Below are 57,671 nucleotides of genomic sequence, written 5' to 3'. Positions count from 1 at the left end.
GTACTCTCGTTCGGTGGTCTGAGTCTTTTTATGTTGGGGCGTTTCATCGGTAGCTGGATTATGCGGAGGGTTCGTGCCGAAAAGATGCTTTTCGTTTGCGCTTCGGGTGTCGTGGTGACGACGACAGTGGTACTTCTCGATTTAGGATATGTTTCTTTGATAGCTTTGCTGCTGGTCTATGCATTCGAAGCAATCATGTTCCCTACTATTTTCGCTTTGTCTCTTCGCGGATTGGGTAACCATACCAAACGGGCTTCCTCTTTCCTGATGATGTCACCGGTAGGAGGTGTTGTGGGTCCTTTGTTGATGGGACTGGTGGCAGATTATACCACGATGGTGATTGCTTTTGTCGTTCCCTTGCTTGCTTATATTGTGGTTTGGTTGTATGCTTGCAAGTTGTATACTTTGAGTGGAAAAAGTATGGAAAAGGCTGTAGTCTGATGTTTGTGCTTTGACTTTTATGGACGAATCCAGTTTTTTGAGGCATTTATTTTTCCTCTCCAACTATAGTTCCTATCTTTGCGCATAAATAATAATTGATTTTATTTTGGATTGGCTATATAGTTTGTTTGTGGAACATTCCGCTCTACAGGCGGTTGTTATCCTATCGTTGATTTCAGCGGTCGGTTTAGGTTTAGGAAAAGTACGTTTCTGGGGCGTTTCTCTGGGTGTTACGTTCGTATTCTTTGCCGGTATATTGGCCGGACATTTGGGATTTACCATTGATCCCCAGATGTTGAATTATGCAGAGAGTTTCGGACTTGTAGTGTTTGTCTACGCATTGGGCTTACAGGTAGGTCCCGGTTTTTTCAGTTCTTTCCGACAAGGAGGTGTCAGGCTGAATATGCTGGCTACAGGAGTCGTTCTGATCGGTACTTTGATGACCGTGCTGGGCAGTCTTGTAACAGATATTTCGCTTCCGGACATGGTGGGTATTTTATGCGGCGCTACGACCAATACACCTGCTTTGGGAGCTGCCCAACAGACGTTGAAACAGTTGGGAATGGAGGCCAGTACTCCAGCATTGGGATGTGCTGTTACGTATCCGTTAGGTGTCGTGGGAGTTATTTTGGCTATTCTGATTATGCGTAAACTGATGGTGACGGACAAGGACCTGGAGGTGAAAGAGAAAGAAAATGATAATAAAACCTATATTGGTGCTTTTCAAGTTCATAATCCTGGAATCTTTGGTAAAAGTGTGAAGGAAATAGCTGACTTGAGTCATTCTAAATTTGTGATTTCTCGTTTGTGGAGAGAGGGTAAGGTGACGATTCCTACTTCGGACAAGATCGTGGAGGAAGGCGACCGTTTGCTGGTGATTACTTCGGAGAAGGAAGCTGCAGCAATGACGGTGCTTTTCGGTGAACAGGAACATACGAATTGGAATAAGGAAGATATTGATTGGGATGCTATTGACAGTAAACTTATCTCGCAACGTATCGTTGTAACCCGTCCGGAATTGAACGGAAGAAAACTTGGATCACTTCATTTACGTAATCATTATGGTATCAATATAACTCGTGTTTATCGAAGTGGAGTACAGCTGTTGGCTACGGCCGATTTAACATTGCAGTTAGGAGACCGGTTGACCATTGTTGGTGAAGCGGCATCCGTGCATAATGTTGAGAAGGTGTTGGGTAATGCAATTAAGAGTCTGAAAGAACCTAATCTGGTAGCTGTATTTATCGGCATTATTTTGGGACTTATATTGGGAGCTATTCCTATTTCAATACCGGGTATCAGTGCGCCGGTGAAACTTGGTTTGGCAGGTGGTCCTATTATTGTCGGTATTCTGATAGGTACATTTGGTCCGAGGTTACATATGGTAACTTATACGACACGTAGTGCCAATTTGATGTTGCGTGCATTGGGATTGGCATTGTATTTGGCTTGCCTTGGATTGGATGCGGGTGCTCATTTCTTTGAGACCGTGTTCCGCCCTGAAGGACTTCTTTGGATTGGTGTCGGTTTTGTTTTGACGCTGGTACCAGTATTGATAATGGGAGTTGTTGCTTTTAAATGGATGAAAGTTGATTTCGGCTCCGTGACCGGTATGTTATGTGGCAGTATGGCTAATCCAATGGCATTGAACTATGCTAACGATACCATTCCCGGTGATAATCCATCGGTGTCTTATGCCACAGTATATCCGCTTTGCATGTTCCTTCGAGTCATCATAGCTCAGGTGCTACTGATGTTTTTGTTGGGATGATTAATTTGAATAGGAATAAAAATATAAAGATAGAATCATGGGAAATATTACTTCTGAAAGTATCATCAGCGATTTGCGTTATCTGCAATTATTGTCCCATAGCTTTCCGACGATAGCTGATGCCAGTACCGAGATTATCAATCTGGAGGCAATTCTGAATCTGCCTAAAGGAACGGAACATTTTTTGACCGACATACATGGAGAATATGAAGCTTTTCAGCACGTGCTGAAGAATGCATCGGGAGCAGTGAAGCGTAAGGTGAATGAAATATTCGGTCATACCTTGCGTGAGAGTGAGAAGAAGGAACTTTGTACGCTGATTTACTATCCGGAGGAAAAACTGCAACTGATCAAAGCGTCCGAGAAGGACTTGGATGACTGGTATTTGATTACGCTGAACCAGTTGGTTAAGGTTTGCCAGAATGTGTCGTCCAAATATACGCGTTCTAAAGTTCGGAAGGCTTTGCCTGAAGACTTCTCTTATATCATTCAAGAGTTGTTGCACGAGTCTACTATCGATCCCAACAAGCATGCTTATATCAACGTTATCATCAGTACCATTATCTCTACCAAGCGTGCCGATGATTTTATTATAGCTATGTGTAACCTGATACAGCGGCTTACTATCGATTTGCTGCATATCGTGGGTGACATATATGATCGTGGACCGGGAGCGCACATCATAATGGATACGCTTTGCGATTATCATAACTTTGATATTCAATGGGGAAACCATGATCTTCTTTGGATGGGAGCAGCCTCGGGAAATGATGCTTGTATGGCAAATGTAATCCGTATGTCTATGCGTTATGCCAATTTGGCTACATTGGAAGATGGATATGGTATCAATCTACTGCCGTTGGCTACGTTTGCCATGGATGTCTATGGAGATGATCCTTGTGAGATCTTTGCGCCGAAATTGAATTTTTCCGATTCTCGTTACAATGAAAAGACATTGCGTCTCATTACACAGATGCATAAAGCCATTACCATTATTCAGCTGAAACTGGAAGCTGCCATCATTGATCGTCGGCCGGAGTTAGGTATGGGCAACCGGAAGCTGTTGCATCTGATAGATTTCGAACGAGGAGTCTTTATGTACGATGGAAAGGAATATGCTTTACGTGACACAAACTTCCCGACAATCGATCCGGCAGACCCCTATAGGCTTACGGAAGAAGAGCATGATTTGATGGAGAAGATACATGCTTCTTTCATGAATAGTGAGAAATTGAAAAAACACATGCGCTGTCTGTTTACCTACGGTGGCATGTATCTGGTATGCAACAGTAACTTACTTTATCATGCGTCGGTTCCTTTGAATGCTGACGGAAGCTTCAAGCATGTAGTAATCAATGGAAAGGAGTATTGGGGAGAGAAACTGTTGAAAAAGGTGGACCAATTGGTACGTACCGCCTACTTTGGTGAAGATGGTTCGGATGAAAAGGCGTTTGCGCTTGACTATATGTGGTATATGTGGTGTGGTCCGGATGCTCCCTCTTTCGACAAAGACAAAATGGCCACGTTTGAACGCTATTTTGTAGAAGACAAATCGTTGCATAAGGAGACGAAGGGATATTATTATACACTGCGGAATGAAGTGGAAGTATGTAACAGAATTTTGCGGGAGTTTGGCATAGATCCCGAAGCTCATGCCCATATCATCAACGGGCATGTGCCGGTCAAAACTATCAAGGGAGAACAACCCATTAAGGCTGAGGGAAAAATGCTTGTAATTGACGGAGGATTCTCCAAAGCCTATCAGCCGGAAACGGGTATAGCCGGATATACATTGGTCTATCATTCGCATGGTTTGCAGCTGGTACAGCACGAACCTTTCCAAAGTCGGCAGAAAGCTATTGAAGAGGGGCAGGACATCAAGTCGACCACATTCCTGGTGGAATTCAATTCGCAACGTATGATGGTAAAGGATACGGATAAAGGACGTGAACTGCGTACTCAAATTGAAGATTTAAAGAAACTCCTTGTGGCCTATCGTACCGGTCTGATAAAAGAGCATGTATGATTGGGCAATTAGCAGGAGATTGAATTATTGAATCCGGAGGGCGGCATTTAGTATTTGAACAGTACAATGCCGCCCTCTATGATTATTCCTTTGTCATAGGTCGCATTACGGTCGTAGTGGCGGTCCCAGCCATAGCCTCCACTGACAAATAGGCCCACATTTTCGGTCAGTCTGTATTCCATATTGATACGTGTCTGCAGAGAATATAGACGGGCTGGACAGTTTACCTCGTTCTTGCGGAATGTTTCAATATGACTGTATCCCAGGTCTCCGCTGACAAATAGACGTTTGTAGAGAGGCAATTCTGCTCCGGCACGATAGAAAACCGCACCGGAAAACTTATCGTTAAAGTCAAAATAGGGAGCACCAACTCCTAGAATAGTGTAAAGCTTGTTGTTTTTGAAACGAGCGCCCAGATTCAATTTAGTCGTATTGCTTCCTGAAACCAGGAGTTGTATGTGAGTGTGCGGATTGGCATTGACTAAGCCCAGTTGTAAGCCATCGAATTTCTCCTTGTAATAATTGAACAAGCCGATTTGCATTCCCTTGGCACGAGAAGCCATATTGAGCAAGCCGATTTGGACTCCTTTGAGCTTGCGTCCCGCTACGTTCCCTATTCCCGACAGTTGGAGTCCCTGCATATCTTCACCTGTAATGTTAAGTAGCCCGCCTAGTTGTACTCCCGCTGAAGAACCTCCGGCCACGTTCATCAATCCAGATAGTGTCAGTCCGTGATAGTTGTTGCCTGTAATGTTGGCTATACCAGTCAGTAGTAGACCGCTACCATTATCGCCAATGAAGTTCATCAATCCGGCAGCAGTAATTCCCCGGTTGTTCTCACCTGTGATGCTGACTAAGCCTGAAGCCAACATTCCTATTCCTTCATTCCCATTGATACTGACCATTCCGGCAGCGGACAGCCCTCGATAGCCATGTTTGTTGATGTTGGTGATTCCTGACAGTTGGATGCCTTGCATACGATGGCCTACACTGTTTGAAAATCCTGCCAATTGGATGCCTTTTACATTCTGTCGTGTGTTGCTTCCCAATATATTAATTCCCAGTCCGGTCAGATTGTTCTGTGAAGAAAAAAAGCCCAGGTTGAAGATTGTAGTACCTATGCTGTCAGCTGTTTGTGTAGAGATGCCTTTCCATAATGACAGATTGATACCGGCGGGTTTCAGTGAGCTGGAAGCCGACTGTTGGGTAGGGGATTGGGCAAAAAGAGTCCCTGCCATGAGCAGGGACATCAGAAGTATTATAGAGTTTTGTTTTCTCATCCTTTGGCCTCTTGATACAGGAAACGCTTGATGGACTTCTTGGGAGTCTTTTCAAACTCTTCCGGATAGATTTTCATTTTATAAAGCTGGCTGTAGGCTGGAAGTTCGGCATTCAAGGCTACCCGATTTTCTTCCATAACCCGTTCGATGTCTTCGTTGGTCAGGCCATGGGCAAAGGCATCGTCAAAGTCTGGATAGACCAGGCCGACCAATCGTTCGTTCTGCTGTACAATGATGCTTTCGGCCACATACGGCATATTGTTCAGTTTGTCTTCAATTTCCTCCGGATAAATGTTCTGTCCGCTGGGGCCAAGGAGCATATTCTTGCTGCGTCCCTTGATCGTAACATTTCCTTCACGGTCCATTAGAGCTAAGTCACCTGTATGCAGCCAGCCGTCCGGTTCCAGTACTTCTTGGGTAGCTTCTTCATTTTTGTAGTAGCCAAGCATCACGTTGGGGCCGCGGCAGATGATTTCACCTGGGATATTTTCCGGGTCTGGTGAGGCTATTTTGATTTCCATACGTGGGGCAGCTTTTCCGCATGATCCCGGTTTGAAGCGTTTCCAGTCTTCGTAGCAGATAATAGGACCGCATTCGGTCATGCCGTAACCTACGGTATAGGGGAAATCTATCATTTTGAGAAACTGTTCTACATCGTGATTGAAGGCTGCTCCACCGATAATGACCTCTTCGAAGTTTCCGCCGAATGCCTGTACCACTTGTTCGCGTACGGTAGCCTTGATCTTATCGTTGACAAAAGGTACTTTCAGCAATAGTTTCATAGTCGGTGTTTCCAGTTTGGGCAATACATTCTTTTTGATAATCTTTTCGATGATGAGCGGCACGGCGACAACGATGCGTGGCTTCACTTCGGCAAATGCCTGGAAAATAATCTTCGGACTCGGCATGCGGGTCAGGTAATAGATGTGGCAACCCACAGCGATTTCATATAGAAACTCAAAAGCCAGTCCATACATGTGGGCCATAGGAAGCATGGATACAATTTTGTCACCACACTTCAGCGGCAGAACTTGGAAGGCGAAGGCCGTATTTGACCAAAGGCTGCGGTAGGGCAGCATTACTCCCTTGGAGTAGCTGGTGGTTCCTGAAGTGTAGTTGATGACGGCCAGTTCCTCCGGCTGATCTTTGTGATAAAAAACGTGTTCCTTGCGGAAGTTCTTAGGATATTTCTTGCCAAAGAGTTCGTTGAGGTGTTCGCGGGCATAATCCACCTTTTCGCTTCGGGAAACAAGAATCGAAAAGTCTGTCATCATGAAAATGCCTTCCAGCAGTGGCATGGCGTTTTCATTCAGATTTTCCCATACCATATCGCCCACAAAAAGCAGTTTGGCTTCAGAGTGATTTACAATGTTGTGTATGTTGTCAGCTTTGAATTCGTGCAGGATGGGTACAATGACTGCTCCGTAGGTCAGTGTAGCCAGGAAGGTGACTCCCCAGTGCGAGCTGTTACGACCGCAGACGGCAATTTTGTCTCCTTTCTTAATGCCGCTTGCTTCAAAGATAATGTGAAGCTTTTCTATTTTTCGTGCAACGTCTTTGTATTGTAGGGTTGCTCCCTTGTAGTCGGTCAGGGCGTCCAGATCCCAGTTTTCTTTAATACTCTTCTCAATGTATGCGATAAAACTTTGTTCCATAATTATTGCACATTTTTGTTAGATTTGTGCAAATATAGCTTTTTCTCTATATAACACAAACGAATTAGTATAAATTTTGTTGTTTAGGCAACAAGTTCCTGTTTGTTTCTTCTTGCTTGCCGTTTGGTATAAATTTTGTCGATAACCAGTGCGATGGCTCCGTCTCCTGTGACGTTGCAGGCTGTTCCGAAACTGTCCATGGCAATGTACAGAGCTATCATCAACGCCTGTTCCGATTCGCCGAAACCCAAAATGGACTGAAGGATGCCGAGTGATGCCATGATGGCTCCTCCGGGGACTCCCGGTGCCGCAACCATTGTGATTCCCAGCATGAAGATGAAACCGGCAAACAATTGGAAGTCATAGTGTATGCCTTGCATTATCATCAGTGCCAGGGCACAGGCCACAATCTTCAGTGTACTGCCGGACAAATGGATGGTGGCACAGAGCGGAATAACAAATCCTGCTATTCCGGGCGATACGCCATTTTTGACGGTCTGTTCCAGGGTGACGGGGATGGTGGCGGCCGACGACTGCGTGCCCAGTGCCGTGAAGTAGGCAGGCATCATCCGTCCCAGTAGTCTGAATGGATTGCGGCGGACGAACAGTGCAGCGATGCAATACTGGAAGACCAGCAGGAAGATGTGCAGCAGGAAGATGATACCGATAATCTTAATGAACACACTGAGAATGCCGAATACCTGTCCTGAGCGGGTCATGTTCAAGAAGATGCCGAAAATATAGACGGGCAGCAAGGGCAAGATGACAGTACTGATGGTTTTCACGACAATTTCCTGAAAGTCCAGTGCTACGTTCTTCAGCGCATCTGTCTTCAGGTGGGCCAAGCCCAGTCCCAGGGTGAAGGCCAGGACGAGGGCTGTCATGACATTCATTAGCGGAGGAATGGCTACGTTGAAGTAGGGGAGGATGCCTTGGGCCTCGCTCACCTGCTCCAGCGGAACGTCCTGCTGTATGAGCGACGGGAAGAAGGTAGTACCGGTGAAGTAGGACAGGAAGCCTGCGAACAGCGTGGCACCATAGGCTATCAGTACGGTGGCCAGTAACATCTTGCCTGCTCCTTTGCCGATGTTGGCAATAGCGACGGTCACCAGCCCGACGATAATGAGCGGGATGGAGAAGTTCAGGAACTCACTGAAGATGCCGTTGAACGTGACAAAAGCCCTGATCAGCATCATGGGTAGCACATTTCCGAAGGCGATGCCCGCAGCGATGGCTATCACGATGCGGGGCAGGAGGCCGATATGTATTTTTTTCATTTAAATCTCATTTTTCCTATGAACAAATAAAGAACGCTTTTTGTTTTACAAACAGTATCAATTATGAAAACATATACGAAGGAAACAGCTATAGGAACTTATCATGCGTTGATTGAACATCTCATCGGCATGATGAACGCCTCTCCGGAGAAAGTATTCAATTTTGCTTTTTCAGGAGGCGATGTCCTGTGGCCTTTATTTGATGTCTGGGCTTATGATTATGGCGATCTAACTCCCTGGCATCGGATGCGTATCTATTGGACCGATGAGCATCATGTCCCCATGGAACATTCGGACAGTAATTACGGCATTTTTTCCCGACTGTTGATTGATAAGGTTTCTTTTCCGTCTGATTCGGTTTTCCCCATCCTTTGTGGCAGTGCTTCCAATTTGAAGGCGGAGGCGGTTCGTTATGCCGATAAGGTCCGTGCAGCTGTGCCCATGGTTGGTGGTATACCGGTCTTCGATGCGGTGTTGCTGGGTGTAGAGCCGGATGGACATGTTGCGTCGCTCTATCCCGGACAAGAACATTTGCTTGCTTCGTCACAATTATATGTCGCCTGTACCAATCCCTACAGCGGACAGCGATGTGTTACCATGACCGGTACGCTGCTGCTTGCTGCGTCCCGGATTGTCCTGTTGGCAGTAGGCAAGGACAGGGCAGGAATCGTTCACGATGTGTTGAATTCGGGGGATACTTCTCCTTTAAGCTACATTGCCCACCATGCGGCTGACGTTAGGCTGTTTATAGACGTCTGCGCAGATGGCGGGCAATGAGTCTGGTGGAGCGTTCGTGCTCCCCGGTTGTGTGTTTTTCAGCGTTGCCTATTTAATTAATTTTCCATTTACCTTTACGTTTTTCAGTTGGAAGTTCCGGATGAGCGACTTGTCTACATCGCCTTTCTCAGCTTCGATGTCCATGTTCTCGAAAGTGAAGTTGGTGAGTTCATATTGGTCGGAACCTTCGACGTCAAAGAACGTGTTGCACTTCAGGGTAATGTTGCGCATCGTCACCTGATCGGCATACGATTTCGGCATCTCTTTCTGTCCTTTCAAGTCGAAAAACTGTGTCCACGGGCGTACCAGGATACAACTTTTGGCATCGCCTTTCACGTCTTCCACCGTGATGTAGTTGTAATGTTGCGGAGTGTCGGGGCGCATTTTCAACCACAGGATGCGGCTGGCTTGCGTGATGGTGCAGCGGCGCAGGATGATGTTGTGGTTGTGGATGGACTCGCTGCCGCAAGTCAGTCCGCTGTGACAGAATCCGTATGTGCAGTCCTCGATGATGACGTTGCGGTTTCCGCCGTTGTTCGGATCCTTGTCGGCCTGCGGGCCTTTGCCACCTTTCAGGGCTACGGCGTCGTCGTTCACCGACATGTAGCAACCTTTGATCAGTACGTTGGTGCAGGCATCTACGTCCACCGCGTCGCTACTCGGAGCTTTTACGGGAGCAGCCGGGGCGAAGATGTGCAGGCCCAGCAGTTTTACGTTGTTGCAGCGGTAGAGGTGTGTGGTCCAGAAGGGCGAGTTGATGAAGCGCACGCCGGAGAGTTGCACATCGTTGCTGTTCGAGATATATACCAGACGTGGACGCATCTCGTCCATGTTGGTGCATTTGGGGTTCCACTGGCGGCGGAGCCAGAACGATTTCCAGTAGCGCAGACCGTTGCCGTTGATGGTACCGCTGCCCGAGATGGTGAAGCCGTTCACCTTGTCGGCGTTGATCAGGGCAGAGAAGTATTTCACGGTTTGTCCTTCGATGCGGGTATCCACGATGGGGAAGTTGCTGATGTCGTCGCTGCCTTTCAGTGTGGCGCCTTCTTCCAGATGCAGATGGGTGCGGGGTTTGAAAAACAGGGCGCCGGTCAGGTAGGTACCCTTCGGCACGATGACTACACCGCCCTGCTCGGCGGCACGGTCGATGACGGCCTGTATCTTTTCTGTCTGGAGTATGGTACTGTCGTTCACCACGCCGTAATCGGCCAGGTTGTAGGCGGTACCCAGGTCGCGGATGTTTACAATTTCGTTTTGTCTGAACCACTCGGGTATCGGCGTCCCGTCGGGGAAGAGATCCTGTTGTCCGAACATCGGCAGGCTGAGGAGGGCGCTTACGAATAAGGCAATCAGTTTCATGGCTGTAATTTCTTTTAATGTGTGTTGTAATCAAGTATATTCCGACTGCAAACTTAAGAAATATTACCTTTGACGGGAGAAAATGATTGATTTTAATCCTGCGTGGAATGACTTTTTCTATCTTTGCCTTTGAAATGTGTAATGCAAAATCCATTCACACTGATATGTCTCGCATTCTTCTTACCATCTTATGCATGTGGCTGCCTTTGCAGCTGATGGCCCAGGGCTTCACCGTCCGGGGCAGGGTAGTGGACAAACTCTCGCGTCAGCCCGTGGCCTACGCCAACGTGTCGCTTTACGGCAATCCCGGCCAGGGCGCTTCGACCGACAGCCTGGGGCAGTTCTGCATCGAGCACGTGGCGCCGGGCATCTACCTCGACCTGCAGAACGTCACGAAGAGCGTACTCCGCCAGCAGGACGTGCTGATGAGCACTGGCGTCGTCGAGAATCCCGAAGCCCCCGCCTCCGAGCAGCGTTACGTCATGAAACGCCTGAAGCAGGAGAGCGGCACCCTGCTGCCCACCATCGGCCTGACGGTGGAATTCTGAGCCGTGGAGGCAGAGAGGAAAAATTCCGGACAGCAGAAGACCGGCCTTTGCCCGAAAAAGCGTACCTTTGCCGACGGAACAGCCGGCGACGGCGAAAACACGATACAGAAATGATGAACCACTCCCATACACCCTCTCTGTGGCAGGGCCGCCCGGCAGCCTGGCTCATGGCCTTTGTCCTGCTGCTCGCCGCGGGCAGCCTGCGGGCGCAGAAGCAGGACGGCTACTTTGGCGACAGCGCCCTCTATGCCCTGTCCATGCAGATGTTCGACAGCCTCCGGTCGCCCGCCTTCTTCGACATGCAGCGGCGCGGACTGGAGCGTGCCGTGGCCACCGGCAATGCCCACTTCGACTACGTGTTCCGCTCCGCCCCGTTGTCGCGTTGCGAGGCGATGGGCGACAAGCCGGGCTTCCTGCGTGCTGCCGACGGGCTGATAGCCTACTACCAGGCGCAGGCCGACGATTCGCTGCTCTATTCCACCTGGGCGCGCCGCGCCGACCGCCTGCTCGTGTGGGGCGACTACGTGGATGCCGTCCTTTCCCTGCGCGGCATGGCCGACTATGCCCGCCGCCACAACCACCCGTTCGGGCTGGTGAACGCCGACTTCTACTTTGGCCAGTGCTACCTGAGTAACGGCCAGGACTCTGTGGCCGCCCGCCACTACCGTCAGGCCCTCGACGGGGCTATCCGCTACGGTTCGCCCGGACTGGCAGCCCGTAGTGGCTTCAACCTTGTCAACATCCTGCAAGGCTGGGGACGCTTCGACGAGGCCCTGGCCCTGAGCGACTCGCTGCCCGCCTTCATCCGCCAGTGGGAGGTGATGAAAGGCATCGCTGTCAATCCCGTGCTGCGGGTGCAGAATGCCATGTACCGCCTCAAGGTGCTCATCAGCCGTGCCGACCTGCCCGCCGCCACCGCCTGGCGCGACACGATGCTGCTATATAATAAGATGTATGCCGACCCCTCGCAGCAGGAGGAGCTGCAATATACGCTGGCTCGCTACGAGCGCCTGGCCGGTAACAACGCCGAGGCCGGGCGCATCCTGCGCCTGCTGGCCGACTACAGCCGCAGCCGGGGCAACCAGGCCCGCATGGCGCGCTACTACCGTTCGCTGGCCGACGTCCTGCACGCCGAAAGGCGCTATGCCGAGGCTGCCGACTGCTACCGCCTCTATGCCGAGGCGGCTGACAGCGCGCAGGTAGCTACCTCGAACGCCCAGCTCAACCGCCTGTCGCGCCTTTACCGCCTGGACGAGCTGGAGCAGGAGAAGCGCGTGGCCCTGGCCGAGCAAAGCCGTGCCCGCACGCTGGCCGGGTCGGCACTGATAGTGGCCGTGCTGCTGCTGGCCCTGTGCGTGCTGCTGGTGGTCCACCATCGCCGCCTGCGGCAGAAGAACCGCGAGCTGGTGGCCCGCATCCGCAGCCAGGAAGAAGCCGAACAGCGCGCCGAGGAAGCCGCCCGCCGTGCCGAGGCCGAACAGCCCGCCGACGAACTGTCGCGCGAGATGCAGCTCTTCCGCCGCCTGCAAGCGTTGCTGGCCGACGAAGAAGTACTGTGCCGTCCCCGCCTGGGGCGCGATGAGCTGGCCGACCTGCTGGGCACCAACCGTACCTATGTGGCCGATGCCGTGGCCGCCTGCACCGAGCAACACTGGAGTGTGTCGCAGTACGTCGCAGCCGTCCGTGTTCGTCGTGCCCGCTACCTGATAGACAACCACCCCGAACTGTCGCTGGGCGAAATTGGCCATGCCTGCGGCTTCCAGTCGCAGAGCAGTTTCATCCGTTGCTACCGCGACCATTACGGTATAACGCCCGGCGAATACCGCAAATTCTCGTCTTCAAGACAATGAAAAGCAAAAAAAAATGCCTTTGTAGTCTATTGAAGCACAACGTTTTGCGCATACGAAATTAAAAATTGCGCATACGAAATTCCTTTTCTCCCCGTTTTTTTACCTTCGTGCCGTCATTCAAACCGAGTAACGACGCATGAACCTTTTCGACACTGACATCTGCTGGGTGTACATCACCGACGACGGCCACCAACGCCGCATCCTGTTCTGCGCTGACGACGAGCGCGACGCCCAGTTGCGTCCGCGCCTGGAGCGGGGCGAGCGACTGGTGTACCGCCGCCGCTTCGACAACACCTTCGACGCCCTGGCCCACAAGCTGATGCTCCAAAGCCTGTCCGCCTCGACGATAGACTGCCTCATCCGCCGCTACCGGAAACTGACTTCCGACGAGATTACATCCATATTATAAACCGTTAAAATGAACGAAAACATGAAGAAAATGAACGAAGAACAACAGGCGGCGAATGGCCGCGAGGCCTACGAGGCTCCCAAGTGCGAAATCATCGAGATGCAGCAGGAAGGCGTGCTGTGCGGCAGCGATTACAGTGCCACACACGGTGGTTTTGAAGACAGCAACGAAGAGATTTGGTAAATTCTGAACTAATAAATATAACAATGAAAGCAAAAAACATGACCATCGCCGCACTGGCCCTGCTATTAGCAGCCTGCGGCAACGAAGAAATCATTGAGAACAACGAAAGCGGCAGCACGGGGAAGGTGCACATGACCTTTACCGCCGGAACACCGCAGACACGTACCTCGCTGGCCGAGGACGGCCATGCCGTCAACTGGACGCAGGGCGACCTGGTAGCCATCTACGACGGAACGGAAACCATCTGCAAGTTTGAAGCAACCGAAGTCAGCGGCAGCACCGCCACCCTGGAAGGCGAGGCCAAAGTGACCGATACCTACACCGCCTTCTATCCCTACACCGACGACGGGACGCTGACCCTCGACAACACTGCCATCACCTTCACCCTGCCCGCCACGCAGACAGCCACGGCAGGCGGCTTTGCCAATGGGCTGAACCCCTCGTGGGCACAGGCGACGGACGGCAGCAAAAAACTGACGTTCCAGAACCTCTGCGCCCTGGCCAAGTTCACCGTGGACGCAGAGGGTGTGACGGAAGTTACCCTGACCGCCAACCAGGAAAGCGACGCACTGGCAGGCGGGCTGACCTACACCATCGCCGATGGTACGCTGACCGCCACGGGAAGCGCTTCCCGGTCGGTAACGCTGACGGGAACCTTCACGAAAGGCGAGGAGTACTACTTCGTCGTGGCTCCCGGCACGCTGACGGGCGGCATTACCCTGAACTATATGGGTGAAGGCGGCAAGACATACGTCAAGACCACCCAAAAAGAGGTGCCCTTCACCGCCGGAAAGATTACCAACCTGGGCGCACTGGATATCGCCAATTTCACCGAGGCCCTCAATGCGGCGTTTGCCAATGCCGTGAAAGAATCCAAACCAGATATCCAATGGAGGGCGAACCCCGATGGCACCGTATCCCTGGATGAGTATAACCGAATAGAAATAATAAATAATGGGGGAACTTTCTTGGATTTGCCAAATAAAAACATTACCAGCCTTGCCGGCATTGAGTACTTCACCGATCTGGAGACTTTGAATTGCGCCGGTAATCAACTGACTACCCTTGATGTAACCAAGCTGACCAATCTGGAGCTTTTGGATTGCAGGGGTAATCAACTGACTACCCTTGATGTAACCAAGCTGACCAGTCTGATGTTTTTGGTGTGCAACGATAATCAACTGACTACCCTTGATGTAACCGGGCTGACCAGTCTGGTAGATTTGTTCTGCAGCGGTAATCAACTGACTGCCCTTGATGTAACCGGGCTGACCAATCTGACGAGTTTGCACTGCAACGGTAATCAACTTGTCTCGTTGGACATCAGCACTTTGGAAAAACTTGAAATTTTGTGGTGTCATGGCAACAAGATGACGGCTCTCGATATAACCCATAACGCAGATTTGTGGGATTTGACGTGCGGGAACCAGCAAGATAATCAGCAACTGACCCTGACATTGTGGGACACCCAGGAGGAGTTTTGGAACAGGATGTTAGACATGTATTCAGATGAAAACAGCCATGTCACAACCAATGTTATAGAGGCTCCTGTCAATGCCGATCACGACGGCTACGAAGAGGACGGCGGAGAACCCGTATTGCAGTAAACCGGAATCAGCCGACAGCTTTCGGCAAGTCGCCGTAGCCCTACGGAAGTCCGCGGAAAGCTGTCGGCAAGGTTCCGAAGCCCTTCGGAAGTCCGCGGAAAGCTGTCGGCAAGGTTCCGAAGCCCTACGGAGGTCCGCGGAAAGCTGTCGGCAAGGTTCCGAAGCCCTTCGGAAGTCCGCGGAAAGCTGTCGGCAAGGTTCCGAAGCCCTTCGGAGGTCCGCGGAAAGCTGTCGGCAAACTGAAACCAATCAAATACACTATTAATCCTTAAAATTTTAACGTTATGGCAACACAAATCAAATCATTTGGCAAGAGCCGCATGACCATCGGCTCTTGCAGCGAGTTCCACAACAACGCACTCGACCTTATCACCCAAACCACGCCTGCCGAACTCCACATCGAGGCGCTGGAGCCCGCCTACAGCCAGGCCGTCGGCCAGCTCGCCGGCATCGTCAACCGCCAGCGCGCCTACATCTCCACCGCCCAGCTGGCCGACACGGACAAGGTGCGCGACAACGCTGTGGGCACCATCAGCAGTGTCGTCATCGCCTACCAGACCACGCCCGTCGAAGACAAGCGCCAGGCCGCCATGCTGCTCGATCCGCAGCTCGCCGCCTACAAGGGCATCCGCAAGCATGAGTACAGCAAGGAGACGGCGGAGATCAAGGGCATGCTCGGCGTGCTGCAGGCCGAGGAAAACCAGGCTGCCGTCACCCTGCTGGGCCTCGACGCCGAGGTAACGGCCCTGGCCGAGGCGAACGCCGCTTTCGAAGCCGCCTTCCTGGGCAAGGCGCAGGAGAAGAGCACGCGCATGGATGTGGAAGACCTCGACTCGGAGCAGGTGGTGGACCAGGCGAACGCGCTCTACGACCAGATTGTGCAGACGGTGAATGCCTATGCCATCGTGCAGCCCACGGACGAGCTGCTGGCCTTCATCAACGACCTGAACGGCATCGTGGGCATCTATGCCGACATCGTGGACGGCACGACTTCGGGCGGTTCGACCCCGGACGGCAGCGACCCCGAACCCACGCCGGAACCGGAACCCGGCGGAGGCGACGAGGACGAAGGCGGAAGCCCGCTGTAAATGGAGAATTGATAATTGATAATTGAAAATTCATTCTCCATTCTCCATTTTCAATTTTCCATTAAAAAAGGGGCTTCGGCCCCTTTTTTTTTGCGTCCCTACATTCCTAAAATCTGAAATCTCAATATTTCGCCTTGATCTCCGGCAGCGCCTTCCGGATGTCGCTGATGCGGCGGGCGTCGCTGGGGTGCGTGCTGAGCAGTTCGGGGACGGAACCGCTACCCGAGGCCGACATCTTCTGCCAGAAGCCGACGGCCACGTCGGGGTTGTAGCCCGCCATGCGCATCAGCACCAGGCCCATGTAGTCGGCCTCCGTCTCGTGCTTGCGCGAGAAGGGCAGCATGACGCCCACCTGCGCGCCCAGTCCGTAGATGGTGGAGGCGGCCGTCTGGATGGCGGCGCTCTTCTCGGCGAGGGAGTAGTTGAGCAGCTGGGCGCCCGTCTGTGCCAGCATCTGCTGGCTGAGGCGCTCGTTGCTGTGCTTGGCCACGGCGTGCGCCACTTCGTGACCGATGACCACGGCCAGCTCGTCGTCCGACGTGACGAGCTTCATCAGCCCTTCGTAGACCACAATCTTGCCGCCGGGCATGCAGAAGGCGTTCACCTGCTTGTCCGCCACGAGGTTGAACTCCCACTGGAAGTTCTTCACCTCGGCGGCCAGTCCGTTCTGGCGGAGGTAGGCCTCGGTGGCCTGGGCTATCTTCTGGCCGACGCGCTTCACCATGGCCGCCTGCTTGGCCGACGAGGAGCGCGGGGCGGTCTTCATGTAGTCGTTGTACTGCGTCAGGCTGGACGAGAGGACTTCCTGGTCGGAGACGAGGAGCAGCTGGCGGCGTCCCGTCAGGGGGACGGAACCGCATCCCGCCCAGAGGAGGGCGGTGAGGGCGAGGAGGAGGAGAGGATTTTTCATATATTATCGTTTAAAGGATTATGCTTGGACAAAGATACGGAGAATTTCTGAAATTGCCTCCACCGTTTTTCCTGTAACCGGATGGACGAAGCGCAGCGAGCGGGCATGGAGGTAGAGGCGGTCGGCAGGCGTGCCGTAGAGCGGGTCGCCCACGATGGGGCAGCCGAGGCCCTCGGCATGGGCGGCGTGGACGCGGAGCTGGTGCGTGCGCCCCGTCAGCGGACGGAAGCGGACGAGCGTGCGGCCCTCGCGGCGCTCCAGCACTTCGTAGCGGGTCTGCGCCGGCTTGGCGTGAGGGGCGCGCACCTCCTGGCAGGGGCGGTGGTGCGGGCTGGGGCCCAGGGGCAGGTCGATGAGGCCGCTGTCCGCCGCGACGGTGCCCTGGAGCAGGGCGATGTATTCCTTCTCCACGGCGCGCGTCTCGAAGAGGGCCTGCAGGCGGCGGTGCACGTCGGCGGTCTTGGCGATGAGCATCAGGCCGGAGGTATCCATGTCCAGGCGGTGCACCACGAGCGGGCCTTCGGCCTGGGGCAGGCGGCTGCGCATCAGGCTGAGTACCGAGGGGGCGTCGGTCTCCCTGCCCGGCACGGAGAGCAGGCCGGCGGGCTTGTCGACGATGAGCAGCCACTCGTCCTCATAGACCGTGCGCAGGCGGTGGGCGGGGGCGTCGGCCATCTTCTGCTGCAGCGGGTTGTCGTCCACGTCGAGGCCCTGGAGCATGTGCTTCAGGATGGGGCCGCACTTGCCCGTACAGGCGGGGTAGAAGTGCCCATGTTCGCGTATCTCGTTCGCCGGCGAGCGGCCCCACCAGAACTCGGCCATGCAGAGGGGCTTCCACTTGTGGAGGTAGGCCTGCTGGAGCAACTTGGGCGCGGCACATTCGCCGGCACCGGCGGGCGGGGTGCCCTGGCGGGTGGGGGCGAAGATGGTGCAGAGGTCCTTGGCCTCGCCGCGGGCGTTGAGCATCTTGAAGTGCCAGAAGAGGCGCATCTGCAGGGCGGCGGAGCGGCGGTGGCGTTCGGCCTTCAGTTCGCGGATGGGGGCCTGCAGGCGGTCGAAGGCGGCTTGCGCCTCGGCTTCGCGGGCCTGCCAGGCGCGTTCGGCACGCTTGTATTCGGCCTTCTGGTGCTGGCTCTCGCGCGTCAGGGCGGCTTCCTCGTCGGGCGTCAGGGTGGCCGATTGGCGGCGCTCCTGCCGTCGGGCGCGGGCTTCCTTCAGGGCGAGGCGCATGGCGGACAGGGCTTCGTCGGCCTGGCGGCGCACGTCATTGAGCGCAGTCTGTGCATGATGCAGGGTCTCGTCAGCCTCCAGCGCGGCGATGCGGCGGTTCAGGGCGGAAATCTGCTCTTCCTCCTGCCGGAAGAAGCCGTCGGGCCGGAGCAGGTCGTAGACGGGCGGCACGAAGAAGGGCAGGCGGTTCTGCCCCGCCAGGATGCCCGAGAAGGCGGCCAGGTAGCCCAGCTTCCCCTCGCGGGTGCGCACCACCAGCACGCCGAACATCTTGCCGCGCTCCAGCTCGTCGTGCCACTGCGTCTGCGCCGCCAGGTACTGCTGCACCTCGTGCGCGGCCAGCAGGCAGAGCGGGTGGGGCGTGTAGGCAAAGGGATAGGTGAACCGCCGGGGCGGCTCGATGCCCTCGGTAGGCGAGGCGAACGGGTGGAGCATCTCCGCCCCGTCGCCGGTGGTGCGTGCGGCGGCTTTCTTCAGCCCCGCCGCGTGTTTCTTCTTCTTTTCCCATGCCGCCTTGCGGGCCTCGTAGGCGTCGCGTTGGCGTTCCAGATAGTTGTCGGCCATAGAATTAAAATTGAGAATGGATAATGGTTTCAATCGGTCTGCAAAGATACCTATTTTTCATTCTCCATTTTCAATTTTCAATTCTCCATTTTCAATTCCTTTTCCACTTCTTTGCGTACGCTGCGCCAGAAGGGCATCTGCTTCAGCTCGCGGCGTATCGGCGCGTCGTAGAGCAGGAAGAGCAGCAGGAGCCTGTTCAGTTTGCTCATAAGTCTAAAGAATTGCTTGTTAAAATGTAAAATGGAGATGAAAATCGGGCGGAGGAAGCAGGGTAGGGAGCCTCCGCACTCCTATATGGGATCAGATTTGTGCTGCCGCGCCCCAGGCGTGGAAGAAGTGGATTTTGTTCTTGTAGCGGATGACGTTGTTCAGTCGGATGCTCTCCATACGTTCTGGTCGTTTTCTGTTTGATTTTCGGCTGCAAAGGTAGAAAATAGGGCCATAAGTTGTAACCCTATAAAGCCGTTCTTTTAATTTGTTTTAACGGATATATAATGAACGTTGATTGGTAGACACCTGAAAAATACGTTCCTTTGCGGAGATTTACTTTCTATGATAATAAAATAATACTACTATTATGGGATACGGAAAATGGATTGGCGGCGTCGTTGGATTTATGGCCATGGGACCATTGGGGGCGCTGGCCGGTTATGCGATAGGAGCACTGTTCGATAAGGCAACGGACGCGGAAGCACAGGGTGCGACAGGACGTGAATATTATGGGCCGACTTCATCGGGGTGCGAAGACATTGGGCAGCGCAACAGTTTCCTTTTCGCCATGCTTGTCATGGCTTCGTACATCATCCGAGCCGACGGGCGTATCATGCACAGCGAGATGGAGTTTGTGCGTCGTTTTCTGCGGGTAAACTTTGGTGAAGGTGCCGTGGCTGAAGGTGAACAGATTCTGCTGAACCTGTTTGAACGGCGGAAGCAGATGGAGCGGACTGATCCGATGGCATTCAAGAATACGATCCACGACTGTGGTGCGCAGATAGCTGTCAACCTGACCTATGAACAGCGTTTGCAAATGCTGGATTTTCTGGTGAAGATAGCGCAGAGCGATGGAAATGTCTGCCAAGCCGAGATCGAAGCACTGAAGGAGGTAGCTGTAGCCATGGGACTGTCGGTGAAGGAGGTAGAGTCAATGCTCAACCTGCGTGGCAGTTCGCTGGAAGATGCCTACAAGGTGCTTGAAATTTCTCCCGAAGCTACGGATGCCGAAGTTCGTGCGGCTTATCGTCGTCTGGCCTTGAAGCATCATCCGGACAAGGTGGCGGCACTGGGTGAGGATATCCGTAAGGCTGCCGAAGTGAAATTCCAGGAAATCAACGAAGCGAAGGAACGCATCTATAAGGCCCGTGGATTGAAGTAGCCGGAAGATGTAGAGCCGGGTAATGGAGAAATGAGATTTTTCTCAGGGGTTGTTGCGGTTTATCCGTAGGAATTCTGTATTTTTGCTGCATAAAAATAATACTATATGAAGAAAACAATCTATTCATGGATTAACATCTTGTTGGGATGTACCATTCTTGCAGCCGGTTTTGTGTTTTTTATCAACCCCTATAATATCATTCCAGGAGGAGTGTATGGAGCGAGTATTGTGCTTCACAATCTTTTCCCTTCCATTCAGGTGGGTACGTTCGGTTATATGTTCGACATCCCGCTGCTTATCCTTTCAGTCGTTTTGCTCGGAGCCAAGTTGGGGTCGCGTACCATAGCGGCTGCCTTGGTTACACCTTTTATAATGAATATGCTGTCGCGGGTGGCTTATCCTACGCAGGAAGCCCTGGAGGCACTTGACCCTACGCAACTGCTGGGAGGCTGTATGGACTTGTCCGATCATCTGATGCTGACGACAGTTATCGGTGCTACGCTTATCGGTATCGGTGGTGGTATTGTGGTTCGTAACCAGGCTACTACGGGAGGAACAGACATTGTGGGGATGTTGTTGCAGAAGTATTGCCACATCCGTTTTTCGAGAGCCATTCTGTTGGCCGACGGGGTAGTGGTGTGTTTCGGTCTTGTTGTGATCGGTTTTGGCATCGGAAGTGCTGAAGATATGGTGCAACCGGCCTTGTTCCTTTCTTTCTATTCATTGATTTCCATTTTCATTTATTCGCGTGTCATTGCTTATATGATAAACGGGTCGAAGAATGACAAGCTGATATTTGTCATCAGCGATATCAAGATGACTGACTTGCACAAATACATCCTTGAGGATCTGGATCGTACTGCTACGTGTATCAAGAGTAGTGGACTGTATACGGGCACTGATAAAGAAATGCTTTTCCTCGTGGTGAGCTATAAAGAAGTGGCGGGCGTGAAGCTGAAGATAAAGGAAGTGGATCCTCGTGCTTTTGTAGTAGTGACCGATGCTTACGATGCTTTTGGCGAAGGGTGGAAGCAATTGCCTTCGTCTGCCAACGAGTTGCAACCGGAATAAAACATAAAAAAAGGCTGCTCTTCCCTCGCGGGGAAAGCAGCCTTGGACAAATTACTACAAGGTATTGTGCAATTAATGGATTTCAATTACACGGTTGATTTTAGCCTTTTCTTCGGGTGTGCGTTTAGGTAACTCAATGGTCAACACACCGTCTGTGACGGTGGCGCTGATTTTGTCTTTCTCGACATCTTCAGGCAGAACAAAAGCTTGTTGGAATTTTGAGTAAGAGAACTCACGACGCAAGTACTTCTTGTTTTCCTTGTCTTCTTCCTTGGTTTCGTTCTTTTTCTCCATTGTGATGACCAATTCATTGTCTTCGCCCAAATGGATGTTGAAGTCTTCCTTCGTCATGCCCGGAGCAGCAACTTCTACTTTGTAATCTTTTTCGTTTTCTATTACATTGATGGCAGGAGCAGTAGCGTTGGCTTTTACCATCCAATCGTTATCAAAGAAATCGTTAAAGATACTCGGTAACCAGTTCTGATTGTTGTACTTTCTAATCGGCATCATAGTTGTAATCTCCTATTTTTAAGTTGTTTATTATCATTTTTTCTCTGAACTCCTCCACCTTTCGGTTTCGTTGTTCGCATAAGGAGTTGCAAACTTTGTGCCGGTTGCCGAAATGTCAGTTTAGGTTTCGGCACTTTTTAACTTGTGAAAAGAATTTTAATCAACAATCTCTTTCTTTTAAAACTTTGCATACTTTGTTGGCTTTTGGGGCTTCTGACAGAAAGTGTCCTGTCTGTCAGAATGACGTTTTTTCGGCAAAGATGTCACTTGTCCAGGGTCCAACCTTCATCGTTGTGGTAAACCATCAGTTTGCTCATGCCGCCGTCTACGGTTAAGTTGGTACCAGTGATGAAGCTGTTCCGTTCGTCGCACAGGAAGAATGCTGCCTGTACGATGTCTTCCGGCTCGCCTACACGTCTTGACGGATGTTGTAGAAGGTCGCTTTCTGTATAATGAGGTACGTCTGTTCCTTCGTGGAAACGGGCTGTCTCGATCCATCCTGGTGCGATGGAATTGACGCGTGCAATACCCGCCAGACTGATAGCCAGTGCGTGGGTCAGGGCCGTAATGCCACCTTTGGCAGCCGAATAACTTTCTGTATCTGCTTGTGATTGGAAAGCACGGGTAGATGACAGGTTGACGATACTGGCTCCCGATGCAAAATGGGGCTTTAGCCGGCTGGTCAGCCAAAAGGGGGCTGCCACGCCTACACGTTGCACATACAGGAAGTCATCGTATGTACAGCCGGATAGGATACCGCCCTTCATTAGGCATGCGTTGTTTATCAGGATATCTATTTGTTGCTCGTGTGCAAGTATCCAGTCGACGAAAGTATCTATTACAGTCTGTTCGGCAATGTCACCTTGGAAAAAATGGATCAGATCATTTTTTATTGTGACCTGTTCCTTGTCTATGACATATACACGGGCTCCTTCAGCGCTGAAACTTTCGGCCAGACATCTGCCGATACCTGCCGCTCCTCCGGTAATGATGCAAACTTTGTTCTTGAATTTCATGGTTGAGTTGTCTTTTTTGTTTAATGATAGTGCAAAAATAGGTTTTTTCTCGATATGTGAGGGATTGTGCCTGTAAAGATGTGTTCTAAAAGTTTTTATTTTGGATGGGGAATACTATATTTGCACCGTTAGCGAACACGGTATCTCTTTCTGATAGGTGAATGCTGTTTCTTTATTGACGAATGTTTTTTGAATGTAAAATTATAATGGCATGAAAAATTATCTTTTATTGGCAGCTTCCATGTGTTTGATGGTAAGCTGTGGTTCTGGACAGAAGGTTTCCCAACCGGAAAAGTATTCGCAACGGATGGTGGAATCTCACGGCCTGGTAGATTTCTATTGCAACCGTCATCATCAGACGGAATTGGACAGTGCATCTTGGGATTATGTGTCTGGTTTGGTTGCGAATGCTGTGCTGAAAGCATGGACACTTTATCCCGAAAAAACGGAATATTACGATGCAGTAAAAGCTTTTGCTGACAACAGCACGACGCCCGATGGTTCTGTTATCCTGAATGCCAAGGGAGAGTCGGCACTTCGTCCAAGTAATATTGATGATTTGCCTGCGGGTAATGTTTTCTTTACCCTTTATAAAGAGGAATTGAAGAAAGGAAATACGAAAGATGCCAATCGGTATAAGAACGCAGCTTCGCTTATCCGTAACAAATTGAAGTATGATCATTCCCGTATACCAGAAGGACTTCCTGGGGCAGGTGGATTTTTCCACAAGGCTGTATATCCCAATCAGATGTGGCTTGATGGGTTATATATGGGTTCTACGATTTATGCTCAGTGGCAACATGTGTTCGGACAAGATGATGCTGAGGACAATGCACAGAGTTGGGCTGACATTGCTTTACAGTTCAAGACTATCAATAAATATACCTATGACGAAGGCAAGCAGTTGAACTATCACGCATGGTCGGCTACTCCCGAGGATGAAAATTCTTTCTGGGCCAATCAGGAAGAACCTTTCAAAGGATGTAGTAAAGAGTTTTGGGCGCGTGGCATGGGCTGGTATTTTGCGGCTTTGGCCGATGTGCTCGAGTATATGCCAAAAGATCATGCAGACTATCCTGACGTGTTGGCTATCTTCAATCAGGTGGCAGCTGGACTGAAACGTTGGCAAGATCCGGTTTCTGGTGTGTGGTATCAGTTGCTTCAATACGATGCACAAACGGCTGCCGATGGCAAAGGAGATACAATTAATGGGAAAGTATATAATGTAGGAACGGAGGCCAATTATCTGGAGGCATCTGCATCCGGCATTTTTACGTATGCTTATCTGAAGGGAATCCGTTTGGGATTGCTTGATCGCGAGATTTATCTTCCAGTAGCCGAAAAGGCGTATCAAGGTTTGCTTAAGACCTTTATTCGTGAGCGAGAAGACGGTAAGTTGGACGTGGTGCAGACGTGTGCATCGGCTGGTCTGGGGCCGGCCAAAGATCCGTCTCGTACGGGAACTGTCAATTACTACCTGGCAGGTAAGGATGTGACGGTAGTGGAGAACGAAGGGAAAGCGGTCGGTACCTTTATTCTAGCTTCTGTTGAATACGAGCAGTTGGTCAAATAATCTTCTGTGAATATAAATAAGAAGAGGCGCAGATTGCATAGCATCCGCGCCTCTTTTGTATTCGTATGTATCTTTTCTTATTGTTGTGCAGCTTCCTGAATCATCTGTTCGCTGGCATACATGTAGATTTCTACGCGTCGGTTTTCATCTGCAGACTTGCTCTCGTCATATTCATCGTAGGCTACACCTTTGACGACTTTGAATTGTGCAGGAGATACATTACAATCCTGTAAATAGTTCTCTACCGCATAGGCACGATCTTTGGATACCTTGACGTTGGCTTCATACGTGCCTACTTTGTCTGTATGGCCAATGATGGCGATGTCTGTGGTCGGATCGTCTCTCAATATCTGTGCCAGATCGCGCAGAGAGGCCTTGGCTTCGTTGCTCAGTGTGGAAGAGTTGAACCCGAAAAGGATGCCCGATGCGAACGACACTTTGACAGCAGCCAGTCCGTTGGTATCTGTTACTTTTTCGACTTCTGCACCTTCAATTTTTGCAGCTTCTTCTGCCTTCTTGTCCATCTTCTTACCAATGACAACGCCAGTGCCGGTACCTACTACAGCTCCTACAGCTGCGCCGATGGCGGCTCCTTTCCCTTTACCGATCAGACCTCCAATGGCTGCACCTGCTACGGCGCCACCGCCGCCGCCGATGATGCCCCCTTTGGTTGTGTTGTTCATTGTTCCACAACTGCCGGCCAAAATGGCCATGCTGAGCACTACACTCATTAACTTAACATTCTTCATTTTTCTCTGTTTTAAAAGTTAGGATTAGGTTTTTCTTTCTCAGAATAACGTATTGGTCTCTTCAATGAGTTGACCGTTTTGCCATACGGCACGTATGTTCAGGTCCTTGTCCATGACGAGGATGTCGGCATCCTTATCTTTCTGCAGGGAGCCTTTGCGGTCGAATATGTTCATGATACGTGCCGGAGTCTCACTGGCCATGCGTAAGGCATCGCCCAGCGGAATACCTGCCTTCACCATGGTACGTACCAGTACGTCGCCTGTAGCGATACTGCCAGCCAGGGAAGAACGGTCGGCCAGCTTGCATACACCGTCTTCGATGATGTAGCGAGGATCGTTGATTTCCTTGCCGGCAGTTGCCGAACAGGACATGGCATCGGTGACGAGGCAAGTGTGGTCCACTCCTTTCAGCTTATAGGCCAGGCGCAGGATGGTAGAAGGCAGGTGAATGCCGTCAGCTATCAGTTCGATGGTCATGCCGTCGGTCAGGTAGACGCTTTCTACAGTACCTTCATATTTGTATTCGCGGCGTTTGTGGAAGCCGGGCATGGCATTGTAGAAGTGGGCGGCATGTGTGAATCCAGCTTCGTAGGCAGCTTTGATCTCATCGTATTCGGCTTCGGTGTGTGATACGGCTACCAGAATTCCTTTTTCGCGTAGATATTTGGCAAACTCCAGTGCGCCAGGCAGCTCGGGTGAGGCGTCCCAACGGCGGATGCAGTTTGTGCTTTCCAGCAATTCCTTGTATTCTTTTTCGTCAATGGCTTTCACCTGTCCGGCAAATTGTTCGCCTGCCATCTTGGGGTTCAGGTAGGGACCTTCGATGTGGAGGCCTTCTACCGGGCTGCCCGGCTCCTGCATCATCTTTTCGCAGAGGGCGGCTGCCTGATGCAGCTTGTCGAAAGGCGATGCGGACAGGGTGGGGAAGATGGTCGTGGCTCCATGGAGCAGGTGGGCATGGGTAGCTGTGCGGAAAGCTTCCTCTGTACATTCGGTGAAGTCGTGTCCGCCGCCTCCGTGTATGTGCATGCATACAAAGCCGGGGACGATGTACATTCCCTTGGCATCAATCAGCTTGGCACCGATGAGGGCCAGGTCGCAATTTGTCACTTCCAATATCTTTCCGTCACGCATCAGTACGGAACCTTCGTTCAGCCATCCTTGTGGCGTGAATATGCGTCCGTTTATAATCTGTGTAAGCATCGTTTTTTTCTGTTTTTAGAGGTTTAATATAAAATGATTGTCGCTACAAATGTAGCAACTTCTTGCGACAAATGTTTTTATAGTAGTGAAAATATTTATAATGAGAAGTGTGGTGATAACCATGCCTGTCAGGGGGGAGTGTCAGCCGATGCCCAGCAGTTCGATTTCGAATATCAGTGTGGAACCGCCGGGTATGCCTGGTTGCGAGCACTTGCCATATCCCATTTCGGCAGGAAGGTAGATTTCCCATTTGTCACCCACGCACATTTGTTGCATGGCTATTATCCATCCTTCTATCAGGTCGCTCAGGCGGAAAGCGGCGGGTGTACCGCCACGACTGCTGTCGAATTTCTTGCCGTTGATGGTCCACCCTGTGTAGTGGGCCGTGACAATGCTGCGCGGAGTAGGGTGCTTGCCGTCTGAAGCTCCTGTTGTAATCTTTCCTTTAATTCTAATCCTTTTGCCGCCGCATTCTTTTTCAGGTGAATTTTCATGGCGTAAGCCATAAGGAAAATTCTCCTGAAAAAAGGAATAAATGCGGCTGGCAAATCAGGATTGGGATTTATCTTTGATGGAAGGGATAACAGTTTTTTATTGTATTTATTCGTTAGATTATTCCTTTTTCTTTGTCAAAGACAAGAATTTCGTATAAAGGGAAAAAGTAGAATATTGATAGAGTATTTTCCTCTGAAAGGATAAACGTATGTAAACGGAAAAATGAAAGTGCTTTCGCAGGGTAATTTTCCTGTACGTATGAAGGCTACAGGCTTGAAGTCTGTATTGATGAGTTGGGGAAGATTTATACTCATTCTATTCTTATGCACGTAACCTCCATATATGGTGTAGAAGTCAATATAATGAGCTGTAACGTATTATTCAGTATATAAGGAAACAGAACGAGAGAGATTACACCATCCTTATTAGCAGGAGGCTTTCTTTCGTTTACAGTAACGTTCGCACTGCGCACAGATGTCATACCCCAGCATCGCTCCCAGAATGAAGTCTTCTTCGGGCGAAAGCAGATTGAGCGGTCTGTCTGCCAGAAAACGGATAGCCCGAATGCACTCAGGACGGCCGAAGAACAGATTGATGCTCGTGTCCGAAGCTGGCTGTACGAGAAAATCTATGTGCTGGCTCTTTAGACGGGCTGTAGCAAAGGCTTCATACTTGCGGTTGACTGTATAGAGCACCATGCGGCGCACACCTTTCTTATACTCGTACACGTGGTTCAGAAACACCTTCAGGTCTGCCGGGAGGATGTCGGGGGATGATATCATGTCCATAAAGTTTAAAATGAAGAGAGAAAAAGGTCAGAAGCACTTCTTCAGGTCGGCAGCCCAGGCACTGATGCGGCTGGCGGTCTTGCCACTTTCGTTCACATCGTCCAGCGCGAGACCCACGAAGCATCCGTCCACCACGGCGATGGAACTGCCGAATGAATAGCCGTCCGTGCTGACGCGGTTGCCTAGGAAGGTGCATCCCGTGTCCTTCAGATCTTCGTAGAGGATACCCATACCGTCGCAGAAGGTGTCGCAGTAGGACTCCGAATCGCCGCAGCCGAACAGGGCCACGTCCTTGCCATGCAGGTCCATGCCTTTCAGCACCTTGATGGCATCATACCAGTCGTCCTGCAGTTCTCCGTCGCCCCAGGTGGAGGTTCCCAGTACCAGCACGTCGTAGGTATTTGCCAATTCGGCAGTCAGCTTGTCCGCGCTGTGCACGTCGCCGCCTGTCACTCCCAGTTCGCCGGCCAGTTGTTCAGCCAGGCTTTCGCAGGTTCCGGTGGAGGAACCGTAAAATATACCAATCTTTTTCATGAAGTAAATATTTTAATTGTTTACGGTGCAAAAATATACCGTCTTTTTCTTTTTTGAAATACCTAAAAATAGGGCTTTTTGCTATTATCGTATTGGCCCTGATGAGCATAATAGTATTTTTTTATCTAAGATGGCAATACCTAATATAGGTATATGAGTAAAACGATCTTTAACGTTTGTTATTGGATAGGTTGTTTGAAGTTTTTGAAAAACCGTTAAAATTGGCTGATTTTAAAGTTTGCAATCCTCATTTATTAGGATTAACGATGTTAATAAATACCAAAAAATAGGTATTGTATGTTATAAGTAAAGGTTTTACTTTTGCGCCGATTCTAAAAAACTTAATTATATAAATAAAGATGAGAAAGACTTTAATTTTATGCTTAGGACTTGCTACAACTCTGGGATTTGTTTCATGTAGCGAAGAAGAAGGATTTACGTACAGCACTAACCCTATTGAGAACACAGCACTGAAGGACATTCTGGTACAAAAAGGCTACCAGTTTGACGCAAACGGAAAATTGTTGCTTGACGATTTGGCTAATAATACAACTACGCTTGATCTCTCTGGGACACAGATTTCCACAGACGCACTGGCAGAACTTTCCATGTTCCCTAACTTGACTGATGTGGATCTGTCGGACAATGGTTACGGCCCGGCGTTCGACTTTGCCAAATTACCGGAACAAATCACCGGCATAGACCTGACGGGTAATGAAATCTACGACTATGATAATCTTGTGAGTGTCGTAGTGGAAGAAAACGGCGATGAAACTGTGACTAACCTGCACGAAATTACCAAACTTTACCTTCCGGAAACCGCTAAAGAGAATATCGAAGATCTCGTGCGTTTCTACCGCCAAAACAAGGAAGCCATCACCGCCGGCACCATTGATATGAAGATGACTGATGTCGATGGCAATCTGCAAACCTATACCACCCTGCGCGACGTGCCCGACGCAAACCTGCTCGTCCGTTTGAAGACTGACTTCTCCGATTTGTTTAACGGCGACCAAATAGACCTTAACAAACGCTTGGGACTCGACCAAAAAACAAAGGAGTTACTTGTTTCTCCTACTGATAATGTTTCCAACTTTGAAGGTATTCAATATTTGATAGGAAGTCTCTCTTGGGAAGGCTCTAAATTCGGTCTTTACGCCGCTGAAGTAGAAAATGTAGCTTCTATGCCTAACGTAAAAGTAGGGAAATCCATTACTCAAATCATCCTGCAAAATGTAGAAGTGGAAGCTATCGATTTATCCAATGCTACTAATTTAGTAAATGTATGGATTCAGAATATCCCGGGTTTGCAGAAATTAGATTTGAGCTATTCTACTATTTGGGGACAACGAGATAAAGAGACGGAAAGTAATGAAACGTATGGCAGTAATCTGATGGTTCTTGGATGTCCTGCACTGAAAGAAATCAAATTGCCCGAAAAGGATGAATTGAAAGTTAACACCATTGACATCGAAAGCCTGGACGCATTGGAAACATTCGACATGTCGAATGTCAAAATGCTATCTAACATAGCTATTGGTGATTTGAATAATGACTTTAATCTGGTCTATCCGGAACTGACCATTTTCTATAATGAAGATGGACGTGCCGGTACTACTTTTGCCTGTTCAGAAAGCACTTTCTATAGAGAATCGACTCAAGCATTCTTAAAAGCAAACTATACCGATATCGATTCATCCGATAAAGTTAGAAGGTTAGGTTACAGTTCTTCTTTGATGTATGATGAAGGATGCCGTTGGAGGACTTTATTGAAAAATCAATAATAAAGTGTAATTATTTTTTTGTTAGACTTTAATTATAAAAACGATGCGAAAATTTTTCTTAGGAGCTACCCTTGTTGCAGCAAGTTTCGGAATGGCGCAGTCTGCTGACGCTGCCACAGTGATGGATGTGGATGGTGTAAGTACCGTATTGGCAATCAGCGATTACGAAGGTACTTATAACGGTACAATGGATCAAATCAAAATGAGAGGAGAAGATTATGAACCGCGTACAGCCTCTTATACTCTTGAAGGAGGTCTTTTAACTTGCGATTTTCCGCAAATCGGAAGTATGCCGGGAAATATCACTATCGAGTTGGAAGTAGAAGTAGATGAAGAAACCGGTGAAATTACAGCAAATGAAGGCGATCAAGCCGGGACTTTGAAAATCTTAAACATGCTGCCGATAAAATTGTACCTGGATTCTTTGACTGATGCCAAAGTTACAGGCAACACTATCGAGTTTACTCTGGCAGTATCCGGTAAGTTCTTAGGTGCAGATTTCCCTGCATCCGTACACTTTGTTGGAACAAAATAATTCGTCATTATTTTGTCAAGCTACGAAATTAAATTCAGAAAGAGTAAGGAGAAAGTTGTCAAACGGCTTTCTCTTAGCTCTTTTTTGTGTGTTACTAAGAAAAAATTATCACAATATATTCACCTCACCCAATGGGGAAGACACCATTATCCTGTCGGCAAGGCTGCTATGTCGCTAAAAACACTCCCGGTATGCAACCGACGGCGAGGAAACAAAATTATCCAAACCGCCTGAACCGCTTCTGAGGCCTACATGCGGTACACAGCAAAGACAGACTTTGCCATCGGAAAAAGCCTGCCTTTAATCATGGAAAAGCCATGACTTTACATACCCTTTGCGGAATACACGCAGGCAAGGGTAATGAACAGGAAACAATTATGGATTACAAAACAAGTAAATTATATAAGCAAAATGAAAAAGTTATACTTTTTATTCAGCCTTCTTATGGCAACAGTAATCGGATTAAGTTCGTGTGAAAGTGACGATTCACTTACCAATGAGCCACCTGCACAGGAATATATTGATAAGGCAAAGGAAATCCTCAACGGCGACATCGTACTCTCTACCAAAGCCACTATGAACGGCGTGGACAAGACTCTATTGGAGAGCGGTTGCCCAACCAAATTCAACTTCTCATGGCGGGAAGACGGGATGATGGTGCTTGACCTGAGCGACTTCACCGTAGGTGCCATGCCATTTGCCATCACCTTTCGATGCGCAACGCAGTTTATGAACCTTAACAGTTGGGAACAGGACGAATATCCCGACGACGGCTGGGTGAAGTTCGTAGGCACGGACGGGAATGTCACCACCAGTGGCGATGACGCTGCGGACAACCAACAAGGTAGTGGCGCCCGTGTGGACGGTTTCCTGAATGTGAACACTAACCAGATGGAGTTCATCGTGGACTACAACATGATGAACGTACGTACCGAAACTTTCCTGCAAACTATTGACAAGACCCGCATTGACCGCTTTGAAGAAGAATTTTCGCAGTATGAGAAAGACCTGGAAGAAGCAAAGAAAGAACAGGGTAAGAATTGAATATAAACAGTTGGAATTGTAAAAACAAAACGATAGATGAAACAGATTACAACCTTCATCCTGCTGTTGGCGCTATGCGTCTGTACGGATGCGGCAGCCCAGCGGAGCGTCAGGCTGACGGTGCTGGAGAAAGGGACGGAACAGCCGGTCATAGCCGCTAATGTGGCCTATGCCGACAATCCGGAACTGAGGAACGCCATGCACACCATCACGGACGTGGACGGACAGACAGTGCTGAAGCTTGCAGGGAAAGGTAGTTGGTACTATAAGGTGACATACGTCAGCTTTGTACCGGAAACAGGGAAAATAGATAAAACCGAAACGGTGAAGACCGTATATATGAAAGATGATGCACTGGGGCTGAACGAAGTAGTCGTGACGGGTTCGCGTGCGGCACGCCCCATCAAACTGTCCCCCATAACCACGCAGGTATTGGGGGGTAAACAATTAGTGGATGCCGGATACGCCAATCTGCAGCAGGCTCTCCAGCAGGAAACTCCGGGACTGAATATACAGAAAGTGGGCTTCGGAAACGAAATCTCCATGCAGGGACTGGATGCCCGGCACGTGTTGTTCCTGATGGACGGCGAACGTATGACGGGCGACATGGCGGGCAACCTGGACTATGAACGTTTCAACCTTCATGCCATAGACCGCATCGAGATAGTGAAAGGTGCAAGCTCCACCCTCTACGGAAGCCGTGCGGCTGGAGCTGTCATCAACCTGATAACCAAAAAGACCTCCAAACCGTTGTCGATAGACGCCGGAGTGCGTTATGGACAGATGAACGAGCGCAACTACAAGAATCCGCAGCCAAGCGACTTCCTGTATATGTTCGAGCAGAATGCCGACCGCCCCAACCTGCAAGGCTGGGTGTCAGCCGGCTTCAATACGGGCAAAGTGACCTCGCAGACCGATGTGTGGTACAGCTCCACCGACGCATTCTATATGTATCAGGCGGAGAACGACAAGAAAGTCTATACGCAGGAGGCCAACCCTTTCCTTCCCCATGACATCACGGTGGTCAGCACCGCAGCCCGCCCGCCAATGGGTATCGAAGGCAAGGAGCACATCACGATGTCACAGAAAGTCTATTACGATCCGATAAAAGATTTGTCAGTTTTGGTATATGGAGGAGGCTTCTTCATGAACACGTACGACCTGATACAGGACATGACGTTCAGTCAGGCGAACGAATGGAACGCCGGGGCCAAGGTGACTTACCATATGAAAGACTGGTTCAGCGTGACCGGAAGCCTGCACGGGGATTTCTATAACCGATACAAGCGCCATGAGCGCATCGATACCCGTAATAAGGACTATGAGAGCAGCATCTGGCAACCCCGTCTGACCGTGACGAGCGACTACTTCGACGGCCACAGTCTGATATTCGGCATCGAACACACTTCTGACGAATTGACCAGCGACCGTTTTTCGGGCAATGCCAACCATGACCTGAAAACCCGCGCCCTGAAAGAGACGGAATATTTCTTGCAGGACGAATGGACCATCAATCCCCAATGGATGGTGTCTGCCGGAGTGCGCACTAACTTCTCGCGTGCGTTCGGTTTCATGGCTATGCCTAAAGTGGCTGCAAAATATTCACCCAATGAGCAGTGGGCTATCCGCGCCAACTATTCAATGGGTTACCGTTCTCCCAGTATTAAGGAACTTTTCTTCAACTGGGACCATTTGGGAATGTTCATGATTCGCGGTAATGAGAACATGCAGCCGGAGAAGAACAATTACTTTTCGCTCGGTGCAGAATATTCGAACGACCGCCTGTTCGTGTCAGGTACGGCATACGGCAACTATTTCCGCGACAAGATTGAGGGAGTGTGGCGTATTTATGACATGCAGTACAATTTTGAATATACCAATCTGAGCAAGCAGCGTCTGTTGGGTATTGAAGCTTTGTTACGCTGGAGGGTATTGGATTGTATGACCCTTAACGGAACTTACAGTTATGTCAATGTGAGCAAGAACGAGGGCATACAGGTAAATACCACATCTCCACACGCTGCTACTGCAAGTCTGGATTATAAATATGCACGGAAGAATTATCGTCTGAATGCTGTGTTCAGTGCATCGTATATGGGAAGCAAGAAGTTCGATGTGCAGGATCGCGTATTCGTGGAAGAGGACAACAAGAGCTATGATGCCTATTTCCGTTGCGACCTTCCGCAATATGTACTGTGCAACCTCTCCGTATCGCAGACTTTCTGGAACAAGGTGAAGCTGACTCTTGGTGTGGACAATCTGTTCAACTATGTGCCGAAAACACTGGGTTCTGGGATTACGATGTTCAATGTTCCGGCTACAGCCGGAACCCGCGGATGGGTACAGATGGAATTTATGCTTGATGATGTGATTAACTCTTTAAAGAAAAGGAAATGAAAGGTTTGAAATTGAAAATAATGGTTTTTCTGTTGGGGTGTCTGACGATGACCGCTTGTGTGGACTATGACGACATACAGCCTTTCAACGGAAAGACACTGCCTCGCAAGTCGGGTTATTCCACCGGTGTGACGAATGACTGGATTTATTTTAACCTGCGTACCGGCGAAATGTTCAATGCCTATGGGGTGAACAAGGACATCAAGGAAGGCGAACAGTACGGCCGCACGGATTGGGACTTGGCTTTTTGTGGCTACGTGTTGAGAACAAACAGCGGTACCAGTGGCATAGGCCGTGGAGGTGCTGCCGACTTGGGATATGGCGAATACAATAAGTGGACAAGCGTTTCACAGTTACCGTCGGATTTGGAATGGGTGGTCGATAATGGTGAGGTCAGTGTGACCATGTCGCAGAACGACTGGAACCATTACCTAGTGGAGAACGGGCTGGATTTTGATTCTAATCCCTGGTTCGACCCGAACAACGGACCACAAAGGACAAAGACCAATGCCAATCCGTTGCTGGCAGAGGCGATGACGTTTGCCGGACCTCCTCCTGTATATACTCCGTCTTTCCACACATACGTAGTGCGTACGGCAGACGGACAGCGTTACTTCAAAATACAGATTATCAGCTGGTATGATGCCAATGTGGAGATAGGTGACGAAGGAGGAAGAATCAGTTATTACTGCGACGAACTAAAATAAGAAAAGATTATGAAGAAAGAAAAAATCAAAAAATACTGGTGGAAAGCCACCGCATCATTCCTGATGGTATTGTTCACCATGCCGCTTGGGCATGCCGTGATGATTCTGATGGAGCATTTTCTGGATGAGACCACACTGCATTATTCGGCTTTTGCCATGGGATTCGTGGGTATGCTGATGGTTATTGCAGGCGTGTTTGCCAAGGGAGATACGCGCCAGACTCTGTGGGGACTGTTCGGCGGTCTGCTGTTCTGGACGGGATGGGTGGAATTCCTGTTTATGTATTTTGCCAACCGTTTCGGCACACAGCCGGAACTCGACCCTGTGACGGGAGAGATAGTGACCCGTCCTGAATATCTTATACTTCCGGCTTCTTTCGGATTCTGGATGATGGTGATGATTATGTATCTGTTCAGCACACGCAACGGATGCAACTTCATCAACTGGTGGCAGCGTCTGCTGTTCAAGGGAAAGAAGAACGAGATAGCCGCTCGTCCGATGACACGCCACACGAGCATCGTTACCTTCATGGAGCTGATGATGATTCTGTGGGCTTCCTACTTACTGCTGATGTTCTGTTATGATGACGTATTCTTAGGCGAAAATCATCCTGTTACACTTTTGGTAGGCTTGGGCTGTCTGATAGGTTCGTTCTTTATCTTTGCCAAACAGCTGCGCATTGCTTCGTGGGGAGCCAATATCCGTATGGCCATTGCTACGGTGGTGGTTTTCTGGACACCTATCGAGGTGTTGGGACGTATGGACCTGTTCAGCGAGATATGGACAGATCCTTTGAACCATGTAATGGAGATGGTGATAATACTGGTAGTGTTTGTGGCTTTAGTGTTCTATCTCTGGTATAAGGGCGCAAGGAAATCGGCTGCTGTCGGATAAAAAGTCTGTTAACATGACAACAGGATTAAATAGAAAACAAACGAATTGGGGCAAAGCGATAGTGTCCATTGCGGTGACACTGGCAGCGATGCCCCTTACGCATATTCTTGCCCGTATGCTGAAAGACGGTACTACGGGAGTAGAACAGTTTTATGCGGGAATGGGAATGGGAGCCTTCGGACTGGGACTGGTCATTGCGGGTGTCTTTATCAAGGGAGATGCGCGGCAGAGCCTGTTGGGACTGTTCGGAGGGATGTTCTATTGGATGGGAGCGATTGATTTCCTGTTCATGTATTATGCCGAACGGTTCGGCACGCAGGCACAGCTCGACCCGGTGACGGGCGAGATTGTCAGCCGTCCGGAGTATCTGATATTGCCTGCTACCTTCGGATTCTGGGCGATGGTGATGATGCTGTACCTGTTTTGTACGGCCAATGGATGTAACTTCCTGAACTGGTGGCAGCGTCTGTTCTTCGGCAAACACAAGAAGGAGATTGCGGCACGGCCAATGACACGGCATACCAGCATTGTGGCATTTATGGAAGTGATTACGATGTTGTGGACGTGTTACCTCACACTTATGTTCTGCTATGACGAGCGTTTCCTGGGCGACCGTCATCCGGTGACATTGCTTGTGGGGATGCTGGGGCTTATAGGTTCGCTGTTCATGTTTGCCCGTCTGCTGCGTTATTCTTCATGGGGCATGAGTCTGCGTTATGGCTTCGCTACGGTCATCATCTTCTGGATAGCCGTGGAAGTGTTCGACCGTATCAGCCTTCTTCCTGCTTTATGGAATGCTCCCGGGGAGCATATACTCCAAATAATTCTGATAGGCGGTTCGTTTGCCGTGGCGGGACTTTATGTGACATATCGTAAAATGATGCGCAGGGTATGAGACGGAGTACATGGAGAAAGCATCATAAATGGTTCGGACTGATTTTTACCTTTTTCATGCTTATGTTCTGTATAAGCGGTATTGTGCTGAATCACAGGGAGGCCGTATCGGATGTGGACGTGAGCAGGAAGTGGCTTCCTTCAAGCTATCGTTTCGACAGATGGAACAACGGGCTGCTGCGTGGTTCATTACGGTACGCTCATGCAGACTCCATTCTCTTGTATGGAAGTAACGGCATCTGGATGACGGATTCGGTTATGAGTACTGTTCTGGATTTTAATGACGGCCTGCCTTCCGGTACTGACCGACGTAACATCAGAGCCGTTGTGCAGACTGCGGATAAAACCTTGTTTGCTGTCAGTCCGTTCGCACTTTACAGAAGAGACGGGAAAAAGTGGGAGGAAATCTGTTTGCCGGACCGGCAGGAGGAGCGGTTGTCCGACCTGACACTGGCTGGAGATACGCTGGTGGTGACAGGTCGTTCTTATCTTTATATATCTACATTTCCCCATCATGATTTCAGGAAGGTTGAAATAAAAGCTCCTGCTGGTTATGATGGTAAAGTTTCTCTTTTCCGTACCGTATGGCTTTTGCATAGCGGCGAACTGTTCGGTACATTCGGGAAACTCCTGATGGACGGTGTGGCAATAGTCATTATCATACTTTGTATTTCAGGAGTGCTGTATTGGCTGCTTCCCGGGGTTATCCGTCGCTTAAGAGAGAAAGGAAGAAATGTGTCAGCCTGTACATCTTTGTTGAAAGAATCCTTAAATTGGCACGATACGATGGGACGTTATACTTTCCTTCTGCTTATGTGGGTTGCCTTTACCGGATGGTGTCTGCGTCCTCCTGTACTTATCGCATTGGTCTATGGGAAAGTACCCCCGGTGCCCGGGTCCATGCTGGATGAAGACAATGCCTGGAATGACAGATTGCGTATGACGCGTTATGACAGGGAATGTGGTGACTGGCTTCTTTCGACCTCCGAAGGCTTCTATTCGCTGTCTTCGCTGGATGCCGTTCCTGTAAAGGAAGAAAAGACTCCTCCGGTAAGTGTCATGGGGCTGAATGTATGGCAGAAAGACGGTGAGGAAAGATGGCTGGCAGGTTCATTCAGTGGCATGTTTGTATGGGACAGGACCGATGGAAAGGTGCTTGATTTCTTTAGCGGTGATGAGGTGCATGAGGTGTCAGGACCGCCTTTCGGGAAACGGGCAGTATCAGGCTGTATTTCCGGTATTAAATCCGTTCCTTTTATAGTAGAGTATGAGAAAGGCACAGATTCTGTGTCTATGCCTGAAGAGTTTTCCGTTCTTCCGATGTCTTTATGGAATCTTGCTCTGGAAATACATACAGGGCGGATTTATACCTTGCTTGGTAAAGGAACTCTGGTTTATATTTTCTTTGCCGGACTGGCTGCCATGTGGTGTATATATACAGGATTTGTAATAAGAAAGAAAAAGAATTTTGTACGTAAAGAATAATATAGGTAATAAGAACTCATTTAATCTTTTTACTATAAAATAGGTATTGCTTTTTTTAATGAACATATCTACATTTGTCTGAGGAAATAATTCCGTTTATTCATGTTTGTAAACAGGTTGAAAAGAAATAGAATAGCAGGAATCTCTCTTTTGATTCTGTTCGCTCTTTACTGGTGCGGCATAACACTGTTCACCCATTCCCATGTGGTGAATGGGGTTGTTGTGGTGCACTCTCACCCTTATAACACTGAACATACCCATACTCAGGCACAATTTGAGACTATTTTTTACCTTTCTCTGCTACAAACTTCAGGAGACACTCAATCTGGTATTGATTTGCCTTTATGGCTTATTCCTTTATATACCATTATTTTTGCTTGTGCCAGTGTACTTCCTGTATGTCCGGTAGCGGATGTCAGTGGCAGAGCACCTTGGAATATAATCCAATCAGGTGGACTTGTTTTTATGTGGAAATTAAGTCCACCTATTTCACCTCCAGTAAGATGCGGTATTCTGCTTCAATTTGCGGTATGGATAAAAAGAAAAACCGCTGATAATGATTGATTATCAGCGGTTTTCATTGTTTTGCTTTTTGTTTGAGTGATCCGCTTGGGGCTCGAACCCAAGACCCCAACATTAAAAGTGTTGTGCTCTACCTGCTGAGCTAGCGAATCAAACCTTATTGCTGTTAAGCGGGTGCAAAGATAGGGAGTTTTTTTGAAGAAACAAAGTTTTTTTCTCTTTTTTTCTTATCTTTGCACAGGAGTTTTCTTCCGTTGCCTATTATGGAGCGGAGTAGCTTGGAAAGTTATACTTATTTAATATATACATATCATTCTATGGCAACAGTTGACGATAAGAAGATTATTTTTTCAATGGTAGGTCTGAACAAGACTATTCAGCAGAACAACAAGCAGGTGCTGAAGAACATTTATCTTTCGTTTTTTTATGGGGCGAAGATAGGTATTATCGGTCTGAACGGTTCGGGTAAATCTACCTTGCTGAAGATTATCGCCGGGTTGGATAAATCCTATCAGGGCGAAGTGGTGTTCTCACCCGGATATTCCGTCGGGTATCTGGCACAGGAGCCCTATTTGGATCCTGCCAAAACTGTGAAGGAAGTGGTGATGGAAGGTGTTCAGCCCATTGTTGATGCGCTGACAGAGTATGAGGAAATCAACCAGAAGTTCGGCTTGCCCGAGTATTACGAGGATCAGGAGAAGATGGACAAGCTCTTTGCTCGTCAGGCAGAACTGCAGGATATCATCGATGCGACAGATGCGTGGAACTTGGACAGCAAGCTGGAGCGTGCCATGGACGCCTTGCGCTGCCCGCCCGAAGACCAGTCGGTGGAGCATTTGTCAGGAGGCGAACGTCGTCGTGTGGCTCTCTGCCGTCTGCTTCTGCAGAAGCCGGACATCCTGTTGCTGGACGAGCCGACCAACCACCTCGATGCTGAATCTATCGACTGGCTGGAGCAACACTTGCAGCAGTACGAAGGTACGGTGATTGCCGTGACGCACGACCGCTACTTCCTCGACCACGTGGCCGGATGGATTTTGGAGCTCGACCGTGGTGAAGGTATTCCTTGGAAGGGCAACTACTCCAGCTGGTTGGAACAGAAAACCAAACGCATGGAAATGGAGGAGAAGACGGCCAGCAAGCGCCGCAAGACGCTGGAGCGCGAGTTGGAATGGGTGCGTATGGCACCCAAGGCCCGTCAGGCTAAGGGTAAAGCCCGTTTGAATTCTTACGATAAATTGCTGAACGAGGATGTGAAGGAGAAGGAAGAAAAGCTGGAAATCTTCATCCCCAACGGTCCGCGACTGGGCAATAAGGTTATTGAGGCCAAGCACGTGGCCAAGGCCTTTGGCGATAAACTGCTCTTCGACGATCTCAACTTCATGCTTCCACCTAATGGCATTGTGGGTATCATAGGTCCGAACGGTGCAGGTAAGACGACGCTTTTCCGCCTTATTATGGGATTGGAGAAGCCAGACAAGGGCGAATTCGAGGTAGGCGAGACCGTGAAGGTAGCCTACGTGGATCAGCAGCACAAGGATATCGATCCCAACAAGAGTGTTTATCAGGTTATTTCGGGTGGTAACGAGCTGATCCGCATGGGCGGTCGCGATATCAATGCCCGTGCCTACCTCTCTCGTTTCAACTTCTCGGGAGCCGATCAGGAAAAGCTTTGTGGTGTGCTCTCTGGTGGTGAACGTAACCGTCTGCATCTGGCTATGGCACTGAAGGAAGAAGGTAATGTGTTGCTTCTCGACGAGCCCACCAATGATATCGATGTCAACACCCTTCGTGCGCTCGAAGAAGGTTTGGAGGACTTTGCCGGCTGTGCCGTGGTCATCAGTCACGACCGTTGGTTCCTCGACCGTATCTGTACGCATATCCTGGCCTTTGAAGGCGATTCGAATGTGTTCTTCTTCGAAGGTTCCTATTCGGAGTACGAGGAGAATAAGCAGAAGCGCCTGGGTAAGGAAGAACCTAAGCGCGTGCGCTATCGTAAGCTGATGGAAGACTGATTATAATCGTCTGTTTGCAGTATTATATTCGAATTTGAATGGCACGAAGCCCTGATAAATAGATTTTCTATTTGGGGGTTCGTGCCGTTTCGTTTTTAGTTGTAGATGTTTGTAGCCATGTTTCTTTAAAAAAGTCTTTCTCTTCTTGAAAAAATGTAGTGTAGATGTAATATTTATATGGATTATATTCATTATATTTGCAGGACGAAACATAAATTAATGTTTAATTAACATGATCTATTAACTAAAAACGGAATTATGAAAAGAAATCTAATTCATTTCCTGTTGATTGCAGTAATGTCTGTGTGCAGTATGTCTGCTTTTGCTCAGACCACTACAGTGAAAGGTCAGCTTGTAGACTCTGAGACAGGCGAGCCGTTGGTTGGTGCTGCCGTTATGGTAGAAGGTACCACGCAAGGTTCAGTGACCGACATTGACGGTTATTTCAAGCAAGCGGTTGCTCCCAATGCGACTTTGGTTTTCAAGTATGTGGGTTATAAGGACCTGAAACAGAAAATTACTCGTAAGGGTGCTTCTGTAGACTTGGGCGTTATTCAGATGCATGCCGATGCGGTGATGCTGAAAGACGTGGTCATCACTTCATCTATTGCCGTTGCGCGCAAGACACCGGTTGCTGTATCTACAATTGATCCTGTTTTCATAGAAGATAGACTTGGATCGCAAGAGTTGCCTGAAATCCTGAAGTCTACTCCGGGTGTTTATGTGACTAAAGACGGTGGTGGATATGGAGACTCCAAGATAAATATTCGAGGTTTTAAATCGGAAAATGTGGCTATGATGATTAATGGCGTTCCTGTCAATGGAATGGAAAATCAGAAAGTTTACATGAGCAATTGGTCCGGCTTGTCTGATGTTGCCAGCAGTATCCAGGTACAGCGAGGTCTTGGTGCCAGCAAGGTCGCTTCACCTTCTGTAGGTGGTTCTCAGAATATTATCACGAAAACAACCGATGCTAAAAAAGGTGGCTTTGTTTCTTATGCGATGGGTAACGACGGTTATAGCAAAATAATGTTTAGCGTTTCCTCTGGATTGACGAAAGATGGATGGGCTTTTACCTTGTTAGGAGCCAAGGATACGCGTAACGGATATATTCAGGGAACGGAATCTGAAGGATATACTTGGTTTGCCAGTTTGGCAAAGCGCATTAATGATAATCATCAGTTGTCATTAACCGCATTCGGATCACCTCAGTGGCACAATCAGCGTAACAGTGCAAATGGTTTGAATATTAAAGAATGGCAGCGAGTAAAACAATATATGGGTGAGAAGAGCCCTTACCGTTATAATTCGACCTTCGGTTATCGTAACGGGCAGGTTTATAATTCTTCACGCAATGCCTATCATAAGCCTCAGATTTCGTTGAACCATTTATGGCAGATTGATCATAAATCAAGTTTGAGTACTGCATTATATGCATCTATTGGTCGTGGCAACGGTTATAGCGGAACGGGAGTTACCGGTTATAGTAGCAGTTGGTATGGAACAGCAGTGGATGGTACGGTAAATACCCAATTTCGCAGACCGGACGGAACATTCGATTATGATGCTGTTGAAGAACTGAATGCAAGCAGTGAAGATGGTTCAAAAATGATTATGAGCAAGTCAATGAATAATCACTTCTGGGCTGGTGTAATTTCAACTTACACTACTAAAATTGGAGATTACTTTGACTTCTATGGTGGAATTGACTATCGTTATTATAAAGGATTACATCAAAATGTAATTGTTGACCTTTTTGGAGGCAACTATTATGTGGATTCATATAATCGTAAGGCCGTACTTCCCGGGAACAATCCTGTAGGTGGTAATCCTGCTTATATAAACGAAAAGCTAGGAGTAGGGGATGTAATACGTCGCGACTATGATGGTTTTGTGATGTATGAAGGAGCTTTTGCTCAATTGGAGTATAATCGCGAGAAGTTAAGTACCTTTATTTCAGGAGGTATGTCCAATACAAGCTATTGGCGTTACGACCGCATGTATTATAGCAAAGAAAAAGCAGAGTCGACCAAAAAGCATTATTTGGGAGGTAATGTGAAGGGTGGAGCAAACTACAACCTTGATGACAAGAACAATGTTTTCTTTAATTTAGGTTTCATCAGCCGTGCTCCCATTTTCGATAATACATTTATCAATTCACAGAATTCACATGAACGTAATGCGGATGCCAAAAACGAGAAGGTCATTTCGTTTGAGTTGGGTTATGGCTTCCGTAGCCGTATCTTCTCTGCCAATGTGAATGCGTATTATACCCGCTGGACGGACAAGGCCTTGTTCGATAATGGCTCTTTTACAGATGATAATGGCATTACTGAGCATTGGGTAATGAATATGTTGGGAGCAAATGCAAATCATATGGGTGCAGAACTTGATTTCTCATTCCGACCTCTTCGCTGGCTGGATGTAACAGGTATGTTCTCGTGGGGAGACTGGCGTTGGAATGGCGAAGCTACCGGTTTTATGTTGAATAACCAGGGTCAGATTCTGGCAGATTCACGTGGTACGGTTGTAACGGATATGACGAATGTGGAGCAGTATAAATACAGAATCAAGATGGACAATGTACATGTAGGTGGTTCTGCGCAGACTACTGCCGCGTTGGGATTGAATGTCCGTCCGATGAAAGGTTTGCGCCTGAGCATGGACTGGAACTTCTTTGCCCGTAATTTCGCAGACTATGATATCAATGCCAGCCAGGCTACCCAAAAAGAACCCTATGTGGTTAAAGACCCCTGGCAGATTCCTTCATACAGCACATTCGACCTCAGTGCAGGCTATACATTTGATTTTGGTAAACTGCGTGCTACGCTCAGTGGAAACGTATTTAATTTGTTCGACCAGGAATATATTGCAGACGCGCGTGACGGTTCTACTCACGACTGGGATTCGGCTACCCGCGTATTATATGGATTCGGACGTACTTATACTGTAAGATTGAAGTTGAATTTCTAAATCAGACTTGATTATGAAGAAATATATATTATTAGGAAGCATATTCGCTTCGGTATTTATGCTGGGCTCCTGTGATTACAACGAGGATAATTTTCCCGGATATGATGAATATGATACAATAAAGGATATACGTAACGATACTATAACACTTGAGGCCGCTGATTATGCGACTATAGCGAAGCTGCAGGCCAATAAGGATTTAGCTTTGTCTAAAGATCCAGAAGCAGAGTCTTATCTCAAAGCTTTGGAGGCTGTTGGAAAGAATCAGTTCTTTACGGATATGATTCTGCCTGAGGAATTCTTGCCGGCTTATATAGCCAACCGTTTCCCTTATTTGAGTGACAATTCGAAGGTGTTGGTAAACTATCGTTTTGCGCAAGATTTGCCTGCCTATTTGTCCCAGTTGAGTACAGCACGTACTTATCAGTTTGAAACGGAAGACTATAAGAGTGTGTGGGGAGATAAAGTAGATGCAAAATATTTGTCGCCATCTACGATAAGCAAGATTCCCGCCATTCTGAAAGCTGCTAACCAAACTGCAAAACAGGGAGATGTACTCATGGTTGAGTATGCTTTCTCTGAAACGGAGCCAAGTATTGGCGGAGGTGGTGTTACCCCCGAACCTACCTATACTCCTATATCGGAAATTATCGCTGGCGGTGTCGGTGAATATACAGCCAAAGGTACGGTAGTAGGCACTTATGGAAGAGGTTTTCTGCTGAATGATGGGACAGCTTCAATTCTGGTGTATTTGAACAAGCCTGCCAATTATTCGATAGGTGATGTTTTAACCGTAGCTGGTACAACTTCCATTTATTCAGGTTTGTCTCAATTCCCACAATCATCCGAAGTGAAATTGCTGGAACGTAGTAAGACATTTGCCTATCCTACAGCAGTTTCCATGAGTGGCGCTGAAATGGATAAATGGACAGAGAATGCAGCTATCAAATATGTGTCGATTACCGGTAAACTGGTTATTAGTGGTAAGTACTTGAATCTGGAGGTAGAAGGAGCTACGCGTCAAGGATCTATCTCATATCCGGTTGCAGGGTTGGTTGATGAAACCTTGAATGGACAGAATGTGACCGTTACCGGTTATCTTATCGGTTATAGTAAGAGTTTTGTGAATATCATGGCAACGTCTGTTGTTGCTGAAGGAACAGAAAATGCTTATACTCCCATTGGTGTTGTTGCTCTTTCGAATGCAGGTTCATATACAGTAAAAGGATCTGTGGTTGCCACATATGATAGAGGATTTTTACTGAACGACGGTACAGGTTCCATTTTGGTTTATCTGAACAAGAACTATACAGAAAAACGTAAAATAGGTGATATTGTGACTGTGGCCGGGCAGACATCCGAATATGCAGGGCTCAAACAATTTACAGACCAGTCTATCGTTACTCTGATTAAAGAAAGTACGGACTGGGTATATCCCGATTTGTTACAATTGAAAGGGGAGGACATGGATGCATATTTGGAGTCTCCTTATGTGGCTTATGTAAGTTATGAAGGAGTCCTGAAGATTGATGGATTCTATTACAACATAACAATAGAAGGTGCAGAAAAAGCTATAGGTAGTTTGTCTTATGTACCGGAAGGAGTTGTAGATAATACCTTGAATGGAAAGAAAGTACGTGTGGAAGGTTATTCTATCGGTGTGAGTGGTGGACGTTATGTAAATACAATGGTTGTTTCTGTAGCAGATGCTTCTACCGCTGTTACCAAATCAATGTTGGCTACCCGTGCTGTAATAGAGCCCAATACTTATGCTGTATATCAGTTTAATGGAAGTGCTTGGAATGAGTATGAACCTGAAGATGAAACCGTCAGCCTGGCTGTCATGCAACCTGCTGATTATAAACCATTGGGCTATAATTCTATTAGCAATCCATCGGAAGTGCTTCCAATCTATCTGAAGAATTGCTGTCCGTATGCCCAAAGTGGAGACAAGAAGGCTGTTGTTTACTATTATTATGCTGATAAGGTAACTTCAGTAGCTGCATCAGAGTATACATTTGACGGGGCAGTTTGGGTTGAAACAGTCAATTCAGTTCCTGCTGCAATGATGTTTATGCAGGTAAACAACAGCTGGAAAGAGGCGGTAGAATATTATGCCAATACTTTTGCCGGCGAATTACATGGAGATGCTGTTATTGTAGATGTAGAATTGGGGGGCAAAGATTATGTTTGGAGTACCCTTGCTACCTCGGCTCATATTCAGGCTTCAGGATATTATCAACAAAATAGGGTAACGGAATCTTGGTTGATTACGCCAAAAATTAATTTGACAGAAGCGATAGCTCCTAAGATGGTATTCGAGGCTGCCATTTCTTATTTGTACTCTGGTAAAATAACTGATCATATCCAAGTCTGTGTATCTACTGATTATGTTCCTAATGCTGAAAAAGCAAAAGAGGCTGTACAAGCTGCCAAGTGGGATGTCATTTCGTTTGACAAGTGGGTGAGCGGCAGTACATTCGAAGAAATGCAGGCTGATATGGCCGCTTACAAAGGGCAGCAAATTTATGTGGCATTCAAGTATTCAAGCAATACAGAATGTGCTCCTACACTCAAATTGAAGAATTTTGCAGTCAAGGAATAACGGTAAATAAATGAAAGAATCCATGAAAAAGATTTCTTATTTATTATTTATACTGATAAGTGTTTGTTTCGGAGGGTGTAATCCCTCCGAAACTGACCCTTATGGGTATATTGCAACTACTGTTAACGGTTCGTCTACCTTTGTTCTGAAAGGATATGAAAATGCCAGTGAGGGATATAATGTGTTCAAGACTGGTAATATTGATTATCCATTTTATATCCAGCAGAAGAAGTTTGTCGGAAAAGCATGGACATTTGTGCTTGCGTCTGAAACTGGCTTGGATAAGATGACACAAGTTCCATCGGCTGATCAATGGATACGGGAACTGGATATTGTAAACGGAATGTGTTTTTGGGCTCGTTGCCAAGGGTTGACTCAGTACGATTTTCTGAAAATTCGAGTAGCTTATGTGATGGGCAACAATGTCGGCCTTGAATATGTGTCGGCAGGCAGTGAAGAACATGACCTGAATAAAAATGATAATGCCAATGTGATTGTAGATGGAAAAACATCTTTGACGGCATTACAGACGCCCCATTATTCGGGTGAGGATTATTATGTAGACTATTATGTAAATGAAGCCGACAAGCAAATCTTGAATTTTGCTCTTCAATGGAATGCAGAAAAAAAGCATGCGGCATGGGTAGCTTTCAGTTTTGACGAACTTACTTGTCAGGATTTGGTGAAACGTACAAATGAATGGGAGCAAGTAGATCCTAATCTTCCGATAAATGTGCAGGTGAATGAGTCTATGCATCGGAACGATGGATTTGGTAAAGGACACCTTTGTGCATCAGAGGATAGGGTTTATAGTGAAGCAGCCAATAAGCAGACATTCTACTATAGTAATATAAGCCCTCAATTGAATGAACTGAATACAGGATTTTGGCAATCATTGGAAAATAAGGTACGTAGTTGGGGACGTTCTGTTCCAAATACTTATGATGAACTATTTGTAACGAAAGGTGCTTCTCTGAATGATTTGTTGATAAACTTTATCGGAACGCCTGTGTACGATCCGCCTCAGACACCTAAAACTGATGGAAATGGATTTACTGTCAATGGACTGGCTTGTCCTAAATATTATTTTATGGCTGTCCTTTCAAAGAAAGGGGAAATTTATCAAGCTATTGGTTTCTGGGTAGAACATAAAGAAGGATTACCTAAAAATCCTTCTGTGGAGGAGCTGAAGGCATGTGCCCTTAGCATTGACGATTTGGAAAAGAAAACAGGTATTGACCTTTTCTGTAATCTTCCTGACGTCATAGAGAATGCTGTCGAGAGTTCATGGAAGGAAACAGACTGGACTTGGTAATCGGAGTGTGGTAACACTTACTGAAACAAAGAATCCCTGGTATCTTCGATAAGAAAGATGCCAGGGATTATTCGTTTGATGCAATGGTTTACTTGTTTACTACATGGATGGGCTTTCCTTCCATATATGCTTTCAGATTGTCCAGCGCAATTTGCATGAGGCGTTGGCGGGCTGCCGTGCTGGCCCAGGCAATGTGCGGGGTGATGTAGCAGTTACGGGCGGTGAGCAGCGGATTGTCAGAGCGGGGAGGTTCTTGTGAGAGAACATCGACGCCGGCGGCGTAGATGCGTCCGCTGTTCAGTGCGTCGGCCAGATCTTGCTCGTTGATGAGTGGTCCGCGTCCTGTGTTGATGAGGATGGCGGTGGGTTTCATCAGGCTGAGGCGACGTGCGTTGACCATCTCGCGAGTCTGCTCGGTGAGGGGGCAGTGCAGGCTGACGATGTCGCATTCGGCAAACAGCTCGTCCAGCTCCATCTTCTTGATTTCGGGCGGCAGCTGGAAGTGTGACTTGGAGGTATAGGCATGCACCTCCATACCAAAGCTGATGGCGATACGTGCGGTTCGCATTCCTGTGTTGCCCAAACCTACGATACCTATCTTTTTACCGGCCAGCTCGATGAGCGGAGTGTCCCAGAAACAGAAATCGGGGCTGTTGGTCCAGCGGCCTTTGTGTACCTCCTCGGAGTGATGCTGAACCTGCTGGGCAATGTTCAGTAAGTGGGCAAAGACCATTTGGGCTACAGAATCGGTGCTATAGGCGGGGATATTGGTCACAATGATACCCTGTTCCTTGGCGGCTTCGGTATCGACAATGTTGTATCCGGTTGCCATGACACCGATATATTTCAACTGTGGCAGAGCTTTCATGTGTTCGGCCGAGATTACGACCTTGTTGGTCAGGAGGACATCAGCGCCTTCGGCACGTTCCAATATTTCCGAGGGGGCTGTGCGGTCGTATACGACACATTCGCCCAATGTTTTCATTTCGTTCCAGGAAAGGTCTCCTGGATTGGCGGCATAGCCGTCGAGTGCTACAATTTTCATGTTATTCAAATATATTTAATCAAAAGCGTTCTTTTCCCCAAAGCGCCTGCATCCGTTCCTTATGTTTGGCTTCCGCTGCATTCTCCTGTGGATGCCAGATGCTGTGGTCTTTCAGTTCGTCGGGCAGGAACTGCTGGCGGACGAAGTGGCCCGGATAGTCGTGGGCGTACTTGTAGTCTTCGCCATAGCCCAACTGCTTCATCAGTTTGGTGGGGGCATTGCGCAGATGAAGGGGAACAGGCAGGTTGCCGGTCTGTCGAACCAGCTCCAGGGCGTCGTTGATGGCCATGTAGGCTGAGTTGCTCTTGGGGCTGGTGGCAAGATAAATGGTGGTTTCGGCCAAGGGAATACGGCCTTCGGGCCATCCTACCTTCATCACGGCGTCGAAGCAGGCGTTGGCCAAGAGCAGGGCGTTGGGGTTGGCCAGTCCGATGTCTTCCGAAGCGGAAATGACTAGACGACGGGCGATGAAAGCGGGGTCTTCGCCGCCTTCCACCATGCGGGCCAGCCAGTAGATGGCTCCGTCGGGGTCGCTGCCACGGATGGATTTGATAAAGGCGGAGATGATGTCGTAGTGCATCTCGCCGTCCTTGTCGTAAGCCAGCGGGTTTTGTTGCAGGCGTTCGGTCACCATGTCGTCGGTGATGACGACTGTGTCGTCTGTCTCCGACTCGACAACCAGTTCCAATATGTTGAGCAACTTACGGGCGTCTCCTCCGCTGTAGCGCAACATGGCGGTAGTTTCCTTCAGCTCGATGTGACGTTCACGCAGGATATGGTCGGTTGTCAGTGCCCGCTGAAGCAGTTCCAGCAGGTCTTCCTTTTCGAGAGACTTCAATACATAAATCTGGCAGCGCGACAGCAAAGGGCGGATGACTTCGAACGAGGGATTTTCTGTGGTGGCGCCGATCAGTGTCACGATGCCCTGTTCGACAGCACCCAGCAGCGAGTCCTGCTGCGACTTGCTGAAACGGTGGATTTCGTCAATGAAAAGGATGGGATTGGCTTGGGAAAAGAAACGGTTGTTCTTGGCACGGTCGATCACGTCGCGCACGTCTTTTACACCGCTGGTCACGGCGCTCAGCGTATAGAACGGGGTTTCCAGCTTGTTGGCAATGATTTGTGCCAGTGTCGTCTTACCCACTCCCGGAGGTCCCCACAGGATGAAGGAGGAGATGCGTCCTGCATCGATCATCTTGCGGAGCACTGCTCCCGGTCCGACCAGATGTTTCTGGCCGATGTATTCGTCTAATGTCTTGGGCCGAAGCCTTTCTGCCAGTGGTTGCACGTTTGTTCTATAGATTAAAATATCATCATGATCATGAAGCGGATACCGTCTTTCTTCACGCCGGGAATGTCGGTGTAGGTGAGACGCCGCACGTATTCGATGTGCAGCAACTTGAAGATGTTATAGATACCTACACTGGCCTCCACGTAGGGCGTCTTTCCCATGACGTAGCTGGTAGGCATACCGTTGCGGGTCGGGAAGAGGAAGAGGACGGGATCGTTGCTCTTGTACGGATTGTTCTTATCGGTCAGTGTACCCCACAGGCTACGGATGCGGAACATTTCACGCCATTTCAGTTTCTTCAGTAACGGGATGCGGTTGAAGAGCTTGCCGTTCATGTCGTAACTCAGCGCCAGCGAGCCGTAGCGGTCATTCAGAAACTCCATGTTGTTGATGAGTGAGAACGATTCGTTGTGCTGGGTGATGTATGACAGGTTGGCCATGGGCAGGTTCAGGAACGGGAATGGTACCTTGTTCCACTGGGCACCCGCACGGGCTGTGATGTCGATCTTTCCCCAAGAACCGAACCAGAAACGTTTGCGCAGGCCTATTTCCGTGAGGTTGAAGTTGTATTCACCTCCCAATATGCCTTTGAAACCGACTGTATGCGAGAGGGTGAACTGAGGAGCGTCCAGCGATACGGGTACACGACGCTGCTTGGTATTGACAAATGTTTCGCCCGGGGCATAACGCAGGGTTACACCCAGTTCGGTAGTGGTGATATCATGGACCAGCGTATTGTTTTCGCCCAATACACCGGGAGTCTCACCGTCGTTGCGCCAGTATTGCAGGATGCCGGCCGGCTGGTCGTTGCGGTGGCGCAGCATGGCTTTGACAGAAAAACCGGTATTTGTTTCCAATTCGTAGTTGAGGGTAGCGTCACGGATATAGGACATCTGGTCGACGGTTGTCCATTTCCAGCCTACGAACATGTTATCCTTGTCTGTCTCCAGGTATTTGTCCATAGGCGACATGACATCGTAGGTGTATTTGAAAGACAGATAGTGTTTAGGAAACTCCCACAACACATATTCGCGTTTGTTGAATGAATAGGCCACCTGGCCGGAGTAGAACCACTTCTTGTCACGTGTACCATACGCACCATATCCGCTGAAGTTCCAGTGGGGATGCAGATTGCCGGTTGTCATACCACTGAGACGGAAACGGGCTCCGTTCACGTAGTTGCTGGTGATGATGGTGTTGATGGGGCCGAAGTCGAACTTACTGGGATGGTCTTTACTACCGGTTTCCACGAAGTTCTCGATCAGTGCCTTGGCGCCGAAGATAATGATTTTGAATCCCGGTATCTGTTCGATGCGGTTCATGAAAAGGTCCATGGTACTCTCTTTCTTGGTGAGGGGGACCTGACGTACTTCAGCCCAATATTCGTCGCTCTTGGCCAGCATGTTGGCTTCCTTGATGACTTTTCCTTTCAGGCGGAAGAGGCGGGGTTCTATTTCGTCAAAGTTGTATTTCGAATATTTGGTCGTGCGTTGCACTTCCAGTCCCTGAACACCTTTCATCAAGGCCAGTTCTACGGTCATATCGTCGTCGGTCAGTACCCAATTGCTGTCGGGCAGCTGTTCGAACTGTTGTACGATGTCCAGACTTTCAACGAAGTTTACACCTGTTTTTTTAGGCAGGTTCATAGTACATTTTTTTACGGCATAGGTCGAGTCTTTCACTACATACAAATGGCCTGTAAAGCCGAAGTCCTGCGAATTGTTGGGGACGAACGTCAGGTGTACACATTCATGCTGGTCTACCATGAGTGTATCCATCAGGTAATATCTGTAGAACGAGATGGCTCCTCGCCCGATGGGGCTTACGAAGCGGCGTTGCAGCAGGCGGATGTCGTCGTCGTAGATGTTGACGTCCGAGAAAACATCGTTCAGGATCGTACCCAGCATGTCGCCCGTACTGAAGAATTCTTCAATACCTGTCGAGTTCATACCTTCGATGATGGTTTTCTCGCTGCGTGGATCTTTGCGGTAGATGGTTCGCGAAGCTGTCTCCTTGATAGAAATGGGCAATATTTGCTTGCCGGTTTTAGGCGATGTTTCTACCTGATCCTTGAAGAAGGAGAACTTCTTGTACAGTCCTTTTTCCATCTTTTCGGGGGTGACATCGTTTAGCGACATCTTCATCTTTTCGTACTTCTGGTATTGGTAGAAGTCGTTTTCTTCCAGTTTCAGCTGCTTCTTGTGTTCGATGACTTTACGCATAAAGTCCACAGCCGGATTGTTCTTACGGGAGTATTTTTCTCTTTTGGGTTTGACTACTACTTCAGACAACATGATGTCGTCGGGCGACATTTTGACATTCAGTACTTTCTGTCCGGGTTTGATCTTGACTTTCTTGGTAACGTAACCGATTGTAGAGAAAGTCAGTTCGTCCCATCCCTTGCGGGTCTCTACCTTGTATTCTCCGTCTCCGTTGGTAATGGCTCCCACGCCTTTGCCTTCGTACTGGACAGTGACATACAACAAGGGTTCGTTGGTGATTGAGTCTGTAACGGTACCTCTGATTTGGGCGGATGCTCCGGCTGAATGGGCGAAAAGGAGCACTGTCAGAAGAATGAGAGTTGTATATAATTGCTTCATATCTATCATAATCGAACTGCAAAGTTAGTAATTTGCAAGCAAATAAGAAGCAAATTTTGATTATTTGGGAATTGAGAACTAAAAATATGGAAAAATTGAAAACTATTATAAGTTTTCATCCTCTTCTTAGTCCTCAATTCCGGACAGGTATAGTCTGTTATTTTGTAAGCAGGACTTGTACGATACGTTCTGCCGTACGGCCGTCCCAACGTTCGGGTAGGGTACTGTGCTTCCAGTCACCTTTTAGCATTTTTTCCAGTGAGGCCGAAAGGGCAAACGTGTTTTCGCCTACCAGTTCGTTGGTACCGATACGCCATGTCTCGGGGTGTTCGGCATACGTATTCAGCGTGATGCAGGGTACGTCGAGGAAGGTGGCTTCTTCGGCGATGTTGCCCGAGTCGGTCACAATGCCCTGTGCCTGGTTGATGAGGAATCCGAAGTGCAGATAGCTTTGCGGCGGCAGGATATGCAGGTTGGGGGCACTGATGCCAGTGGCTTGAATGGCTTGCTGTACGTATGGGTGTAGGGGGGCTACGACGGGAACCCCGCCGGCTCTGTCGAGAATTGTTTGTAGCAGGGACTGGAGGACCTGGCGCTGTTGCAGCAGCTCGTGTCGGTTCAGAGTGAGCAGCAGGTAGCAGCCTTTCTTTAGACCGAGCGTAGAGAACCACAAGGGCTGGAGCAGGCGGTGGCGGTTGTAGCGGATAGTGTCCATCAGGATATTGCCGACGTAGTGGATGTACTCCGGTATCATGCCTTCCTGGTTCAGGTTGCGGTTGGCGGCCATGCTGGCTGCAAACAGGTAGTCGGAGATGGCGTCGACGATGGTGCGGTTCACTTCACGCGGCATGTTCATGTCGAACGAACGGGTACCTGCAATGACATGTGCCACCTTCAGTCCGCGCTTCTTGGCTACAATGGCGCAGCTCATGGTGGCGGTCATATCGTCCACTACCAGCACTGTCTGTGCCGGGTGGGCGTTCAACTCTTTTTCAAAGGCCAGCATGATGTCGGCCGTCACTTGCGAATGGTCGTTGCCCGTGACACCCAGATAGGAGTCGGGCTTCTTCATGGCGAGGTCGGAGAAGAGGGAGGCTTCCAGTGCCGGATCGTTCTCCGGGCCGGTATATACTACGCGGTAACTGATGTCCTGACCGGCTTCGCGTGCGGCATCGATGGCACGGCACAGGGGGGCTATTTTCATAAAATTGGGGCGTGCGCCCGCTACAATCGTTATTTTCATGAGTCGAACCTTTTAAATCTTTCACAAAAGTACGTTTTCTAATGGAATTTTATTCGTTACTTTGCAGGAAATTTCATCTATATGCCTACATTTGTTCAGATACTCGATTTTGTGGGGACGTTTGCTTTTGCGATCAGTGGCATTCGTCTGGCATCGGCCAAACGGTTTGATTGGTTTGGCGCATACGTGGTTGGTTTTGCTACGGCCGTGGGTGGCGGTACGTTGCGCGATTTGTTGCTTGACGTGACTCCGGGCTGGATGACCGATCCTATTTATCTTATATGTACAGGACTTGCGTTGGTTTTTGTGACCATGTTTGGCAAGCATCTCATTCACCTGAACAATACGTTTTTCTTTTTCGATACCATCGGTCTGGCTCTGTTCACGGTCGTAGGTGTAGGGAAGAGTTTGTCCTTGGGCTATCCTTTTTGGGTGGCTATTATCATGGGTAGCATGACGGGTGCGGCCGGCGGTGTTATTCGCGATGTGTTTATTAATGAGATTCCGCTGATATTCCGTAAAGAAATCTATGCGATGGCTTGTGTGGTCGGCGGATTGGTCTACTGGGTGTGTGCGTTGGCACAGATGGACGACTACATCTGCCAGATAGCTTGTGGAGTGGTGGTCTTTCTGACACGTATTTTGGCAGTGAAGTATAAGATATGCTTGCCGACCTTGTCGGGACACGCTTAAAAGACGGACTGGTTACAGGTTATAAGTAGAAAAAACAGATACGGACGATTTGATGCTCAGTTTTCACATCGTCCGTATCTGTTTTTCTTTCTGTTCTGATGAAGTGCTTTCTGAGGGTCTGACGAAGTGCTTCGTCACCCTCTCATGCAGTGCTTTGTTACCCCCTGAGGAAGCACTTCGTGACGGTGCCATGCAGTGCTTCCTCAGGGGGGCATAATACGGGTCGTTTTGGTTAGAACAGCGTATCTTTCGTGTTGAACAGTTTGTTGTCGTTCAGTTTGACTACTTTTCCGTATTTCTCCAGCTTCTTCAGGTCTATCATCTTGGGGTTACCCATGATGGCGATTGCATAGGGTTTGCCTTTGATGTTTGTCTCGTAGAACTTTACGATGTCGTCGAAGGTCAGTGCATCGATTTGCGGCAACTGTTCCTTGGCAGGATCTTCAGTATAGCCTTGGTAACCGAGGTTAACCAGATACATCGCCTTGCTGCGGAAGTCGGGATGGTTGGTCAAGGCCGACTGGCGCAGATAACTCTTGATGTTGTCGATGCGGTCGGCATTCTTCGGCATGTCGTTGATGAGGCCCATGAACACGTCGATGGCGTCGTTGGCCTTGTCGTTCTGCGTACCGATGCTGCCGTACAGGTAGCTGGCTTTGCCGGCAATGCCTTGTGTGGCTGCGTAGGCGTAAGCCGTATAGGCCATGGAACGCTTCTCGCGGATTTCGTTCAATACCAGTCCGGTGAAGTCCAGACCGAAGTATTGGTTGAAGGCGTCGCGCAGTACGTCGTCCTTCTTGTCGGCCGTCTGCATCGGCAGGTAGAAGTGGATCTGTGCCTGTTCTGCGTCATTGTTGGGCAGGAAGTAGATGGTATTTTCATTTACAGCCTGCATTGGTTTCACGCGCGGCGATTCAGACGGGCGCTCATTGGCTACGAGCGGGAGGTTCTGGCTCAGGATGCTGTAGACGTTGTCGAAGGGCAGGGTACCGGTATAGAAGATTTTCGATTCGAAATTGGATGCGCGGTTGATGTCACCCGTCAGTTCGGAGATCTGCAGTTCGAGCACTTCTTTGTCCGTCAGTTCGTCGATGTAGTCCGACTTGTCACCGTAGAGCAGATACTGGCGCAAAGCCTCGTTCAGTGTGCTGACGTTTTCCTTGCGTTGCTGACGTGTACTCAGGATGTTACCTTTTAGCTGTGCCAGCTGTTTGTCGTCCAGTTTGGGCATCAGAATCTGGCGGGAGAGGAGCTGGCAGGCCTGGGGCAAGGTTTCTTCAAATCCTTCCATGACGATGGTCAGGTAGTTGGAGCTGGCCGATACGTAGCAGGTAGCATTCAGTTTGCTGAGTTCCTCCTTCAGCTGCTGCGGTTCGTAGAGTCCCATCACGCCGGCGTTGTTCATCAGGCTGGCGGCTACGTCGAGTTTGGGGAATTCTTTGGTTCCGGCTCCGTACTGCAGGACGAGCTGGAAGATGTTGTTTTCCTTGTTTGGCGTGTAGTACATCTTGGAACGGTCGTTCAGTTGTTTTACCTGTACGTCGCTAAAGTCAATCAGGTTTTCAGCTACATGACCGATGGGCAGGCTCTTGAATTGCAGGGCGTAGAGCGACTGCTGGCCTACGGGCGGTTCCACGGGCTTGTAGTTGGGCTTGGCTATTTTCTCACCCTTCTTGGCCTTGCCCTGTTCGATGTAGAGGGCCAGGTAGTTTTTGGACAGATATTGTTTGGCTACGCGCTTTACGTCGTCGTTTGTTACAGCCATGATCTTGTCCTTGTAGTTTAATATTTCGCCCAGATCCTGTTCATTATAGAAAGCATTCATCAGGATCATGGCTTTCTGTTCGTTCTTCTCCATGGCCAGGTCGAACTGGCGGCACATTTCCGCCTTGATGGCATTGATTTTCCAATCTTCGAACTCACCGTTGGCTATCTTCTCGATAGCTTCCAGAGCTTTTTTCTCGGCACTTTTGTTCGATTCGAAGCGGCGTTGGTTTTCATCGTAAAGCGGTATGCTTACTACGACCGAGCGTCCTTGTTCACGGAAAGTCTGTGCGTAAGCTCCGGCACTGGTTAGTTCGCCGTCCAATACCAGTTTATCCAATGCGCCCGTCTGGCTGCCGTTGCTCAGCAGAGAGAGGGCGATATCCAGTGCATCCTCGTCGGGATGTCCGGCCGGTACGCCGTTGAACACCATGGCTACCTGCGGATAGTAGCCCACCTTTTCAGTGTATTGTTTGCGTCCCTGGATGTTCATGTCCGTGTAGGTTTTGCGTACGGGCATCGGCTTTTTGGCCAGACGGCCAAAGGTGCCGGCGATGCGGCCGGCTACCTGCTGGGCGTTGATGTTGCCGACCAGTACGAGCACCATGTTTTCGGGTACGTACCAGGTGTCATAGAATTCGATAAGCTTGCTCAGTTGCGGGTTCTTCAGATGTTCGGGCAGGCCGATGATGTCGCGCGAATAGGGGTGTCCTTCGAATGCCTTGCTCATGAAAAAGCTGCTGACAGCCTGATTGGGATTGTCCTGTGCGCGGTTGTACTCTTCGTACACGTTCTCCAGTTCGGGTTGAAAAGAACGGAACACGGGATGGATGAAGCGTTGTGAAGAGATTTCGAGCCACTTGTTTATCTGATAAGCTGGGAAGGAGCTGTGGTAGAACGTATAGTCGTAGCTTGTTGCTGCATTCACGCCTTTGGCACCGATACTTTCCATCAGACTGGAATATTCGGTTGGCAGGCTGATCTTGCCAGCCTTCAGAGTGAGTTCGTTGATTTCCTGGTTCAGGGCATCTTTCTTTACCGGATCGGTTTCGGCAGCCCGCTGGTCATACTTGGCGATGATTTCTTTGTAGATAGGCTCTTCTTCCGTCCAGTTGAGGGCACCGATATTGTCTGTTCCCTTGAACATGACGTGCTCCAGGTAATGGGCAAGTCCGGTGTATTCTTCCGGCTCGTTGATGGAGCCGGCGCGTACACCAACCAGTCCGAACACGTCCGACTTGGATGCGTCTTCCCATATATATACGGAAAGACCATTTTTCAGTTTGAATGCTTTCAGCCCCTGACTAAAGGCTGGCATGGCTATGACGGCAATGGCCAGACATAGTAGCATTTTCAGTTTCATGACTCTCATAACTTTACATTTTTTCGATTGATGTGTTTTTGTTGGTTAATCAGTCTACAAAACTATAAAAAAATCACATTTATTTGTCTTTTTACTTCCGAAATTATCGTATTTCTAAAGTGGTTTGGAACCGGATAATTGGGGTAAATGTGACAATATGATATATAACATATCTTTTGATATGAATATTTTTAGTATTTATATGCCGATATGTCA

At 48.9% G+C, this 57,671-nt stretch carries 45 protein-coding genes, 1 tRNA gene and 1 pseudogene (1 of these 47 running past the window's edge); 27 read left to right on the top strand and 20 right to left on the bottom strand.

Features of this window, described 5'->3' with window-relative positions; translation table 11 throughout:
• The 3 genes from HF894_RS09525 to HF894_RS09515 form a co-directional block, all read left to right on the top strand.
• A protein-coding gene (locus tag HF894_RS09525; RefSeq protein WP_204971867.1) for a sugar MFS transporter crosses the window boundary here: on the top strand, window positions 1-441 show its final stretch. The gene continues 789 nt to the left of window position 1, outside the view; only the last 441 of its 1,230 coding nucleotides appear in the window; the start codon falls outside the window, past its left edge; the stop codon is at window positions 439-441.
• Between the two features lie 106 nt (window positions 442-547).
• Window positions 548-2,212: a putative transporter gene (locus tag HF894_RS09520; RefSeq protein ID WP_021847431.1), complete on the top strand. Its 1,665-nt coding sequence runs from the start codon at window positions 548-550 to the stop codon at window positions 2,210-2,212.
• A 37-nt stretch (window positions 2,213-2,249) separates the two neighbouring features.
• Window positions 2,250-4,238: a fructose-bisphosphatase class III gene (locus HF894_RS09515; RefSeq protein WP_021847432.1), complete on the top strand. Its 1,989-nt coding sequence runs from the start codon at window positions 2,250-2,252 to the stop codon at window positions 4,236-4,238.
• Between the two features lie 47 nt (window positions 4,239-4,285).
• On the opposite strand, the gene HF894_RS09510 is transcribed toward HF894_RS09515, so the two are convergent.
• From HF894_RS09510 to HF894_RS09500, 3 genes are all read right to left on the bottom strand, one after another.
• Window positions 4,286-5,518, bottom strand: a complete 1,233-nt coding sequence (locus tag HF894_RS09510) for an LA_2272 family surface repeat-containing protein (protein ID WP_204971865.1) — start codon at window positions 5,516-5,518, stop codon at window positions 4,286-4,288.
• Entirely contained in the window at window positions 5,515-7,173 is a 1,659-nt protein-coding gene (locus HF894_RS09505) for a long-chain fatty acid--CoA ligase (RefSeq protein WP_204971863.1), read from the bottom strand. Before HF894_RS09505 ends, HF894_RS09510 begins: the two co-directional genes overlap by 4 nt.
• Before the next feature lie 83 nt (window positions 7,174-7,256).
• On the bottom strand, window positions 7,257-8,450 hold the full coding sequence (locus HF894_RS09500) for a dicarboxylate/amino acid:cation symporter (protein WP_075317208.1): 1,194 nt from the start codon (window positions 8,448-8,450) through the stop codon (window positions 7,257-7,259).
• 63 nt (window positions 8,451-8,513) lie between these two features.
• Between HF894_RS09500 and HF894_RS09495 the strand changes: the two genes are divergently transcribed.
• On the top strand, window positions 8,514-9,227 hold the full coding sequence (locus HF894_RS09495) for a 6-phosphogluconolactonase (protein ID WP_204971861.1): 714 nt from the start codon (window positions 8,514-8,516) through the stop codon (window positions 9,225-9,227).
• Window positions 9,228-9,275: 48 nt separating this feature from the next.
• Here the strand turns inward: HF894_RS09495 and HF894_RS09490 are convergent, their stop codons facing one another.
• The gene (locus HF894_RS09490; RefSeq protein ID WP_204971859.1) at window positions 9,276-10,586 is read right to left on the bottom strand and encodes a rhamnogalacturonidase; all 1,311 of its coding nucleotides are present in this window, start codon (window positions 10,584-10,586) and stop codon (window positions 9,276-9,278) included.
• A gap of 107 nt (window positions 10,587-10,693) precedes the next feature.
• On the opposite strand from HF894_RS09490, the gene HF894_RS15370 reads away from it, so the two are divergent.
• The 6 genes from HF894_RS15370 (at window position 10,694) to HF894_RS09460 (ending at window position 16,271) form a co-directional block, all read left to right on the top strand.
• Complete coding sequence (locus HF894_RS15370; protein WP_204971857.1) at window positions 10,694-11,134, top strand: carboxypeptidase regulatory-like domain-containing protein; 441 nt, start codon at window positions 10,694-10,696, stop codon at window positions 11,132-11,134.
• A gap of 356 nt (window positions 11,135-11,490) precedes the next feature.
• Entirely contained in the window at window positions 11,491-12,984 is a 1,494-nt protein-coding gene (locus HF894_RS15320) for a helix-turn-helix domain-containing protein (RefSeq protein ID WP_204971855.1), read from the top strand.
• 136 nt (window positions 12,985-13,120) lie between these two features.
• Window positions 13,121-13,393, top strand: coding sequence for a hypothetical protein (locus tag HF894_RS09475; protein ID WP_204971853.1), 273 nt, complete (start codon window positions 13,121-13,123; stop codon window positions 13,391-13,393).
• 21 nt (window positions 13,394-13,414) lie between these two features.
• Window positions 13,415-13,576 carry a hypothetical protein gene (locus HF894_RS09470; protein ID WP_204971851.1) on the top strand — a complete coding sequence of 54 codons (162 nt, stop codon included), beginning with the start codon at window positions 13,415-13,417 and terminating at the stop codon, window positions 13,574-13,576.
• Window positions 13,577-13,599: 23 nt separating this feature from the next.
• A complete protein-coding gene (locus tag HF894_RS09465) occupies window positions 13,600-15,183 on the top strand; it encodes a leucine-rich repeat domain-containing protein (RefSeq protein WP_204971849.1) in 1,584 nt (527 codons plus the stop codon).
• Window positions 15,184-15,467: 284 nt separating this feature from the next.
• Window positions 15,468-16,271 (top strand): DUF6261 family protein, encoded by an 804-nt coding sequence (locus HF894_RS09460; protein ID WP_204971847.1) that lies wholly within the window; start codon window positions 15,468-15,470, stop codon window positions 16,269-16,271.
• Between the two features lie 121 nt (window positions 16,272-16,392).
• Here the strand turns inward: HF894_RS09460 and HF894_RS09455 are convergent, their stop codons facing one another.
• From HF894_RS09455 to HF894_RS15280, 3 genes are all read right to left on the bottom strand, one after another.
• A complete protein-coding gene (locus HF894_RS09455) occupies window positions 16,393-17,181 on the bottom strand; it encodes a M48 family metallopeptidase (protein ID WP_204971845.1) in 789 nt (262 codons plus the stop codon).
• 18 nt (window positions 17,182-17,199) lie between these two features.
• Entirely contained in the window at window positions 17,200-18,846 is a 1,647-nt protein-coding gene (locus tag HF894_RS09450) for an RluA family pseudouridine synthase (RefSeq protein ID WP_204971951.1), read from the bottom strand.
• A gap of 206 nt (window positions 18,847-19,052) precedes the next feature.
• Window positions 19,053-19,184 carry a hypothetical protein gene (locus HF894_RS15280; RefSeq protein WP_262899891.1) on the bottom strand — a complete coding sequence of 44 codons (132 nt, stop codon included), beginning with the start codon at window positions 19,182-19,184 and terminating at the stop codon, window positions 19,053-19,055.
• 368 nt (window positions 19,185-19,552) lie between these two features.
• Here HF894_RS15280 and HF894_RS09445 point away from each other — a divergent pair, with 368 nt between their 5' ends.
• Both HF894_RS09445 and HF894_RS09440 read left to right on the top strand, forming a co-directional pair.
• Window positions 19,553-20,347, top strand: coding sequence for a DnaJ domain-containing protein (locus HF894_RS09445; RefSeq protein WP_204971843.1), 795 nt, complete (start codon window positions 19,553-19,555; stop codon window positions 20,345-20,347).
• A 105-nt stretch (window positions 20,348-20,452) separates the two neighbouring features.
• Window positions 20,453-21,418 (top strand): YitT family protein, encoded by a 966-nt coding sequence (locus HF894_RS09440; RefSeq protein ID WP_204971841.1) that lies wholly within the window; start codon window positions 20,453-20,455, stop codon window positions 21,416-21,418.
• A gap of 72 nt (window positions 21,419-21,490) precedes the next feature.
• On the opposite strand, the gene HF894_RS09435 is transcribed toward HF894_RS09440, so the two are convergent.
• Together HF894_RS09435 and HF894_RS09430 are read right to left on the bottom strand one after the other, a co-directional pair.
• Complete coding sequence (locus HF894_RS09435; protein WP_204971839.1) at window positions 21,491-21,928, bottom strand: Hsp20/alpha crystallin family protein; 438 nt, start codon at window positions 21,926-21,928, stop codon at window positions 21,491-21,493.
• Between the two features lie 263 nt (window positions 21,929-22,191).
• Window positions 22,192-22,944, bottom strand: a complete 753-nt coding sequence (locus HF894_RS09430; protein ID WP_204971837.1) for an SDR family oxidoreductase — start codon at window positions 22,942-22,944, stop codon at window positions 22,192-22,194.
• A gap of 211 nt (window positions 22,945-23,155) precedes the next feature.
• On the opposite strand from HF894_RS09430, the gene HF894_RS09425 reads away from it, so the two are divergent.
• Complete coding sequence (locus HF894_RS09425) at window positions 23,156-24,517, top strand: glycoside hydrolase family 88/105 protein (protein WP_204971835.1); 1,362 nt, start codon at window positions 23,156-23,158, stop codon at window positions 24,515-24,517.
• 77 nt (window positions 24,518-24,594) lie between these two features.
• Here HF894_RS09425 and HF894_RS09420 read toward each other — a convergent pair whose 3' ends face one another.
• From HF894_RS09420 to fldA, 5 genes and pseudogenes are all read right to left on the bottom strand, one after another.
• The gene (locus HF894_RS09420; protein WP_075317190.1) at window positions 24,595-25,266 is read right to left on the bottom strand and encodes an OmpA family protein; all 672 of its coding nucleotides are present in this window, start codon (window positions 25,264-25,266) and stop codon (window positions 24,595-24,597) included.
• A 39-nt stretch (window positions 25,267-25,305) separates the two neighbouring features.
• On the bottom strand, window positions 25,306-26,469 hold the full coding sequence (gene nagA / locus HF894_RS09415; protein WP_075317189.1) for an N-acetylglucosamine-6-phosphate deacetylase: 1,164 nt from the start codon (window positions 26,467-26,469) through the stop codon (window positions 25,306-25,308).
• Window positions 26,470-26,610: 141 nt separating this feature from the next.
• Window positions 26,611-26,898 (bottom strand): annotated as a pseudogene (locus HF894_RS09410) (FKBP-type peptidyl-prolyl cis-trans isomerase); the annotation flags it as partial.
• 491 nt (window positions 26,899-27,389) lie between these two features.
• Window positions 27,390-27,746, bottom strand: a complete 357-nt coding sequence (locus HF894_RS09405; RefSeq protein WP_021847328.1) for a DUF2023 family protein — start codon at window positions 27,744-27,746, stop codon at window positions 27,390-27,392.
• A 33-nt stretch (window positions 27,747-27,779) separates the two neighbouring features.
• Window positions 27,780-28,286 (bottom strand): flavodoxin FldA, encoded by a 507-nt coding sequence (gene fldA, locus HF894_RS09400; RefSeq protein ID WP_021847329.1) that lies wholly within the window; start codon window positions 28,284-28,286, stop codon window positions 27,780-27,782.
• Window positions 28,287-28,645: 359 nt separating this feature from the next.
• Between fldA and HF894_RS09395 the strand changes: the two genes are divergently transcribed.
• The 9 genes from HF894_RS09395 to HF894_RS15165 all read left to right on the top strand — a co-directional run bounded on the left by HF894_RS09395 (window position 28,646) and on the right by HF894_RS15165 (window position 38,590).
• On the top strand, window positions 28,646-30,070 hold the full coding sequence (locus HF894_RS09395) for a hypothetical protein (protein WP_204971833.1): 1,425 nt from the start codon (window positions 28,646-28,648) through the stop codon (window positions 30,068-30,070).
• Between the two features lie 43 nt (window positions 30,071-30,113).
• Window positions 30,114-30,605, top strand: coding sequence for a hypothetical protein (locus HF894_RS09390; protein WP_054349837.1), 492 nt, complete (start codon window positions 30,114-30,116; stop codon window positions 30,603-30,605).
• Window positions 30,606-31,016: 411 nt separating this feature from the next.
• Entirely contained in the window at window positions 31,017-31,649 is a 633-nt protein-coding gene (locus HF894_RS09385; RefSeq protein ID WP_154577713.1) for a DUF4903 family protein, read from the top strand.
• A gap of 36 nt (window positions 31,650-31,685) precedes the next feature.
• A complete protein-coding gene (locus tag HF894_RS09380) occupies window positions 31,686-34,046 on the top strand; it encodes a TonB-dependent receptor (RefSeq protein WP_204971831.1) in 2,361 nt (786 codons plus the stop codon).
• Entirely contained in the window at window positions 34,043-34,753 is a 711-nt protein-coding gene (locus HF894_RS09375) for an HmuY family protein (RefSeq protein WP_154577711.1), read from the top strand. Before HF894_RS09380 ends, HF894_RS09375 begins: the two co-directional genes overlap by 4 nt.
• Before the next feature lie 9 nt (window positions 34,754-34,762).
• Window positions 34,763-35,647, top strand: coding sequence for a hypothetical protein (locus HF894_RS09370; RefSeq protein WP_204971829.1), 885 nt, complete (start codon window positions 34,763-34,765; stop codon window positions 35,645-35,647).
• Between the two features lie 13 nt (window positions 35,648-35,660).
• Window positions 35,661-36,542, top strand: coding sequence for a hypothetical protein (locus tag HF894_RS09365; RefSeq protein WP_204971827.1), 882 nt, complete (start codon window positions 35,661-35,663; stop codon window positions 36,540-36,542).
• Entirely contained in the window at window positions 36,539-38,026 is a 1,488-nt protein-coding gene (locus tag HF894_RS09360) for a PepSY-associated TM helix domain-containing protein (RefSeq protein WP_204971825.1), read from the top strand. Before HF894_RS09365 ends, HF894_RS09360 begins: the two co-directional genes overlap by 4 nt.
• Before the next feature lie 117 nt (window positions 38,027-38,143).
• Window positions 38,144-38,590, top strand: a complete 447-nt coding sequence (locus tag HF894_RS15165) for a hypothetical protein (protein WP_246593196.1) — start codon at window positions 38,144-38,146, stop codon at window positions 38,588-38,590.
• Window positions 38,591-38,627: 37 nt separating this feature from the next.
• Here the strand turns inward: HF894_RS15165 and HF894_RS09350 are convergent.
• A tRNA-Lys gene (locus HF894_RS09350) sits at window positions 38,628-38,700 on the bottom strand.
• Between the two features lie 165 nt (window positions 38,701-38,865).
• Here HF894_RS09350 and ettA point away from each other — a divergent pair.
• From ettA to HF894_RS09330, 4 genes are all read left to right on the top strand, one after another.
• Window positions 38,866-40,563 carry an energy-dependent translational throttle protein EttA gene (ettA, locus tag HF894_RS09345; RefSeq protein ID WP_075317184.1) on the top strand — a complete coding sequence of 566 codons (1,698 nt, stop codon included), beginning with the start codon at window positions 38,866-38,868 and terminating at the stop codon, window positions 40,561-40,563.
• Between the two features lie 258 nt (window positions 40,564-40,821).
• On the top strand, window positions 40,822-43,536 hold the full coding sequence (locus HF894_RS09340; RefSeq protein WP_204971817.1) for a TonB-dependent receptor: 2,715 nt from the start codon (window positions 40,822-40,824) through the stop codon (window positions 43,534-43,536).
• Window positions 43,537-43,549: 13 nt separating this feature from the next.
• The gene (locus tag HF894_RS09335; protein WP_246593195.1) at window positions 43,550-46,141 is read left to right on the top strand and encodes a choice-of-anchor J domain-containing protein; all 2,592 of its coding nucleotides are present in this window, start codon (window positions 43,550-43,552) and stop codon (window positions 46,139-46,141) included.
• 22 nt (window positions 46,142-46,163) lie between these two features.
• Complete coding sequence (locus HF894_RS09330) at window positions 46,164-47,456, top strand: DNA/RNA non-specific endonuclease (RefSeq protein WP_204971815.1); 1,293 nt, start codon at window positions 46,164-46,166, stop codon at window positions 47,454-47,456.
• 88 nt (window positions 47,457-47,544) lie between these two features.
• Here the strand turns inward: HF894_RS09330 and HF894_RS09325 are convergent, their stop codons facing one another.
• From HF894_RS09325 to HF894_RS09310, 4 genes are all read right to left on the bottom strand, one after another.
• Window positions 47,545-48,501: a D-2-hydroxyacid dehydrogenase gene (locus HF894_RS09325; protein WP_204971813.1), complete on the bottom strand. Its 957-nt coding sequence runs from the start codon at window positions 48,499-48,501 to the stop codon at window positions 47,545-47,547.
• Between the two features lie 19 nt (window positions 48,502-48,520).
• The gene (locus HF894_RS09320; RefSeq protein WP_021847735.1) at window positions 48,521-49,789 is read right to left on the bottom strand and encodes a replication-associated recombination protein A; all 1,269 of its coding nucleotides are present in this window, start codon (window positions 49,787-49,789) and stop codon (window positions 48,521-48,523) included.
• 14 nt (window positions 49,790-49,803) lie between these two features.
• Window positions 49,804-52,392 (bottom strand): DUF5686 and carboxypeptidase-like regulatory domain-containing protein, encoded by a 2,589-nt coding sequence (locus HF894_RS09315; RefSeq protein WP_204971810.1) that lies wholly within the window; start codon window positions 52,390-52,392, stop codon window positions 49,804-49,806.
• Window positions 52,393-52,549: 157 nt separating this feature from the next.
• Complete coding sequence (locus tag HF894_RS09310; RefSeq protein WP_021847733.1) at window positions 52,550-53,635, bottom strand: UDP-N-acetyl glucosamine 2-epimerase; 1,086 nt, start codon at window positions 53,633-53,635, stop codon at window positions 52,550-52,552.
• Between the two features lie 81 nt (window positions 53,636-53,716).
• Here HF894_RS09310 and HF894_RS09305 point away from each other — a divergent pair, with 81 nt between their 5' ends.
• Window positions 53,717-54,328, top strand: coding sequence for a trimeric intracellular cation channel family protein (locus HF894_RS09305; protein ID WP_021847732.1), 612 nt, complete (start codon window positions 53,717-53,719; stop codon window positions 54,326-54,328).
• 232 nt (window positions 54,329-54,560) lie between these two features.
• Here the strand turns inward: HF894_RS09305 and HF894_RS09300 are convergent, their stop codons facing one another.
• Window positions 54,561-57,455, bottom strand: coding sequence for a M16 family metallopeptidase (locus tag HF894_RS09300; RefSeq protein WP_394369841.1), 2,895 nt, complete (start codon window positions 57,453-57,455; stop codon window positions 54,561-54,563).
• Window positions 57,456-57,671: the final 216 nt, after the last annotated feature.

The sequence above is a fragment of the Caecibacteroides pullorum genome, assembly GCF_019239235.1.
GTDB classification, from domain to species: Bacteria; Bacteroidota; Bacteroidia; order Bacteroidales; family Bacteroidaceae; genus Bacteroides; species Bacteroides pullorum.
Note: the sequence above shows the minus strand (reverse complement) of the source record. Positions and strands in the feature narration are given on the sequence as shown.

Coding starts and splice junctions, on each gene's coding strand:
- HF894_RS09515 (WP_021847432.1), top strand. CDS start 2,250: ATGGGAAATATTACTTCTGAAAGTATCATCAGCGATTTGCGTTATCTG.
- HF894_RS09510 (WP_204971865.1), bottom strand. CDS start 5,518: ATGAGAAAACAAAACTCTATAATACTTCTGATGTCCCTGCTCATGGCA.
- HF894_RS09505 (WP_204971863.1), bottom strand. CDS start 7,173: ATGGAACAAAGTTTTATCGCATACATTGAGAAGAGTATTAAAGAAAAC.
- HF894_RS09500 (WP_075317208.1), bottom strand. CDS start 8,450: ATGAAAAAAATACATATCGGCCTCCTGCCCCGCATCGTGATAGCCATC.
- HF894_RS09495 (WP_204971861.1), top strand. CDS start 8,514: ATGAAAACATATACGAAGGAAACAGCTATAGGAACTTATCATGCGTTG.
- HF894_RS09490 (WP_204971859.1), bottom strand. CDS start 10,586: ATGAAACTGATTGCCTTATTCGTAAGCGCCCTCCTCAGCCTGCCGATG.
- HF894_RS15370 (WP_204971857.1), top strand. CDS start 10,694: ATGACTTTTTCTATCTTTGCCTTTGAAATGTGTAATGCAAAATCCATT.
- HF894_RS09475 (WP_204971853.1), top strand. CDS start 13,121: ATGAACCTTTTCGACACTGACATCTGCTGGGTGTACATCACCGACGAC.
- HF894_RS09470 (WP_204971851.1), top strand. CDS start 13,415: ATGAAGAAAATGAACGAAGAACAACAGGCGGCGAATGGCCGCGAGGCC.
- HF894_RS09465 (WP_204971849.1), top strand. CDS start 13,600: ATGAAAGCAAAAAACATGACCATCGCCGCACTGGCCCTGCTATTAGCA.
- HF894_RS09460 (WP_204971847.1), top strand. CDS start 15,468: ATGGCAACACAAATCAAATCATTTGGCAAGAGCCGCATGACCATCGGC.
- HF894_RS09455 (WP_204971845.1), bottom strand. CDS start 17,181: ATGAAAAATCCTCTCCTCCTCCTCGCCCTCACCGCCCTCCTCTGGGCG.
- HF894_RS09450 (WP_204971951.1), bottom strand. CDS start 18,846: ATGCTCCACCCGTTCGCCTCGCCTACCGAGGGCATCGAGCCGCCCCGG.
- HF894_RS15280 (WP_262899891.1), bottom strand. CDS start 19,184: ATGAGCAAACTGAACAGGCTCCTGCTGCTCTTCCTGCTCTACGACGCG.
- HF894_RS09445 (WP_204971843.1), top strand. CDS start 19,553: ATGGGATACGGAAAATGGATTGGCGGCGTCGTTGGATTTATGGCCATG.
- HF894_RS09440 (WP_204971841.1), top strand. CDS start 20,453: ATGAAGAAAACAATCTATTCATGGATTAACATCTTGTTGGGATGTACC.
- HF894_RS09435 (WP_204971839.1), bottom strand. CDS start 21,928: ATGATGCCGATTAGAAAGTACAACAATCAGAACTGGTTACCGAGTATC.
- HF894_RS09430 (WP_204971837.1), bottom strand. CDS start 22,944: ATGAAATTCAAGAACAAAGTTTGCATCATTACCGGAGGAGCGGCAGGT.
- HF894_RS09425 (WP_204971835.1), top strand. CDS start 23,156: ATGAAAAATTATCTTTTATTGGCAGCTTCCATGTGTTTGATGGTAAGC.
- HF894_RS09420 (WP_075317190.1), bottom strand. CDS start 25,266: ATGAAGAATGTTAAGTTAATGAGTGTAGTGCTCAGCATGGCCATTTTG.
- nagA (WP_075317189.1), bottom strand. CDS start 26,469: ATGCTTACACAGATTATAAACGGACGCATATTCACGCCACAAGGATGG.
- HF894_RS09405 (WP_021847328.1), bottom strand. CDS start 27,746: ATGATATCATCCCCCGACATCCTCCCGGCAGACCTGAAGGTGTTTCTG.
- fldA (WP_021847329.1), bottom strand. CDS start 28,286: ATGAAAAAGATTGGTATATTTTACGGTTCCTCCACCGGAACCTGCGAA.
- HF894_RS09395 (WP_204971833.1), top strand. CDS start 28,646: ATGAGAAAGACTTTAATTTTATGCTTAGGACTTGCTACAACTCTGGGA.
- HF894_RS09390 (WP_054349837.1), top strand. CDS start 30,114: ATGCGAAAATTTTTCTTAGGAGCTACCCTTGTTGCAGCAAGTTTCGGA.
- HF894_RS09385 (WP_154577713.1), top strand. CDS start 31,017: ATGAAAAAGTTATACTTTTTATTCAGCCTTCTTATGGCAACAGTAATC.
- HF894_RS09380 (WP_204971831.1), top strand. CDS start 31,686: ATGAAACAGATTACAACCTTCATCCTGCTGTTGGCGCTATGCGTCTGT.
- HF894_RS09375 (WP_154577711.1), top strand. CDS start 34,043: ATGAAAGGTTTGAAATTGAAAATAATGGTTTTTCTGTTGGGGTGTCTG.
- HF894_RS09370 (WP_204971829.1), top strand. CDS start 34,763: ATGAAGAAAGAAAAAATCAAAAAATACTGGTGGAAAGCCACCGCATCA.
- HF894_RS09365 (WP_204971827.1), top strand. CDS start 35,661: ATGACAACAGGATTAAATAGAAAACAAACGAATTGGGGCAAAGCGATA.
- HF894_RS09360 (WP_204971825.1), top strand. CDS start 36,539: ATGAGACGGAGTACATGGAGAAAGCATCATAAATGGTTCGGACTGATT.
- ettA (WP_075317184.1), top strand. CDS start 38,866: ATGGCAACAGTTGACGATAAGAAGATTATTTTTTCAATGGTAGGTCTG.
- HF894_RS09340 (WP_204971817.1), top strand. CDS start 40,822: ATGAAAAGAAATCTAATTCATTTCCTGTTGATTGCAGTAATGTCTGTG.
- HF894_RS09335 (WP_246593195.1), top strand. CDS start 43,550: ATGAAGAAATATATATTATTAGGAAGCATATTCGCTTCGGTATTTATG.
- HF894_RS09330 (WP_204971815.1), top strand. CDS start 46,164: ATGAAAAAGATTTCTTATTTATTATTTATACTGATAAGTGTTTGTTTC.
- HF894_RS09325 (WP_204971813.1), bottom strand. CDS start 48,501: ATGAAAATTGTAGCACTCGACGGCTATGCCGCCAATCCAGGAGACCTT.
- HF894_RS09315 (WP_204971810.1), bottom strand. CDS start 52,392: ATGAAGCAATTATATACAACTCTCATTCTTCTGACAGTGCTCCTTTTC.
- HF894_RS09310 (WP_021847733.1), bottom strand. CDS start 53,635: ATGAAAATAACGATTGTAGCGGGCGCACGCCCCAATTTTATGAAAATA.
- HF894_RS09305 (WP_021847732.1), top strand. CDS start 53,717: ATGCCTACATTTGTTCAGATACTCGATTTTGTGGGGACGTTTGCTTTT.
- HF894_RS09300 (WP_394369841.1), bottom strand. CDS start 57,455: ATGAAACTGAAAATGCTACTATGTCTGGCCATTGCCGTCATAGCCATG.